General features: G+C 40.6%; 66 protein-coding genes (2 of these 66 running past the window's edge). 19 read left to right on the top strand and 47 right to left on the bottom strand.

Going from position 1 to position 57671, the window contains the following annotated elements:
- A protein-coding gene (locus MHB41_RS07045) for an aminotransferase class I/II-fold pyridoxal phosphate-dependent enzyme (protein ID WP_340898785.1) crosses the window boundary here: on the top strand, positions 1–775 show its 3' portion. Its footprint begins 698 nt before the window's first position; 775 of the gene's 1473 nt are visible here — the last part of the coding sequence; its start codon lies beyond the left edge, outside the window; its stop codon occupies positions 773–775.
- Positions 776–818: 43 nt separating this feature from the next.
- Here MHB41_RS07045 and MHB41_RS07040 read toward each other — a convergent pair whose 3' ends face one another.
- Entirely contained in the window at positions 819–938 is a 120-nt protein-coding gene (locus tag MHB41_RS07040) for a GapA-binding peptide SR1P (RefSeq protein ID WP_003212464.1), read from the bottom strand.
- Between the two features lie 316 nt (positions 939–1254).
- Between MHB41_RS07040 and MHB41_RS07035 the strand changes: the two genes are divergently transcribed.
- On the top strand, positions 1255–1635 hold the full coding sequence (locus tag MHB41_RS07035; protein WP_223250976.1) for a hypothetical protein: 381 nt from the start codon (positions 1255–1257) through the stop codon (positions 1633–1635).
- A gap of 326 nt (positions 1636–1961) precedes the next feature.
- On the opposite strand, the gene lpdA is transcribed toward MHB41_RS07035, so the two are convergent.
- From lpdA to MHB41_RS07010, 5 genes are all read right to left on the bottom strand, one after another.
- Positions 1962–3374, bottom strand: coding sequence for a dihydrolipoyl dehydrogenase (gene lpdA / locus MHB41_RS07030; RefSeq protein ID WP_024426892.1), 1413 nt, complete (start codon positions 3372–3374; stop codon positions 1962–1964).
- 4 nt (positions 3375–3378) lie between these two features.
- On the bottom strand, positions 3379–4719 hold the full coding sequence (locus MHB41_RS07025) for a dihydrolipoamide acetyltransferase family protein (protein WP_024426891.1): 1341 nt from the start codon (positions 4717–4719) through the stop codon (positions 3379–3381).
- 107 nt (positions 4720–4826) lie between these two features.
- Complete coding sequence (gene pdhB, locus MHB41_RS07020; RefSeq protein ID WP_012009824.1) at positions 4827–5804, bottom strand: pyruvate dehydrogenase complex E1 component subunit beta; 978 nt, start codon at positions 5802–5804, stop codon at positions 4827–4829.
- A gap of 3 nt (positions 5805–5807) precedes the next feature.
- Positions 5808–6923 (bottom strand): pyruvate dehydrogenase (acetyl-transferring) E1 component subunit alpha, encoded by a 1116-nt coding sequence (pdhA, locus tag MHB41_RS07015; protein WP_024424754.1) that lies wholly within the window; start codon positions 6921–6923, stop codon positions 5808–5810.
- 410 nt (positions 6924–7333) lie between these two features.
- Positions 7334–8002: a YkyA family protein gene (locus MHB41_RS07010; protein WP_340898787.1), complete on the bottom strand. Its 669-nt coding sequence runs from the start codon at positions 8000–8002 to the stop codon at positions 7334–7336.
- Positions 8003–8234: 232 nt separating this feature from the next.
- On the opposite strand from MHB41_RS07010, the gene MHB41_RS07005 reads away from it, so the two are divergent.
- Positions 8235–8423 carry a YjcZ family sporulation protein gene (locus MHB41_RS07005; RefSeq protein WP_034281949.1) on the top strand — a complete coding sequence of 63 codons (189 nt, stop codon included), beginning with the start codon at positions 8235–8237 and terminating at the stop codon, positions 8421–8423.
- 111 nt (positions 8424–8534) lie between these two features.
- Positions 8535–9092, top strand: a complete 558-nt coding sequence (def, locus tag MHB41_RS07000; protein ID WP_024424751.1) for a peptide deformylase — start codon at positions 8535–8537, stop codon at positions 9090–9092.
- 38 nt (positions 9093–9130) lie between these two features.
- On the opposite strand, the gene MHB41_RS06995 is transcribed toward def, so the two are convergent.
- Positions 9131–9910, bottom strand: a complete 780-nt coding sequence (locus tag MHB41_RS06995) for a Cof-type HAD-IIB family hydrolase (RefSeq protein WP_024426890.1) — start codon at positions 9908–9910, stop codon at positions 9131–9133.
- 397 nt (positions 9911–10307) lie between these two features.
- Between MHB41_RS06995 and MHB41_RS06990 the strand changes: the two genes are divergently transcribed.
- Positions 10308–10517: a DNA-directed RNA polymerase subunit epsilon gene (locus tag MHB41_RS06990; RefSeq protein ID WP_008345114.1), complete on the top strand. Its 210-nt coding sequence runs from the start codon at positions 10308–10310 to the stop codon at positions 10515–10517.
- Between the two features lie 5 nt (positions 10518–10522).
- Positions 10523–12190 carry a ribonuclease J1 gene (gene rnjA / locus MHB41_RS06985; protein ID WP_012009818.1) on the top strand — a complete coding sequence of 556 codons (1668 nt, stop codon included), beginning with the start codon at positions 10523–10525 and terminating at the stop codon, positions 12188–12190.
- Between the two features lie 92 nt (positions 12191–12282).
- Here the strand turns inward: rnjA and ade are convergent, their stop codons facing one another.
- The 5 genes from ade to MHB41_RS06960 form a co-directional block, all read right to left on the bottom strand.
- The gene (ade, locus tag MHB41_RS06980; protein WP_070325778.1) at positions 12283–14013 is read right to left on the bottom strand and encodes an adenine deaminase; all 1731 of its coding nucleotides are present in this window, start codon (positions 14011–14013) and stop codon (positions 12283–12285) included.
- A 262-nt stretch (positions 14014–14275) separates the two neighbouring features.
- Positions 14276–14944: a TrkA family potassium uptake protein gene (locus MHB41_RS06975; protein WP_008345123.1), complete on the bottom strand. Its 669-nt coding sequence runs from the start codon at positions 14942–14944 to the stop codon at positions 14276–14278.
- Between the two features lie 37 nt (positions 14945–14981).
- Positions 14982–15818, bottom strand: coding sequence for a gamma-glutamylcyclotransferase (locus tag MHB41_RS06970; RefSeq protein WP_340898789.1), 837 nt, complete (start codon positions 15816–15818; stop codon positions 14982–14984).
- Positions 15819–15822: 4 nt separating this feature from the next.
- A complete protein-coding gene (locus MHB41_RS06965; protein WP_046310821.1) occupies positions 15823–17133 on the bottom strand; it encodes an ATP-binding protein in 1311 nt (436 codons plus the stop codon).
- Between the two features lie 145 nt (positions 17134–17278).
- On the bottom strand, positions 17279–17557 hold the full coding sequence (locus MHB41_RS06960) for an AbrB/MazE/SpoVT family DNA-binding domain-containing protein (protein WP_024424746.1): 279 nt from the start codon (positions 17555–17557) through the stop codon (positions 17279–17281).
- Positions 17558–17833: 276 nt separating this feature from the next.
- Here MHB41_RS06960 and mreBH point away from each other — a divergent pair, with 276 nt between their 5' ends.
- The 3 genes from mreBH (at position 17834) to MHB41_RS06945 (ending at position 20387) form a co-directional block, all read left to right on the top strand.
- Positions 17834–18841: a rod-share determining protein MreBH gene (gene mreBH / locus MHB41_RS06955; RefSeq protein ID WP_024424745.1), complete on the top strand. Its 1008-nt coding sequence runs from the start codon at positions 17834–17836 to the stop codon at positions 18839–18841.
- Positions 18842–18915: 74 nt separating this feature from the next.
- Positions 18916–19047, top strand: a complete 132-nt coding sequence (locus tag MHB41_RS06950) for a protein YkpC (RefSeq protein ID WP_003210922.1) — start codon at positions 18916–18918, stop codon at positions 19045–19047.
- Positions 19048–19154: 107 nt separating this feature from the next.
- Positions 19155–20387 (top strand): aminopeptidase, encoded by a 1233-nt coding sequence (locus MHB41_RS06945; RefSeq protein WP_340898790.1) that lies wholly within the window; start codon positions 19155–19157, stop codon positions 20385–20387.
- Positions 20388–20422: 35 nt separating this feature from the next.
- Here MHB41_RS06945 and MHB41_RS06940 read toward each other — a convergent pair whose 3' ends face one another.
- Positions 20423–22042 (bottom strand): ATP-binding cassette domain-containing protein, encoded by a 1620-nt coding sequence (locus MHB41_RS06940; RefSeq protein WP_024426884.1) that lies wholly within the window; start codon positions 22040–22042, stop codon positions 20423–20425.
- Positions 22043–22185: 143 nt separating this feature from the next.
- Between MHB41_RS06940 and MHB41_RS06935 the strand changes: the two genes are divergently transcribed.
- Complete coding sequence (locus MHB41_RS06935; RefSeq protein WP_061109783.1) at positions 22186–22461, top strand: hypothetical protein; 276 nt, start codon at positions 22186–22188, stop codon at positions 22459–22461.
- Positions 22462–22524: 63 nt separating this feature from the next.
- On the opposite strand, the gene lepB is transcribed toward MHB41_RS06935, so the two are convergent.
- The 8 genes from lepB to MHB41_RS06895 all read right to left on the bottom strand — a co-directional run bounded on the left by lepB (position 22525) and on the right by MHB41_RS06895 (position 30815).
- Positions 22525–23097 (bottom strand): signal peptidase I, encoded by a 573-nt coding sequence (gene lepB / locus MHB41_RS06930; protein WP_029706712.1) that lies wholly within the window; start codon positions 23095–23097, stop codon positions 22525–22527.
- Between the two features lie 211 nt (positions 23098–23308).
- On the bottom strand, positions 23309–25201 hold the full coding sequence (locus tag MHB41_RS06925) for a PTS fructose transporter subunit IIABC (protein ID WP_061109782.1): 1893 nt from the start codon (positions 25199–25201) through the stop codon (positions 23309–23311).
- Positions 25202–25214: 13 nt separating this feature from the next.
- Positions 25215–26126, bottom strand: a complete 912-nt coding sequence (pfkB, locus tag MHB41_RS06920; RefSeq protein ID WP_034281616.1) for a 1-phosphofructokinase — start codon at positions 26124–26126, stop codon at positions 25215–25217.
- On the bottom strand, positions 26123–26878 hold the full coding sequence (locus tag MHB41_RS06915) for a DeoR/GlpR family DNA-binding transcription regulator (RefSeq protein WP_061109781.1): 756 nt from the start codon (positions 26876–26878) through the stop codon (positions 26123–26125). The genes pfkB and MHB41_RS06915 overlap by 4 nt, the downstream gene beginning before the upstream one ends.
- Positions 26879–27194: 316 nt before the next feature.
- On the bottom strand, positions 27195–28388 hold the full coding sequence (locus tag MHB41_RS06910) for an ABC transporter permease (RefSeq protein WP_061109780.1): 1194 nt from the start codon (positions 28386–28388) through the stop codon (positions 27195–27197).
- Positions 28375–29076 (bottom strand): ABC transporter ATP-binding protein, encoded by a 702-nt coding sequence (locus MHB41_RS06905; RefSeq protein WP_061109779.1) that lies wholly within the window; start codon positions 29074–29076, stop codon positions 28375–28377. The genes MHB41_RS06910 and MHB41_RS06905 overlap by 14 nt, the downstream gene beginning before the upstream one ends.
- On the bottom strand, positions 29073–30179 hold the full coding sequence (locus MHB41_RS06900) for an efflux RND transporter periplasmic adaptor subunit (protein WP_061109778.1): 1107 nt from the start codon (positions 30177–30179) through the stop codon (positions 29073–29075). The genes MHB41_RS06905 and MHB41_RS06900 overlap by 4 nt, the downstream gene beginning before the upstream one ends.
- Before the next feature lie 9 nt (positions 30180–30188).
- Positions 30189–30815, bottom strand: coding sequence for a YIP1 family protein (locus MHB41_RS06895; RefSeq protein ID WP_101677442.1), 627 nt, complete (start codon positions 30813–30815; stop codon positions 30189–30191).
- A 517-nt stretch (positions 30816–31332) separates the two neighbouring features.
- Between MHB41_RS06895 and MHB41_RS06890 the strand changes: the two genes are divergently transcribed.
- On the top strand, positions 31333–31710 hold the full coding sequence (locus MHB41_RS06890; protein ID WP_024424734.1) for a hypothetical protein: 378 nt from the start codon (positions 31333–31335) through the stop codon (positions 31708–31710).
- Positions 31711–31757: 47 nt separating this feature from the next.
- Here MHB41_RS06890 and moaD read toward each other — a convergent pair whose 3' ends face one another.
- The 6 genes from moaD to MHB41_RS06860 are packed head-to-tail and all read right to left on the bottom strand — an operon-like array spanning position 31758 to position 35893.
- Positions 31758–31991 carry a molybdopterin converting factor subunit 1 gene (moaD, locus tag MHB41_RS06885; RefSeq protein WP_061109776.1) on the bottom strand — a complete coding sequence of 78 codons (234 nt, stop codon included), beginning with the start codon at positions 31989–31991 and terminating at the stop codon, positions 31758–31760.
- The gene (locus MHB41_RS06880; RefSeq protein ID WP_034281605.1) at positions 31984–32475 is read right to left on the bottom strand and encodes a molybdenum cofactor biosynthesis protein MoaE; all 492 of its coding nucleotides are present in this window, start codon (positions 32473–32475) and stop codon (positions 31984–31986) included. Before MHB41_RS06880 ends, moaD begins: the two co-directional genes overlap by 8 nt.
- Complete coding sequence (gene mobB, locus MHB41_RS06875; protein WP_061109970.1) at positions 32472–32996, bottom strand: molybdopterin-guanine dinucleotide biosynthesis protein B; 525 nt, start codon at positions 32994–32996, stop codon at positions 32472–32474. Before mobB ends, MHB41_RS06880 begins: the two co-directional genes overlap by 4 nt.
- Positions 32978–34255 (bottom strand): gephyrin-like molybdotransferase Glp, encoded by a 1278-nt coding sequence (gene glp, locus MHB41_RS06870; protein ID WP_046310815.1) that lies wholly within the window; start codon positions 34253–34255, stop codon positions 32978–32980. Before glp ends, mobB begins: the two co-directional genes overlap by 19 nt.
- A 9-nt stretch (positions 34256–34264) precedes the next feature.
- Positions 34265–35281 carry a thiazole biosynthesis adenylyltransferase ThiF gene (locus MHB41_RS06865; protein ID WP_024426874.1) on the bottom strand — a complete coding sequence of 339 codons (1017 nt, stop codon included), beginning with the start codon at positions 35279–35281 and terminating at the stop codon, positions 34265–34267.
- 30 nt (positions 35282–35311) lie between these two features.
- Positions 35312–35893, bottom strand: a complete 582-nt coding sequence (locus MHB41_RS06860) for a molybdenum cofactor guanylyltransferase (protein ID WP_024426873.1) — start codon at positions 35891–35893, stop codon at positions 35312–35314.
- 85 nt (positions 35894–35978) lie between these two features.
- Between MHB41_RS06860 and MHB41_RS06855 the strand changes: the two genes are divergently transcribed.
- A complete protein-coding gene (locus MHB41_RS06855; protein ID WP_024426872.1) occupies positions 35979–36896 on the top strand; it encodes a hypothetical protein in 918 nt (305 codons plus the stop codon).
- Between the two features lie 47 nt (positions 36897–36943).
- On the opposite strand, the gene rok is transcribed toward MHB41_RS06855, so the two are convergent.
- The 3 genes from rok to ahpA form a co-directional block, all read right to left on the bottom strand.
- Positions 36944–37516, bottom strand: coding sequence for a transcriptional regulator Rok (rok, locus tag MHB41_RS06850; RefSeq protein WP_024426871.1), 573 nt, complete (start codon positions 37514–37516; stop codon positions 36944–36946).
- A gap of 481 nt (positions 37517–37997) precedes the next feature.
- Positions 37998–38456: a TlpA disulfide reductase family protein gene (locus MHB41_RS06845; protein WP_024424727.1), complete on the bottom strand. Its 459-nt coding sequence runs from the start codon at positions 38454–38456 to the stop codon at positions 37998–38000.
- A gap of 82 nt (positions 38457–38538) precedes the next feature.
- Positions 38539–39081, bottom strand: a complete 543-nt coding sequence (gene ahpA, locus MHB41_RS06840; RefSeq protein WP_003211758.1) for a biofilm-specific peroxidase AhpA — start codon at positions 39079–39081, stop codon at positions 38539–38541.
- 271 nt (positions 39082–39352) lie between these two features.
- Here ahpA and MHB41_RS06835 point away from each other — a divergent pair, with 271 nt between their 5' ends.
- Complete coding sequence (locus MHB41_RS06835; RefSeq protein ID WP_024424726.1) at positions 39353–40162, top strand: mechanosensitive ion channel family protein; 810 nt, start codon at positions 39353–39355, stop codon at positions 40160–40162.
- A gap of 22 nt (positions 40163–40184) precedes the next feature.
- On the opposite strand, the gene MHB41_RS06830 is transcribed toward MHB41_RS06835, so the two are convergent.
- From MHB41_RS06830 to fadH, 14 genes are all read right to left on the bottom strand, one after another.
- Positions 40185–40427 (bottom strand): YkuS family protein, encoded by a 243-nt coding sequence (locus MHB41_RS06830; RefSeq protein WP_024424725.1) that lies wholly within the window; start codon positions 40425–40427, stop codon positions 40185–40187.
- A 50-nt stretch (positions 40428–40477) separates the two neighbouring features.
- Complete coding sequence (locus MHB41_RS06825; protein WP_340898795.1) at positions 40478–41608, bottom strand: N-acetyldiaminopimelate deacetylase; 1131 nt, start codon at positions 41606–41608, stop codon at positions 40478–40480.
- An 81-nt stretch (positions 41609–41689) separates the two neighbouring features.
- Positions 41690–42400, bottom strand: coding sequence for a 2,3,4,5-tetrahydropyridine-2,6-dicarboxylate N-acetyltransferase (gene dapD / locus MHB41_RS06820; RefSeq protein ID WP_008347987.1), 711 nt, complete (start codon positions 42398–42400; stop codon positions 41690–41692).
- A 109-nt stretch (positions 42401–42509) separates the two neighbouring features.
- Positions 42510–42968, bottom strand: a complete 459-nt coding sequence (locus tag MHB41_RS06815) for a flavodoxin (RefSeq protein WP_340898797.1) — start codon at positions 42966–42968, stop codon at positions 42510–42512.
- Positions 42969–42984: 16 nt separating this feature from the next.
- Entirely contained in the window at positions 42985–43878 is an 894-nt protein-coding gene (locus MHB41_RS06810; protein ID WP_340898799.1) for an exo-alpha-sialidase, read from the bottom strand.
- The gene (locus MHB41_RS06805) at positions 43868–44344 is read right to left on the bottom strand and encodes a flavodoxin (RefSeq protein WP_340898801.1); all 477 of its coding nucleotides are present in this window, start codon (positions 44342–44344) and stop codon (positions 43868–43870) included. Before MHB41_RS06805 ends, MHB41_RS06810 begins: the two co-directional genes overlap by 11 nt.
- A gap of 123 nt (positions 44345–44467) precedes the next feature.
- Entirely contained in the window at positions 44468–45349 is an 882-nt protein-coding gene (locus tag MHB41_RS06800) for a LysR family transcriptional regulator (RefSeq protein WP_024424721.1), read from the bottom strand.
- Positions 45350–45445: 96 nt separating this feature from the next.
- Positions 45446–45889, bottom strand: a complete 444-nt coding sequence (gene cbpB, locus MHB41_RS06795) for a cyclic-di-AMP-binding protein CbpB (RefSeq protein ID WP_024424720.1) — start codon at positions 45887–45889, stop codon at positions 45446–45448.
- Positions 45890–46035: 146 nt separating this feature from the next.
- Entirely contained in the window at positions 46036–46227 is a 192-nt protein-coding gene (abbA, locus tag MHB41_RS06790; RefSeq protein ID WP_003210802.1) for an antirepressor AbbA, read from the bottom strand.
- Positions 46228–46376: 149 nt separating this feature from the next.
- Complete coding sequence (locus MHB41_RS06785) at positions 46377–46892, bottom strand: ribonuclease H-like YkuK family protein (RefSeq protein ID WP_024424719.1); 516 nt, start codon at positions 46890–46892, stop codon at positions 46377–46379.
- 146 nt (positions 46893–47038) lie between these two features.
- Positions 47039–47281, bottom strand: coding sequence for a DUF1797 family protein (locus MHB41_RS06780; RefSeq protein WP_003212254.1), 243 nt, complete (start codon positions 47279–47281; stop codon positions 47039–47041).
- Between the two features lie 183 nt (positions 47282–47464).
- Positions 47465–48361 carry a manganese catalase family protein gene (locus MHB41_RS06775; protein WP_024424718.1) on the bottom strand — a complete coding sequence of 299 codons (897 nt, stop codon included), beginning with the start codon at positions 48359–48361 and terminating at the stop codon, positions 47465–47467.
- A gap of 402 nt (positions 48362–48763) precedes the next feature.
- Complete coding sequence (locus MHB41_RS06770; protein WP_024426863.1) at positions 48764–49984, bottom strand: EAL-associated domain-containing protein; 1221 nt, start codon at positions 49982–49984, stop codon at positions 48764–48766.
- Between the two features lie 64 nt (positions 49985–50048).
- Positions 50049–50813 carry a 2,4-dienoyl-CoA reductase gene (fadH, locus tag MHB41_RS06765; RefSeq protein ID WP_024426862.1) on the bottom strand — a complete coding sequence of 255 codons (765 nt, stop codon included), beginning with the start codon at positions 50811–50813 and terminating at the stop codon, positions 50049–50051.
- Between the two features lie 138 nt (positions 50814–50951).
- Here fadH and MHB41_RS06760 point away from each other — a divergent pair, with 138 nt between their 5' ends.
- The 4 genes from MHB41_RS06760 to MHB41_RS06745 all read left to right on the top strand — a co-directional run bounded on the left by MHB41_RS06760 (position 50952) and on the right by MHB41_RS06745 (position 54289).
- Positions 50952–51809: a metallophosphoesterase gene (locus MHB41_RS06760; RefSeq protein WP_024424715.1), complete on the top strand. Its 858-nt coding sequence runs from the start codon at positions 50952–50954 to the stop codon at positions 51807–51809.
- A 156-nt stretch (positions 51810–51965) separates the two neighbouring features.
- Entirely contained in the window at positions 51966–52463 is a 498-nt protein-coding gene (locus MHB41_RS06755) for a L,D-transpeptidase family protein (protein ID WP_081124328.1), read from the top strand.
- A 73-nt stretch (positions 52464–52536) separates the two neighbouring features.
- Positions 52537–53814, top strand: a complete 1278-nt coding sequence (locus MHB41_RS06750; RefSeq protein ID WP_034281582.1) for an MFS transporter — start codon at positions 52537–52539, stop codon at positions 53812–53814.
- 259 nt (positions 53815–54073) lie between these two features.
- A complete protein-coding gene (locus tag MHB41_RS06745; RefSeq protein WP_024424712.1) occupies positions 54074–54289 on the top strand; it encodes a hypothetical protein in 216 nt (71 codons plus the stop codon).
- A gap of 136 nt (positions 54290–54425) precedes the next feature.
- Here MHB41_RS06745 and MHB41_RS06740 read toward each other — a convergent pair whose 3' ends face one another.
- The gene (locus MHB41_RS06740) at positions 54426–55337 is read right to left on the bottom strand and encodes an EamA family transporter (protein ID WP_340898810.1); all 912 of its coding nucleotides are present in this window, start codon (positions 55335–55337) and stop codon (positions 54426–54428) included.
- Between the two features lie 113 nt (positions 55338–55450).
- Between MHB41_RS06740 and MHB41_RS06735 the strand changes: the two genes are divergently transcribed.
- A complete protein-coding gene (locus MHB41_RS06735; RefSeq protein ID WP_340898812.1) occupies positions 55451–56368 on the top strand; it encodes an AraC family transcriptional regulator in 918 nt (305 codons plus the stop codon).
- 126 nt (positions 56369–56494) lie between these two features.
- Here MHB41_RS06735 and MHB41_RS06730 read toward each other — a convergent pair whose 3' ends face one another.
- Positions 56495–56671 (bottom strand): hypothetical protein, encoded by a 177-nt coding sequence (locus MHB41_RS06730; protein ID WP_169737552.1) that lies wholly within the window; start codon positions 56669–56671, stop codon positions 56495–56497.
- 495 nt (positions 56672–57166) lie between these two features.
- Here MHB41_RS06730 and MHB41_RS06725 point away from each other — a divergent pair, with 495 nt between their 5' ends.
- Entirely contained in the window at positions 57167–57628 is a 462-nt protein-coding gene (locus MHB41_RS06725) for a YkyB family protein (RefSeq protein WP_008356877.1), read from the top strand.
- Between the two features lie 36 nt (positions 57629–57664).
- Here the strand turns inward: MHB41_RS06725 and MHB41_RS06720 are convergent, their stop codons facing one another.
- Positions 57665–57671: the final stretch of a chemotaxis protein gene (locus MHB41_RS06720; protein ID WP_024424709.1), read on the bottom strand. It continues 902 nt past the right edge of the window; only the last 7 of its 909 coding nucleotides appear in the window; its start codon lies beyond the right edge, outside the window — the gene reads right to left on this strand; its stop codon occupies positions 57665–57667.

Below are 57671 nucleotides of genomic sequence, written 5' to 3'. Positions count from 1 at the left end.
GAGCTCTATTTTAAATATGAAGGAAGGGCTTGTTTCAAAAGACCGAGTGCAATCGATTTTGAGTATGCTGACGACAACGTCCACTTCTTATTTGCTCTTAGCGTCACTTGATGTCGCTCGAAAACGATTAGCCACTGAAGGAAAGGCACTAGCTCAAGAAGCCATTCGTTTGGCTGAATCAGCGAGAGACCGCTTGAATCAAATTGAAGGCATTACCTGCATTGGCAAGGAAGTACTCGGTTCAGCTTCCACTTACGATTATGACCCAACGAAATTAATTATCTCCATTAAAGACCTTGGGTTAAACGGACATGATGTCGAAAAATGGCTGAGAGAAAGCTATCGAATTGAAGTAGAGCTCTCTGACCTTTACAACATTTTATGTATCGTTACCCCTGGCGATTCAGATGAGACAATTGATACGCTCGTGACGGCGATGCAGGAAATTGCCGCAGCCTCTACTCGTGAGAGCGGCAAACAAGCAGTAACGGAAGTGCTGCTGCCTGAGATCCCATCGCTTGCTATGACGCCGCGTGACGCCTTTTACGCTACAACGGAAGTCGTTCCATTTAAGGAAGCAGTCGGCCGCATTATCGCAGAGTTTGTGATGGTGTATCCGCCAGGTATTCCGATTTTTATACCAGGTGAAATTATCACAGAAGAAAATATATCGTATATCTTTAAAAATATTGAAATTGGTCTCCCTGTCCAAGGACCTGAAGATTCAACGCTTGAAATGATCCGTGTGATTAAGGAACAAAAACCAATTTTATAAAAAAGAAACATGCAGCCCCAAATGGAGCTGCATGCTTTTTTATTTATTCAGAGGCTTCATCACAGCAATGACAGTGACCACACGTTCCGTATAGCGTTGTCACTTTTTCATTTTCAAATTGATCAATGGTTTCATTGCAATCTTGACAAATAATTGTACCCACGTACATTCCCCTTTTCTTCATTCATAGTTTGAAAGCGTTTGATCTATTTCTTATTTCTATAATATGATGTCACATTTAAGTTGTCAACGGTTAATTGTATGACACATTTAATCATTTTTTATAAATATGTGCTTTTTTCTTATCATATTGAGGGAACGTTTCAATTGTATTTTGCTTCATATCAATTCTGTAACAATTGAGTAACAATCGAAAATTGTCAAAAGGGACATGATACACTAGAGTGACTAACAGGGAACAAGCTCCTAAAAATGTTGGGACAACCCCAAATGATTTTGAGGTGAATAGATTGAATTTTATGAGGACACTTCTCATTATATTCCCCATGCTCTTTGTACTTAGTTCATGCTCATTTGCGTATATCATACCGAATCAGACCGACCAAGTCCGTCATATTCAAAAACCGAGAATTCTCTTTTTTACTGATGCAGAAAACCTTGATAAAGAAAGCCCTTATTATGATGCAGTCCTCGATTTAAAAAATGAATACCCTAAGGAAATGTCAAAAATGATTGTAAAAGAAGATCGTAAAGGCTGGAAAAATGAAGTGGACGAATTACCGGCTATTTTACTTGTCAATGATGAAAAAGTGATCGTGAAGGTGGAAGGAAATGTCCGCAGTAAACAGGAGATCTTATCGCCTTTATGTCATGCTTTAGACCGCGTCAATACAAACTAATGATATTTACCTTGCACTTATATATATCCATATGAAAAAACTCCTCACCTCATGAGGGGTTTCAAATTGTTGACAAAGGGCTAAAATAATCTTTATTTTAGCTCTTTGTCTTTTTTTCAGCGTGATAGAAAACCTTTGAAGTCTAGGAAGAACGGCTACTTTTGCGGAGCGAATTTGACATTCGTGAGCACCAGCGCGCAGGACTGACAAAGAATGCGAGGGTTTGTCTACACGCTGAAACCCCTCACCTCATGAGGGGTTTTTCATATGGTGTTCAGGGCGTCAAAAAAACCCTCTCCATCAAGGAGAGGGTTTCATAGGTTTCATTATTTTACGATGTGGATTGGGCTTCCGATTGCTACTTCAGCCGTTTCCATTGTAATTTCACCTAATGTTGGGTGAGCGTGAATTGTCATAGCGATATCTTCAGCAGTTACTCCAGCTTCGATTGCAAGGCTAAGCTCTGAAATCATATCAGAAGCGCCAACACCTGCGATTTGAGCACCGATCACTAGACCATCCTCTTTACGAGTGATCATTTTCATGAAGCCATCAGTTGCATCAAGAGAAAGTGCACGTCCGTTCGCTGCGAATGGGAATTTCGCTGCAACGATTTCGATTCCTTCTGCTTTTGCTTCTGCTTCAGTGTATCCAACAGTTGCAAGTTCTGGCTCAGAGAATACAACAGCAGGAATACCAAGGTAATCAATTTCAGCTGGCTCTCCAGCGATTGCTTCAGCTGCAATTTTACCTTCGTAAGAAGCTTTGTGAGCAAGTGGTGGTCCATCCACGATGTCACCAATTGCATAGATGTTAGATACGCTTGTACGGCATTGTTTGTCTGTTTTGACAACTCCGCGGTCAGTCAATTCAACACCAACTTGCTCAAGACCAAGCTCATCAGTGTTTGGACGACGACCAACAGTCACAAGTACGTAATCAGCATCAACTGTTTTTTCTTCGCCTTTTACTTCGAACGTAACAGTGACACCATCAGATTTTTCTTCAACGCCTTTTGCAAGAGCGTTTGTATGGATTTCAACGTTTCCTTTTTTCTTCAGGTTACGTTTAACCAATGAGCTCATTTGCTTTTCGAAACCTGGAAGGATTTCGTCTCCACCTTCAAGGATCACAACTTCTGTTCCAAAGTTTGCATAAGCAGTACCAAGCTCAGTACCGATGTATCCACCACCGATGACAACTAACTTTTTAGGTACTTCTTTAAGCGCTAAAGCACCAGTTGAGTTGATCACGCGGTCTGTGTATTTAAAAGTAGGCAATTCAATTGGACGAGATCCAGTTGCAAGAATTGCATTTTTGAAAGTGTAAGTCTGTGCTGAATTATCATCCATTACACGTACAGAGTTGCTGTCTACGAAATAAGCTTCACCTTTGACGATGTCTACTTTATTTCCTTTAAGAAGACCTTGAACTCCACCTGTTAACTTATTAACAACAGAAGCTTTCCACTCTTGAACTTTTGTGAAATCAACTGTTACGTTTTCAGCTTTGATACCCATGTCTTCAGAATGCTTAGCATTTTCAAAACGATGGCCAGCATTGATTAATGCTTTTGAAGGGATACAGCCAACGTTTAGACATACACCGCCAAGTGTTCCTTTTTCAACGATTGTTACTTTTTGTCCAAGCTGTGCAGCACGAATAGCAGCTACATATCCACCAGGACCTGCACCGATGACAAGAGTATCTGTTTCGATTGGGAAATCTCCTACTACCATGACATTACGCCTCCATTAAAATTAATTGTGGATCATTCAATAAACGCTTGATGTGGTTAAGGGCATTTTGCGCAGTAGCTCCGTCAATCATACGGTGGTCAAAGCTTAGGGAAAGAGCTAAGACAGGAGCTGCAACGATTTCGCCATCACGAACAACCGCTTTTTCAGCGATACGGCCAATACCAAGGATCGCTACTTCTGGGTGGTTGATGACTGGAGTAAACCATTGTCCACCAGCAGAACCGATGTTTGTGATTGTGCAAGATGCACCTTTCATTTCAGCTGGAGCCAATTTACCATCACGTGCTTTTGTTGCAAGCTCATTGATTTCGTTAGAAACTTCGAAAATCGCTTTGCGATCTGCATTTTTTACAACTGGAACTAGCAAGCCTTTTTCAGTGTCAGCTGCAATTCCGATGTTGTAGTAATGCTTTTGAACAACTTCATCTGTTTTATCATCGATAGAAGTGTTAAGTACTGGGTACTTTTTCAAAGCAGAAGTTAGAGCTTTTACAACGTAAGGCAAGTAAGTTAACTTGATTCCTTGATCAGCTGCAACTTGTTTGAATTGTTTACGATGTGCAACAAGGTTTGTTACATCAACTTCATCCATTAATGTTACGTGAGGAGCTGTATGCTTAGAGTTCACCATTGCTTTTGCGATTGCTTTGCGGATTCCGCTCATTTTCTCGCGAGTTTCTGGGAATTCTCCTTCAAGAACTGGAGCTGCTGCCGCTTTAGGAGCTGCTTCTTCTTTCGCACTTTCAGCTGCTTGAGGTGCTGCTTCTTGAGCTGCAGAACCACCATTAACGAAGCTGTCGATATCTTCTTTTAACACACGGCCGTTTTTACCAGAACCTGCAACTTTGTAAATTTCCACGCCTTTTTCGCGAGCATATTTACGTACAGATGGCATAGCGATCACGCGTTTGTTTGGATCAGCGTCTACTTGCTCTTGTGCGCCTGCACCAGTTGCTGCTGCCGCTTCTTCTTGTGCTACTTCTTTCTTCTCTGGCTCGTTACCAGCTTCAGCAGTACCTTGTACTTGAGCTTCAGTTTTTGCTTCGCCTTCTTCTTCGCTGCCTTTAAATTGAAGATTTTCGTAACCAGGTGCATCAAACGTAATGATTGTTTGTCCTACAGTTGCAACTGTTCCCTCTTCAACTTTTAATTCTAATACTTTTCCTTTAACAGGTGAAGGAATTTCTACAACTGCTTTATCATTTTGTACCTCTGCTAAAACGTCATCTTCATTGATTTCGTCGTTTGGTTTAACAAACCACTTAACGATCTCACCTTCGTGGATACCTTCTCCGATGTCCGGAAGTTTAAATTCAAATGCCACTGTTTTTCGCCTCCTAGATTTTGTTGAACCCTTGTTGTGTATATTTACACGGTCATGTAATTGATAAAGGGGAAGAGAAATAAATTCTTTTCCCCTCTGTCATTTAATTAAAATTCAAGAACTTTCTTTGCTGTTTCAAGTACATCTTTATGGTTTGGAAGCCATACGCTCTCAGCTTGAGAGAAAGCAAATACAGTATCAGGTGCAGCTACACGAAGTACTGGTGCTTCCAAGCTAAGGATCGCTCTGTCATTGATTTCAGCTACTACGTTTGCAGCAATACCAGCTTGTTTTTGTGCTTCTTGAACAACGATCGCACGGCCTGTTTTTTCAACAGAAGCGATGATTGTTTCAATATCAAGCGGGCTTACTGTGCGAAGGTCGATCACTTCAGCAGAAACGCCTTCTTTTTCTAGCTCTTCAGCAGCTTTTAGTGATTCGTGAACCATTGCACCGTAAGTGATGATTGAAAGGTCAGAACCTTCACGTTTCACGTCAGCTTTACCGATTTCAATTGTGTACTCTTCTTCAGGAACTTCCTGACGGAAAGAACGATAAAGTTTCATATGCTCAAGGAACACTACAGGATCGTTGTCACGAATTGCAGAAATTAAAAGTCCTTTTGCATCGTAAGGTGTTGAAGGAATAACAACCTTGATACCAGGCTGTTGTGCGATAAGACCTTCTAAGCTGTCAGCGTGAAGCTCAGGTGTGTGAACTCCCCCGCCGAATGGAGAACGGATTGTCACTGGAGAATGCCAGCGTCCGCCAGAACGGTAACGCATACGAGCCATTTGTCCAGAAACAGAATCTAATACTTCGTAAACGAATCCGAAGAATTGAATTTCCATTACCGGGCGGAATTCTTGTAGTCCAAGGCCAATAGCAAGACCGCCAATACCAGATTCAGCAAGTGGAGTATCGAATACACGATCCTCACCAAACTCTTTTTGCAATCCTTCAGTCGCACGGAATACGCCGCCGTTTTTACCAACGTCTTCTCCGAAAACGAGAACGTTTTCGTCATTTTTCAGTTCTGTGCGTAACGCATCAGTGATCGCTTGAATCATTGTCATTTGCGCCATGGCTTACTTCGACTCCTTCTGTTTGTAAATTTCAAGCTGTTCAACTAAGTTGAATGGTTTTACATCGTACATGTTTTCAATCAAGTCAGTGACTTTTTGCTTAGGCTGTTCGTCAGCTTCTTTGATCGCTTGTTTGATTTGTTCTTTTGCATCTTCAATCACTTTATTCTCTTCTTCTTCAGACCATAGGCCTTTGTTTTCCAAGAATTTGCGGTAGCGTACCAATGGATCTTTTTGCTCCCACTCGTTTTCATCTTCTTTTGTACGATATCTTGTTGGATCGTCACCAGCCATTGTATGTGGGCCGTAACGGAATGTAAGAGTTTCGATTAATGTTGGACCTTCACCATTTACAGCGCGCTCACGAGCTTCAGCAGTTGCTGCATAAACAGCTAATGCATCCATACCGTCAACTTGTACGCCTACGATACCAGCTGCAGCTGCTTTTTGCGCAATTGTTTGTGCAGCAGACTGCTTTTCAACAGGTGTAGAGATCGCATATCTGTTGTTTTGGACAACAAAAATCGCTGGCGCTTTGTAAGCCCCTGCAAAGTTAATACCTTCGTAGAAATCACCTTGTGAAGCTCCACCGTCACCAGTGTAAGTGATTGCAACAGCTTTTTTACCGCGCTTTTTCAAACCAAGAGCTACACCAGCAGCTTGAATGATTTGAGCACCGATAATGATTTGCGGTGAAAGTGCATTCACATCTTCAGGCATTTGGTTACCAACAAAGTGTCCGCGAGAGAACAAGAATGCTTTTGTTAGCGGAAGACCATGCCAGATTAATTGTGGTACATCACGATATCCTGGAAGAATGAAATCTTCTTTCTCAAGTGCAAAGTGAGTTGCAAGCTGAGAAGCCTCTTGTCCAGCTGTTGGCGCATAGAAGCCAAGACGTCCTTGACGGTTCAATGAAATTGAACGTTGATCTAATACTCGTGTAAACACCATACGGCGCATTAATTCTTTTAATTGGTCATCTGAAAGATCCGGCATTGCCGCTTCGTTTACGACTTCGCCTTTTTCGTTTAAAATTTGAAACGTTTCAAACTGCTTTTTGATGGCATCAAATTGCTTTTTGCTATCAACAATTGCTTTTTTTGTTTTTGCAGCCATTCTAAAGTCACCTCTTCCTTTCTTTTAACAGTCCATTTGTCGTGAATCCATTTATACATACAGATATAGGATAACCCAAAATACTCATATGACTCCTGTATATAATAGCCACTAAGATCATTGTCGAAACATTGGTTGATCACTCGTTTTTGAGCCCTTATAACTGTATTAACGATAGTTCACAAAAAACTAATACAACTTCTGTTAACAAGGAATAGTTTACAACAAGAAAAATAGTCCGTCAATTGATTTAACGGCTTTATTTAAATAAATGTATTCGCTTTACTTTTTATGGTGAACTGTATCAATCTGTTTAACAAACAACCTAATCTGTACTAGTATAGAGTGTACTGCTGTACTACAATAGAAAATGTTTGTTTTTGTCGAAAAATAAAAAAAGAGCTGTTTTTTCAGCTCTTTTTCGATCCTTGATCTGCTGCTTTATACAAAGCCTTTTTATGATCATTCAATTGGTCTGTATATCGATTGAACTTCTTACTTTCTTTTCTGACTTTGCTATATGAACGATTCACGGTCTTCAGCTTTGACTTCAGCTCTTCATATCCTAGATCCTTTTTCTTTAAAGATTGATACAAAAGCTGATCTTGTTTCAGCGCCTTTTGATACTCCTTGTAAAGCTGATCATATGACGCATATCGTTTCTCGATTGATTTGACCGTTTGATCTGCTTTCTCTTTTAACCCCGCATCTTGCAATCGTGCAGCAGATTCCTTTACTGTTTTCAATTCTTTTTTCGATTCATCCATACTGACTTTTTCTGTTTTTAAATGTTCTTCTCTTTGTGCTGCCGATGCTAACGCCTGATCAGAAAGGCTTGCCACTGTTTTTGTATGGTCCTTGGTTGTTTGAATCATTTTTTTATACAGCTTCTGCTCTTTTTCCTCATAGCTTTGCAGTGTACCTTGCTCTTTTTCGAAGGATGCTTCTTTTTCACTCATTTTCGTCATCGCGTCCTGCATATCATTGAACGGACTTTGACCTCCGCACCCTGTCAGCAAAAGGGTACATATCCCCGCTAAAGCAGCACCTGCTTTCATGCTTTTTTTCATCTGTCTCATCACAAGGCCCCCTTTACATCTCCACATACCACTATAATTTTTATAGACGTTTGTGACAAGGAAAGAGGTCAGTCATGTGAGGCGGAGAAGATTTTTTTCAAGCAATAGGCGCATGACTATACAAATAGTGCATTCATACATAGTTTATATTACACGCTTCGCCTTCACTTATGAGAGGCAAAGTGTATTTCCAAAGGAGGTCAAAAGTATGTCTAATTATAGTCATGGAAGTATGTATGGTGGATACGGCGGTTACGGGTATGGATTCGGTGGCGGATATGGCGGCGGCTGTTGTTACCCAAGTTATGGCGGTGGATACGGATACGGCGGCGGACGTACATTCGCTTTAATCGTTGTGCTTTTCATCCTATTAATCATTGTTGGCGCAGCATTCTTAGGCGGCGGCGGTGGCTGCTGCTAAGGCTGTTTAAGCCTTTGACCGGTCTCACAGGACCGGTCTTCTTTATTTCATTGCATATGTTGTGTATCATTTTATATACTTTACATACAAAGGAAATAGGAGTGAAGTTTTGTGATTACCATGGATGATATCGTAAGGGACGGACATCCCGTCTTAAGACAAACAGCTGAAGCGGTCGAGCTCCCGCCGACAGAAGAGGAAAAACAGCAATTAGCTGACATGATCGAATTCGTCAAAAACAGTCAGGATGCTGACATTGCTGAAAAATACGGACTTAGACCCGGCGTTGGATTGGCAGCTCCGCAAATCAATATTAGTAAACGCATGATCGCTGTTCACTGTGAGGATGAAGACGGAGAAGAATACAGCTATGCTCTGTTTAACCCTCGTATTGTCAGTCATTCAGTCAAAAGAGCTTATTTAGCGACTGGTGAAGGCTGCTTATCAGTTGATGAAGCCATCCCTGGATTTGTTCCTCGATATCAAAAAATCAGGGTCAAGGCCACTACGCTTGAAGGAGAGGACATTGATATCCGTCTAAAAGGGTTCCCCGCTATTGTTTTTCAGCATGAAATTGACCATTTAAATGGCATTATGTTTTATGATCATATTCAAAAGGATCAGCCGTTCGCTGAGCCAGAAAACTCTGTTGCGATCGGCAGATCATAACATAAAAAAGAAGACCCGCGATCTAAGGGTCTTCTTTTTTATTCTTCAATGAGGCCAAGCTGGGTCACTGCATGGAATATGCCGTCCTCATCTACCGGCTTTGTCACAAAATCAGCCAATGCTTTCAGTTCACTCACAGCATTTCCCATCGCCACGCCTGTTCCAGCAAACGAAATCATTTCTCTATCATTCAATCCGTCTCCAAAGGCAATGGTATCCTTTTGATCGTAAGGAAGTCTTTCGATGACTCGTTTGATTCCTTCAGCTTTTGATCCGCCTTTTGGCAGAACGTCCGTTGACAGCTCATGCCATCTGACAAGGTCAATTTCTTCGCGGAATGCCTTATACTCCACTTCCTCTTCTGCCTTACAAAATAACAGCATTTGAAAAATGTCGTTTTCTTTAAAGAAAGATACATCGTGCTCAGGATGCTCTGTTTTCAAAGTACCGATTCCTTCATGGATAAACGGATGATTCGGCACAGACGCCTTCATCGTTTCTTCTCCCATAAAAACGAGCGGATGATCATGTCGATCCGCTGTCTCATAAATCCGCTCCATCAGCTCCTGCTTCAGCGGATTGCCGTAAATAACGTCTCCCTCATACATGACATACTGACCGTTATAAGCAATGAATGAGTCAAGCCCTAATTCTTCTAAAATGGGCCGGATCAGAAAAGGAGAACGCCCAGATGCAATAAAGAGATGATGACCTTTTTCTTTTAATAAATGAACCGCTCGCTTCGTTGACTCAGGTATATTTTTATCATGGTCATATAAAGTACCGTCGATATCAAAGAAGATGACTTTTTTATTCATATCTCGCCCTCCTGCTCTTCGTTATGTATACACACTCCCTTTCATCATACAGAAAGATTTCAGCTTTCGAAACCAATTCCTTTTGAAAGCGCCTATTTCCCACATATAACCATGTAACATTCAATAGAAACATCATATAATACAAGTATATAGAGAGACCGGAACACACTGGTTAAGCTTACTTCAACCCGAAAGGAGGCGGCATGTGATGCTTCGTCGTCTGCGTAAGAAAATTCGAAGACAATGGAAGGACATGCTTCGCAAAAAATCAATTGCTTAAAAGGATCTTCCGCACATTTGCCGAAGGTCCTTTTTTCTCAGAGACTTTTCTTATGCGCGTTTTTTTAATATAATAGAATAAGCGAGTGTAACATACGGTATTTAAGGAGAGATTTGGATGATATATAAGGTATTTTTTCAGGCAAGTACTACTGAGGTACCTGTAAGAGAACACACAGATTCACTATACGTTGAAGCGGTTTCTGAAAGAGACGTACGCGATAAGTTGAAAAAACATAACTACAACATTGAATTCATTCAGCCTGTAGACGGTGCTTTTTTAGACTATGAACGAGAAAGTGAAAATTTTAAAGTATTGGAGCTATGAGAGGAATGAAATTTGTTAAAAACGATCAGGCGGCAGTTTTTGCGCTCGGCGGTTTAGGCGAGATCGGTAAAAACACGTATGGCGTTCAATTTCAAGATGAAATCATTTTAATTGATGCAGGCATTAAGTTTCCTGAAGACGAGCTTCTTGGAATTGACTACGTCATCCCTGACTATACGTACTTAGTTAAAAACGAAGATAAAATCAAAGGTCTTTTCATCACTCACGGACATGAAGACCACATCGGCGGTATCCCTTACCTTCTCAAGCAAGTGAATATTCCAGTTTACGGCGGCAAACTCGCAATCGGCCTACTTCGTAATAAATTGGAAGAGCATGGTCTCTTGAGACAAACAAAACTTCACATTTTTGAAGAAGAAGATACCATTAAATTTAGAAAAACAGCTGTGTCTTTCTTTAGAACGACACACAGTATTCCAGATTCTTATGGAATTGTCGTGAAGACACCTCCTGGTAACATCGTACATACAGGTGATTTCAAGTTTGACTTTACTCCTGTTGGCGAGCCTGCCAATTTAACCAAAATGGCTGAGATCGGAAAAGAAGGCGTTCTTTGTCTTTTATCTGATAGTACAAACAGTGAAATCCCAGAATTTACGATGTCTGAAAGACGCGTAGGTGAAAGCATTGATGACATCTTTAGAAAAGTCGATGGACGCATCATCTTTGCCACGTTTGCTTCAAACATTCACAGACTTCAGCAAGTGATTGAGTCTGCTGTTGCCAACGGCAGAAAAGTCGCTGTATTTGGACGCAGTATGGAGTCTGCTATTGATATTGGACAAGATCTTGGCTATATTAAATGTCCAAAAAACACGTTTATTGAACATAATGAAATCAACCGCCTTCCAGCAAACAAAGTGACCATTCTTTGTACTGGAAGCCAGGGTGAACCGATGGCAGCTCTTTCTCGTATTGCGAACGGTACTCACCGCCAGATTTCCATTAACCCTGGAGACACTGTTGTCTTCTCATCTTCACCGATCCCAGGTAACAATATTAGTGTAAGCCGCACCATTAACCAGCTTTATCGTGCAGGTGCTGAGGTCATTCATGGCTCGCTAAATAATATTCATACATCTGGTCACGGCGGACAAGAAGAACAAAAACTCATGCTCCGTTTAATTAAACCAAAATTCTTTATGCCGATTCACGGTGAATACCGCATGCAAAAAACGCATATCAAACTTGCGAATGATTGCGGCATCCCTGAGGAAAACTGCTTTATCATGGATAACGGTGAAGTTCTTGCACTGAAAGGTGACGAAGCAAGTGTCGCTGGCAAAATCCCATCAGGCAACGTGTATATCGACGGAAGCGGTATTGGCGATATCGGAAACATCGTTTTAAGAGACCGCCGCATTCTTTCTGAAGAGGGCCTTGTTATTGTGGTCGTCAGCATGGACATGAAAGAATTCAAAATCTCTGCTGGTCCTGATTTGATCTCAAGAGGTTTTGTCTACATGAGAGAATCTGGAGACCTGATCAACGATGCACAGGATTTAATTTCGAAGCATCTTGAAAAAGTAATGGAACGTAAGACAACTCAGTGGTCTGAAATTAAGAACGAAATTACTGACACCCTTGCACCTTTCCTTTATGAAAAAACAAGACGCCGTCCAATGATCTTACCGATTATTATGGAAGTGTAATCACAAAAAGAGACACAAGCCGCTTGGCTGTGTCTCTTTTTTTCACCGTTCATTGAAAAAACCGCATATATACATATGCGGTTTCTCTCTTTTTATGATTGAATTGGGAGATGCTGAAAGCTTCTGACATCAAACAAACCCTTTGTCGTCATTTTCACATCAGGAATGACTGGGAGTGCCAAGAAGGACAGCGTCAAAAACGGATTAAAGTCTAAAATAAAACCTGTTTCTTTTAACGCTTCATGGAGTGCATAAAGGCTTTCATTTACAAGATGTGCCGGCTGATTTGAAAGTAAACCAGAGATCGGTAATGGCAGTGTATGAAGAGTCTGGCCCTCTTTGACAACAGTCAAACCGCCGCCTGCTTCTTTTAACGAGTCAATGGCTTTCACGATATCAGCATCATTTGTGCCAACCGCAATTAAATTGTGAGAATCATGCGCAACCGTTGTTGCAATTGCGCCCTTTTCTAATCCAAAGCCGCTGACAATCCCTATCCCCATTTCAGATAAGCCTTGATGGCGTTCGACAAGCACCATTTTTAATAGATCTCTTTCTGTATCACTAGTGAATTGTCCGTTCGTTTCTGAAGGAGAGATTTGTTCTAATTTTGTTTCTAGCTGATTTGGAATAATGCGGATGACATTCATTTTTTGATGAGCTGTGATAGGCAGAGCCAAATCTTGCTCTTGAACGTCTATAGCATGAACAGATTGTAATAAGGCTGGACTCGGTGCAATTTTTTCGACACCTGGCTTGTACTCTCCATGCTGCGCCACTAATTCTCCAGCAATAAATACGCTGGTAATGTCTACTTGATGAAGATCAGAGACGAGCATAAAATCAGCATCAAAGCCTGGTGCAATGGCTCCCTTTGTTTTGAGGCCAAAACACTCTGCTGCGTTTAAACTTCCCATTTGATACGCTAAAAATGGGTCTAACCCTTCTTTTATAGACATACGTACTTGTTCATCAATACTTCCTTCAGCCATTAAATCATCTAAATGTTTATCATCGGTACAAAAGAAAAAGCGTCTCGCATTCTTTTCATTCACAGCTGGTAAAACGCTTTTCACGTTTTTGGCAACAGAGCCTTCTCTCAGCATGACATACATGCCTCGTTTTACACGTGCAAGGGCTTCTTCGGCTGTTGTCACCTCGTGATCTGTTTGGACATTCGCTGTGCGGTAAACGTTTATTAATCGGTCTGTTAAGCCTGCTAGATGGCCATCAATCAATTTATTCTCGTTTTGAGCATCAAGCAGCTTTTGAAGCATATCTTCTTCTGCCTGCTCCACACCGACGTAATCCATCACCTCAGCAAGACCAAGAACCTCTTTCTCTTGATACAAAGGCTTTAAATCTTTCGCTTTTAAAACAGCACCTGATCGTTCAAAACTGACTGCCGGTACGCAGGATGGCAGCATGAAATAAATATTTAAGGCAGCTTTTCTCGCTTCTTCCAGCATAAAACGGATGCCTGTGATCCCTGACACATTGGCAATTTCATGCGGGTCTGTTACGACAGTTGTCACACCGCGCGGGACGACAGCTTTGGAGAATTCAGCAGGGGTAACCATAGAGGACTCGATATGAACGTGGCCATCAATAAAACCGGGTACAAGCATTTGACCTGCTGCATCCAGCTCCTGTTCTCCCTCGTACTCTCCAATCCCTACTATTTGTCCATTTTCAACAGCGACATCAGCGTCTATCCATTCCTGGTTAAACACGTCCATAACTTTCGCATGTTTAATCACTAGGGCTGCTTTTTTTCTCTTTGCAGCTACCTCAATTTGATGTCTGAAAAGCTCCTTATCCAACGACACTGCCTCCTCCAAGTAAACAATATAATGTTTCTTATCGTAAACGAATCTGTTTGCCCAGTCAATGACATTTAGAGAAAATCACCCAGATAAAAAGACTGATTTTTATTTCTGAATAGTGATAATTGCATGAAAAATATGATGAATGACTTTTAGCTGTTTATGCAGAACAAAACAGCCCTTTTAATGTCTTCTTCCCTCTTCACTGTCCACCTCATGTGTACACAATCATATTAAAAAACACCCCGCCTAGGAGTGTTTAATAATCGTTCTGCATTTCTCGTTTTTCAAAACGTCCGATATCGGCAACTGCCCCAATGACAATCAGAATATCTTCTTTTTGTATCATTTCATCTGCGAGCGGTGAAACAATCACTTCTTTTCCACGCTTAATCGCCACAATATTAATGCCATATCTCGCTCTAATATCGAGATCTAAAAGAGAATGCCCTGCAAGCCTGCTGTTGGCAACGATTTCAATGAGGCTGTACTCATCTGACAGCTCAAGATAATCTAATACGTTATTGGAGATGATTTTATGTGCAATTCGTCTGCCCATGTCCCGCTCTGGATGAACGATACGATCAGCTCCAATTTTATTTAACACCTTTTCGTGGTAATCGTTTTGCGCTTTTACTGTGACCATTTTAACGCCAAGCTCTTTCAGCATAATCGTCGTTAAAATACTGGCCTGAATGTTTTCACCAATCGCAACGATGACATGATCAAAATTGCGGATGCCGAGATTTTTTAAAACAGATTCGTCCGTCGAATCACCAATGACCGCATGTGAGGCAATTTTCGCGTATTCGTTCACTCGATCTTCATTCATATCCATGGCCATGACTTCAAGTCCTTCTTCGCTGAGCGCCTTACAAATACTTCCGCCAAAGCGTCCAAGACCAATGACTGCATATTCCTTTTTCATGTTCAGACTCCTTTTATCTCACTTACTATGCATTTTACTACGGTTTGATTAATGAATCCATATGCGAGCGAATTTTTTTGCGGAATGCTTCACTTAAGTAAAGATCTGCTCCTTTTTCAATTTCACTGCGGTAATGACCTGGCGGAGCAATTTCTTCGCTCTTTTGAAGAACAAGAAAGGTTAAACAGTCTTCATATATTTGATCACCTATTTTGACATCGACAAAAGCTGGACGATATGTGCCCTCATAGACGCCTTCTCGTTTGTACAAATATCGAATGGCATCAAAAGGAACCTCATATAAAACACCCTCTGTTTCTCCGCCGTCTTCTACCATATCGGCTCTTGATCCATCAGGCCTTACCAATGTAAATCTAGTTGTAAAGCCGTTCAGAGCACCGCCGCCGATGATTTGTTTAAAATAATGATCAACTTCTGCCAGTTTAAATCTTGCATCATCCATACAGGAGCCATAGGCAAAATAATAGAAGGATGCCGGCTTCTGCTGCCACATTCTATATTCCTTCCAGCAGCCGCTCTCGATCTCCTTCAGCGATGATGCCTTCTGCTTTGGTAAAGTGTATGTAACAGCCGCCACCGGCCCTTTGTCTGTCATGACATCGACCACCTGCTTGTCATACCCTTCCTCAAGCAAATCTATCTTATTCAGCGTGCTTGCGGTTACCTCGTACAATTCTCCATATACTGTGCTTTTCTCTTTTGGAACGCACGCAGGGTATCCTTGACCTGTATCATAGATTCTGCCGCTGATCCAAGCTGATTTAGCTAATGGCCTGCTTTCTTTCATATACGTCTCGTGGTGCTCTTCATGCTGCAGAAGCGTCCCATATACAAATAAAGCTTTCTCCTTCATGAAATCACGTCCTCTCGCCTTGCTGGTGTCTGCTTTTTTGCCACACAGGTAAATAGATATGAAAAGCTGTACCTTTTCCCAGCTCACTGACCACATCCATCCTACCGTGATGATCTTTTAAAATCGCTGCACAGATGGTGAGGCCAAGTCCCGTCCCTTCTGTTTTTGTGGAGAAGAAAGGATCATATATTTTCTGAATATCCTCTTCAGACATCCCTTTTCCTTCATCTTGAATGGTAATTTTCCATTCGTTCATCACTTTTTCTGTTGATATGTATATACTGCCGCCTTCAGGCATTGCCTCAATGGCATTTTTGATTAAATTAATGAACAGCTGCTTCATTTGGTTAGCGTCTGCTAATATAGCGCCGGCATCCTGCTTTTTAAATGGCTGTTTGAGATCAATATTCGAAAGGACTGCATTGGTTTTTAGCAATGTAATAACCTGTTCTAACAGTCCATGAAGCTGAACTTCTTGAAAATGGACCGACTGCGGCTTTGCCAGCACCAGCAGCTCACTTAAAACAAAATCAATCCGTTTAATTTCAGAAAAGATAATGTCAAAATAATCGGTTCTTTCAGGATATTGTGTTTTCATCAGCTGTAAAAAGCCGTTTACTGAGGTCAGCGGATTTCTGACTTCATGGGCGATTCCAGCGGCTATTTGTCCTGCAACGGCCAGCTTTTGCGCCTGCATTTGCACTTGTTGATTTGATTTTTCAAGCTCAAGCTTTGCCAGCTTTTGTTTTGTAATATCTGCAACTGTTCCAATACCTCCAGTAAACTGGTGCTCCTCATCAAAGTAGAGCTTATAATGAACGTCTCCCCATACTTTCTTTCCCTCTTTATGAAGAAGCTGCAGCTCGATCCGCCCTGAATCTTTATGCTCTTTGATGACAGATGACAAATGCTGAATAACTCTTTCTTCTTGATCAAAGTACTGATTGTACATCGTACCTAGACATTCATCTATGTCATAGCCGGTCATTTGTTTCCATGCTTGATTTAAGAAAATGATGTGCCCTTTTTCATCTGTTTCAAAGACAATTTCTTGCAAGTTATCTGTAATTCGATTCAACCGCTCTGTCAGTTCGTGTGCTTCTTTTTCTCTCTTATTTAGATCTGACACAAGTAAATTCAAGCGGTCTACATATCCTGAGACAACCCAGATCCCTGCTAACACAACGACTGTAAAGGCTAGATCGAGCGGCCAATTAATTTGATAGCCGCCTACATAATAAAAGAAATCCCAGCTTATGATTAAGATAAATGCAAGAACAGATAACACGATCCGAACTTGATATGTTTTGTTCAAATGATTCCACCTGCCGCCCTGAGATTCTTTGTCAATTGTACCATTTTCCACTTATTTTTTGAGGGAGATGGGGCATTTTTAAGGAACTTTTTTAAAGAAAAAATAGCCTGTTCTCAGCACAGAGGAAGAGAGCAGGCTATTTTGATTACTTCTGAAGAGCTTCTTGCAGTTCTTTTAACAGCAGTTCTGCGCCTTCAGCGCTTAATGTAATTTGACCATTTCCATATTCATGGTTCTCTGATGTAATCTCACCAGTCATGAGACAAACGCCCTCTGGCTGATATTTTTTCAAGACGATTTTATCTCCATCTATAAAAAATTCCATACTGTCTTTAATAGCGATATCAAGTGCTCTTCTCAATTCGATTGGCATCACAATACGCCCTAGTTCGTCTACTTTTCTTACGACTCCGATAGATTTCAATTTCGTTCCCTCTTTCTTTCATTAGCTCAAGATCAATCTGTTTTTCACCAATTGATATATCGTAGACGTAAGAGATTCTTAAAAGGTTTCTCCTCTATAAAAATTTTTTTCATAAAAGAAAAAACAAAGGGAAAATTTATTGTGATTGTCAAAATGATACTTGAATTTTACAGATTCATTTCAAGGTGATCACAAACCCCCACAAATGACATCAACCCTCTGAACTTTTAAATGTAAAATTGTTTAAAACAGCAAAAATAGAGATTGGGTGAAAACATGTTTCAAAATGCCGAAATTGGAATTGATTTAGGAACAGCTAACATATTGGTTTATAGTAAAAATAAGGGAATTATTTTAAATGAACCGTCCGTCGTAGCAGTCGATACAGAAACAAAGACTGTACTTGCCGTCGGATCAGAAGCAAAAGAAATGATCGGGAAAACACCTGGGAAAATTGTTGCGATCCGTCCGATGAAAGACGGTGTCATCGCTGATTATGATATGACAACAGATTTACTTAAACAAATCATGAAAAAAGCAGGAAAAAATATCGGGTTTACCTTCAGAAAGCCAACTGTCGTTGTATGTACACCTTCTGGTTCAACAGCTGTTGAGCGCCGCGCCATCAGCGATGCTGTGAAAAACTGCGGAGCAAAGCATGTGCATTTAATTGAAGAACCTGTTGCAGCTGCAATCGGTGCTGATCTTCCGGTAGACGAGCCTGTGGCGAACGTCGTAGTCGATATTGGCGGCGGAACAACAGAAGTTGCGATCATTTCATTTGGCGGCGTTGTCTCTTGTCATTCGATCCGAATTGGCGGCGATCAGCTGGATGAAGATATCATTACGTTTGTCAGAAAGAAATATAACCTATTAATCGGCGAACGGACTGCCGAGCAGGTGAAAATGGAAATTGGATATGGTCTTATTGAACATGAGCCTGAATCATTAGAAGTGCGCGGTCGCGACCTTGTGACAGGTCTGCCAAAAACGATCACACTTGTCTCTCATGAAATTCAAGGCGCCATGCGAGAATCACTTCTTCATATTTTAGAAGCGATCCGTGCCACATTAGAGGACAGCCCTCCAGAGCTAAGCGGAGATATTGTAGACCGCGGCGTCATTTTAACTGGCGGAGGCGCTCTTTTAAATGGAATTCAAGAATGGCTTTCTCAAGAGATTGTTGTTCCAGTCCATATTGCAGCCAATCCCCTTGAATCTGTTGCCATTGGAACAGGTCGTTCATTAGAAGTGATCGACAAATTGCAAAAAACTTTAAAATAATCTTCTTGTTCTACTTCTTTTTTTGTCATTTTGATCATATCGTGAGAAATGGATAAACGTGAAGGAGGAAGAACATGTTGCTTGATTTAGGTAAACGGGTCGTTGTCACAGTCATTTTAACGGGTATTATTTTAGGAGGAATGAGCCTGTCGTTTTCACATATGCCGCCTTCTAATGCACAGCCTGTGAAACAACTGAACCGCTAAAAAAGCCGCACGAAAGCGGCTTTTTTATTTTGGCTTTAAACGGGCTCCCCATTTTCCTTTTCGGTCATAAATCTGATATGATGAACATGACTAAAGGAGGGGTTTTTATGAGTTCATTTGAAAAACAACTAGATCAATATGCGAAGACCATCGTTGAAGTCGGTGTGAATGTACAAAAGGGGCAGGAAATCGTTGTATCCGCATTTACTGAATCTGCACATCTTGTTCGTCTTGTAGCGAAACACGCGTATGAGCGCGGGGCGAAAAACGTACATATCCGCTGGAGTGATGGTGTTCTCACTCGTTTAAAATATGAACATGCACCGCAAGATGTATTTGAGCAATTCCCTGAATGGGAAGCACAGATGATGGAAACCATCGCAAAACGCGGAGGCGCTTTTATTACCATCCTGTCAGAAAGCCCTGACCTTTTGCGAGGCATTGATTCGAAAAAAATCGCTGCACAGCAAAAAGCTGCTGGTTCAGCACTACATACATATCGTCAATACGTTCAATCTGACAAAGTCGCTTGGACAGTCGTAGGTGCTGCATCAAAAGAATGGGCGAAAAAGATTTTCCCTGATCATACAGATGAAGAAGCTGTCACGTTATTGTGGGATCAAATCTTTAAAGTCGCACGCGCTGATCAAGCAGATCCAGTTGAGGCTTGGAAAAAGCACGATGCGTCATTAAATGAAAAGGTCAAAATACTCAATGAACGCCACTACCACGAGCTTCATTATGAAGCACCGGGCACAGACTTAACGATTGAGCTTCCAGAGCAGCATATTTGGGTAGGTGCTGGCAGCGTAAGTGAACGCGGCGTTTCGTTCATGGCCAACATGCCGACAGAAGAAGTCTTTACCGTACCGAAAAAAGACGGTGTAAACGGGACAGTCTCAAGCACAAAGCCGCTCAGCTATGCTGGAAACATCATTGATGAGTTTTCATTAACCTTTGAAAATGGCCGGATTGTGGATGTGAAAGCAAAAGAAGGCGAAGATATGTTAAAATCTCTCGTTGAAACAGATGAAGGCTCTCATTATCTAGGTGAGGTTGCCCTCGTACCAGATGATTCACCAATTTCTAACTCAAATATTCTTTATTACAATACACTTTACGATGAAAATGCATCAAACCACCTTGCCATCGGCAGCGGATATGCGTTTAATATCGAAGGCGGAAAAGAAATGAAACGAGAAGAATTGGATGCAGCGGGTGTGAACAGCAGTATTACACACGTTGATTTTATGATTGGTTCAAAGGAAATGAATATTGACGGGATCACAAAAGACGGTAAACGCGAACCGATCTTCCGAAATGGAAACTGGGCGATTTAATCAAAAAAAGACATCCTATGGATGTCTTTTTTTATTTATGCGTAAAGCTCTTCAAGTCTTTTTTGGATGTCTTGATCTGATAAGAACTCATCATATGTTGTTTGTTTATCGACGATGCCATTTGGCGTCACTTCGATAATCCGGTTTGCGACTGTTTCAACAAACTGATGGTCATGAGATGAGAAGAGCATAGCTCCTTTAAAGCTCATGAGGCCGTTATTCAGCGCTGTAATGGATTCTAGGTCTAAGTGGTTCGTTGGCTCATCCAGCAGCAGAATATTCGCTCCAGACAGCATCATTTTTGATAACATACAACGAACCTTTTCTCCTCCTGATAAGACACTTGCTTTTTTCTTCACTTCTTCCCCAGAGAAAAGCATACGTCCTAGGAAACCACGCAGGAAGCTTTCGCTTTGATCATTCGGAGAATATTGACGAAGCCAATCAACGAGATCAACATCGTTTCCTTCAAAGTATTCACTATTATCTTTCGGGAAAAAGGCTTGTGACGTTGTGACGCCCCATTTAAATGATCCGCTGTCTGGCTCCATTTCACCAGCAAGGATTTTAAATAAAGTGGACACAGCAAGCTCGTTACGGCTTAAGAACGCAATTTTATCTTCGCGGTTCATAATAAAGCTGACATTATCCAGTACTTTCACACCGTCAATTGTTTTTGATAGACCTTCTACTTGAAGGACATCATTTCCGATTTCGCGCTCTGGCGCAAAATGAACATACGGATATTTACGTGAAGACGGCTTAATGTCATCTAAAGAGATTTTATCAAGCAATTTCTTTCTTGATGTCGCTTGCTTCGATTTAGAAGCGTTCGCACTAAACCGGGCAACGAATTCTTGAAGCTGCTTAATTTGTTCTTCTTTTTTCTTATTTGCTTCTTGGCTTAGTTTCAGCGCTAACTGGCTGGACTCATACCAAAAATCATAGTTTCCGACGTATACTTGGATTTTTCCGAAATCAAGGTCCGCAATATGTGTACATACTTTGTTTAAGAAATGACGATCATGCGACACAACGATGACGGTATTTTCAAAGTTAATGAGGAACTCTTCGAGCCACTGGATTGCTTGTAAGTCCAAGTGGTTCGTCGGCTCATCGAGAAGAAGAACGTCAGGCTTGCCAAATAAAGCTTGAGCTAAAAGTACTTTTACCTTTTCAGAACCGCCAAGCTCAGACATTTTCTTCGATTGAAGGCTTTCTGGAATGCCAAGGCCCTTTAATAGGATCGCTGCTTCACTTTCAGCTTCCCAGCCGTTTAATTCAGCAAACTCACCTTCAAGCTCCGCTGCACGAATCCCGTCTTCATCTGAGAAATCAGGTTTCATATAGATCGCATCTTTCTCCTGCATCACGTCATATAGACGTTTGTGACCCATGATGACGACTTTCAGCACTTCAAACTCTTCGTATTCAAAGTGGTTCTGTTTTAAAATCGCTAAACGCTCACCAGGACTCATATGAACATCGCCCGTTTGAGGCTCAATTTCTCCAGAAAGAATCTTTAGGAACGTTGATTTACCAGCTCCATTGGCACCAATTAATCCGTAGCAGTTGCCAGGAGTGAATTTAATATTTACTTCTTCAAATAGTTTACGATCAGCAAAGCGCAAACTAACATTATTTACTGCAATCATTTATTAATCCTCCATCACTCATTCATCAATATGAAGTATAACATGAATAACGTTTGATAGAAACGTCTCTCGCTAAGAACGAAGGCTTTTTGTCTATTATGATATAATAAACGGGAATGATTGATTGAAGGAGTTCGGGCGATTTGAGATTACTCACACTGATGGAATACTGTTTATTGATTTTCTTTATGGGCATTTATTTATCTGCAACAGGCTTTAATGCGAGGGACTTTGGCCTTTATATTGGGCTTATCCTCATTTACACACTGGTTCACATCTTTTCCAAACGTTTTTTACAAAAGCGGGGCAAAGAAAACCAAAAGATCGGATTGTTTCGATCCGTTTTAGCCATTACCGGATCTGTATTCGCTTCTGTTCTAGCGATTGTGATCATTGTGACGATGCTCACACCAAATTAAAAACGACCCTTCTGTAAGGGTCGCTCGTTCAAGTACCTTTCTCTTGCCCATGAGAAGGTGCTTTTATTTTGTCTGTCGAATATCGCCAAATGGGAAGAAAACAAATTCTGATGTCCCGACAACCCGATCCTTTTCAATGAGGCCAAGTCCATTTCTGCTGTCCATGGAATTCAGTCTATTGTCCCCCATCACAAAGTAATCGTTTTTCGGTACTTTCACTGGACCAAAATCTCCAGTTAAATGCACTTCATACTCTTTCGCATGGGCCTTGTTCTCTTTTAAATAAGGCTCATCTACTTTTTTACCATTAATGTAAAGCGTATCATCCTTCATTTCAATCGTATCACCTGGAAGGCCGATCAATCGTTTGACATAATGAATCTTCTGACCATCTTTTCCATTAATAATCACGATGTCACCGCGTTTTACACCACCGAGATAGTTAATGGTTTTGTTGACAAACAGCTTTTCCCCGTCATGAAGTGTTGGTTCCATTGACTCTCCTTCCACCACATAAGGTTCAAATATAAACGTACGGATGAGCAAGACGAGTGCAAGTGCGATTAAAATGGCTTTGATCCATTCAAACAGTGAACTTTTCTTCTCTGTTTTGGCTTGCTTCGCATCAGATTGAATTTCATTTTCGTTTTGTTTGTTTTCTTCGTTCAAAATACTGCTTCCTCCTAAGACTTTCTGCTAAAAGACTTGAAACGTGAATTGAATAACTTTACTTTATCATATGTCATTTAAAAATTCACAAGACAACCATCTAATTAGATATTTTTTCCTAATTCACTGATGATTAAACAAAAAGAAGCACCGTTTTTCACGATGCTTCTCTTCTGCATTACGCTTCTTGCCTGACTGGTTTTTTCAAAATACCCAGTAAAATCGCTGTCACAACAGCACCGATTAAGATGCTGATGATATAAAGAACTGGATGATTTGTTACCCAGAAAACAAATAGTCCGCCATGCGGTGCAGGAAGCGTCACTCTAAAGAATTCCGTTAATCCGCCAGCAACTGCTGCACCAATAACAGCTGAAGGAATCACACGAAGAGGATCTGCTGCCGCAAACGGGATCGCCCCTTCAGTGATGAAGGCAGCTCCCATGAAGTAACATGTAATCCCTGCTTCACGGTCACGTTTTGAGAACTTATTTCTAAAGATCGTTGTTGCAAGTGCAATACCTAGTGGTGGTACCATTCCGCCTGCCATAATTGCAGCATGCGGTGCATAGTTGCCAGCAGCAATCATTGCAAGACCAAATGTGTAAGCCGCTTTGTTAATTGGGCCTCCCATATCAATTGCCATCATACCAGCTAAAATAATACCCATTAAGACAAGGTTTCCCGTACCTAATGATTCAAGCCAATGTGTTAATCCGTCCATCACCATTTTCACTGGTGTGTTGACAATATAATGCATGATAATGCCTGTGAAGAAAATACCGAACAACGGATACAGCAGAACCGGTTTAATCCCGTCGAGTGTCTGCGGTACGAATGTGAATACTTTTTTGAGCAGCACAACAATGTAACCTGCTAGGAAACCAGCAATCAGTCCGCCTAAGAACCCTGCACCTGCTGCTGACGCCATAAAACCACCGACCATACCTGGCGCAAAACCTGGACGATCTGCAATACTCATGGCAATAAATCCAGCTAATACAGCAACGATTAAGGCAAGCGCATTATCGCCGCCAATTCCTTTTAAGACAGCTGCAAATGAATTAAATGAAGGGTCCTTAGGATCTGCTGAGTTAATGCCCCAGAAGAATGAAATCGCAACAAGGATACCTCCTCCGACAACAAATGGAAGCATGTTACTTACACCACTCATTAAGTGCTTGTAAAATCCGCTTCTTCCTTTGCCAGATGATTCATTTTCGTCTTTAGAAGAATTGCCGCCTGAACCTTTATAAATCGGCGCATCTTGATTGATTGCTTTTTCAATTAATTCCTGTGGACGGCGAATACCAGCTGTTACAGGGACTTCAATGACATGCTTGCCTTTAAAGCGTTCCATTTCTACTTGCTTGTCCGCTGCTACAATGATGGCTGGTGCTTCTTCAATTTCTTTTGCTGTAAGGGCATGTTTAATACCGCCAGAGCCGTTTGTTTCAACTTTAATGTCAACGCCCATTTCTTTTGCTTTTTCTTTCAAAGCATCTGCTGCCATAAATGTATGGGCAATGCCTGTTGGGCAAGCTGTTACTGCTAAAATTTTAGCGGGTTTTCCTTCTGCTGCCGGCTCCTCTTGAACTTCCTCTTCTTCTTCATCATCTTGATCATGTGTATTGATGATCTCAATGATTTCATCTTCAGTCGCCGCTTCAAGGAGCTGCTTTCGGATTTCTTCACGCATTAGAAGTGTGGATAAACGAGAAAGTGCCTCTAAGTGCGTGTTGTTTGCGCCTTCAGTTGCGGCAATCATAAAGACAAGATGACTCGGCTGCGCGTCTAGTGATTCATAATCAACACCAGCAGTTGAGCGGCCAAATGCAATGGCAGGCTCTTTTACACTTGCTGTTTTAGCGTGCGGGATGGCAATTCCTTCACCAATACCAGTAGAGCTCTGTTTTTCACGATTAATCACAGCTTCTTTGTAGCCCTCTTTATCATTTAACTTGCCTGCTGTATCTAAAACAGTGACCAGCTCTTCAATGACTGCTTCTTTCTGCTGGCTGTCTAATTGAAGCTTAATGGTATGCTTCGTGAGTAGTTCTGTAATTTTCATGATGACTCCTCCTTTAAATGCGTGTGACTTTTACTTGTGGTAATAGTGTGTCAACAAGCTCTTTTGTGCCAAGCTCCTCAGAAAAGGCTGTAGCGCTTCCTGAAGTAACACCAAGCTTAAATGAATCTTCAATTGAAAGGCCTTTTGAAACGCCGGCTAAAAACCCTGCAACGACTGAATCTCCTGCTCCAACTGAATTAACGAGCGTTCCCTTTGGAACATTGGACTGATAGATTCCTTCTTTACTGAATAAAAGGGCGCCATCTCCAGCCATGGAGACGATGACATGTTCAGCACCTTGTTCTAACAGCTTTTTCCCATAAGGAATTGCTTCTTCTGCTGATGAAATACTCGTCTCAAACATTTCACCCAGTTCATGATGATTTGGCTTCATTAAGAATGGTTTCATGTCAGCTGCTTTTTTTAACGCTTCGCCAGAAATATCAAGAACAACTCTTACACCTTGCTCTTTGCAAACTTCAGCAATACGCTCATATGTGTTATGAGGTAATGAAGAAGGAATGCTGCCAGCTAAAACCACGACATCTCCTTCAGTTAATGAAGAAAATTGAGATAGAAATGACTCAAATTGCGCTTCAGTAATTGATGGGCCGAGTCCGTTGATTTCTGTCTCTTCACCTGTTTTTAGTTTCACATTAATTCTTGTATCTTCTGACACCTCGTGAAAGGCTGTTTGTAATTGTTCGTTCTGTAAAAAATCCTGAATATATTTGCCTGTAAATCCACCAATGAATCCAAGTGCTTTTGATTCAACACCGTGACGTTTTAATAGCCTTGAGACATTAATTCCTTTACCACCTGGATATTTTTGATCATAGGTTGAACGATTTAAACCGCCGACTGCAAAATCCTCCACGTGTACAATGTAATCAACTGATGGGTTTAAAGTAACTGTATAAATCATGTTTTCACTACCTTTATAACCGTTTTTTCATGGTAATTATCGAATGAATCCTCTTTTGCGTCGTTTGTGATAATGGTGGCTTCCTGTAAACTAGCAAAGGTTGAAAACGATATTTCGCCAAACTTCGAGGCATCTGATAAGATATAGGTTTTTTTCGCCTGTTTCATGGCTCTTTTTTTCATGAGTGCTTCCTCTGGATCAGGCGTTGTAAAACCCGCCTCGGGATGAATGCCGTTTGTCCCAACAAAGCTTTTGTCAAAACGATAATTTTCCATCGCTGTCAAAGCTGCGGCTCCCACCATGGCTCCTGTTCGATGTTTCACTGATCCGCCTGTCAAGTAAAAGGTAATGCCTTTTCTCATAAGTGCTTCAATGTGCATCACACCGTTAGTCACCACGACAATATCTTGATCTGGATCGATATATTCAATCATTTGCTGTGTGGTTGTACCTGCATCTAAATAAATACAGTCACCCTGTTTTAAAAGAGATGCCGCTGCCTCTGCTACCAATGACTTTTCTTGAAGGTTTTTGGCAGATTTCTCAAATACATCTGGTTCAAGGCGAATACTCGAAACCTTGGCCGCTCCTCCATGAACCCTTTTCAGAAATCCTTTTTCTTCAAGGGCTGATAAATCTCTTCTGATTGTAGATTCAGACGCATCCGTCATCATCGTTAAGTCCTGTATTTTAATGACATCATTTTCTTCTAAGCTGTCGATAATGAGTTGATGTCTTTCCGGTGTTAACATGAGAACACCCCTTTTGAAAACGTATTCATTTTGCGCGCACCTTTATTGTAATCGCTTTTTTCAACATTATCAATACAAAACAATCAAATACATTCAATAACTATCAAAATCTTTCACCATGGTCATCTTACCTTTATATGTACCATTTGTAAACTGAAAAATATGTGACATTAAGATGAAAGTCATGATATTAGCATTTCTATCATTTTTTATTTCATTCAATGGAACTAAAAAAAGCTTTTATGCGATTTGCATAAAAGCTTTTGATGGGTAATGAAGGCGAATGTAAACCGTTTGTGCTTTTTTCTTCTCTGAATTATTCATATCTGAGCGATTCAATAGGGTCTAGTCTCGCTGCTTTATTCGCAGGAATTAACCCAAAAACAATACCAATGAGCATACTAAACAGTACGCCTCCACAAACCACTTGCCAAGATACGAGAGACGGCCAGCCGGCAAATAGTGATACTAGCGAAGCACCGCCTAAACCAAGTGCAATCCCCATCAGCCCGCCGATGAGTGTTAAAACGACAGACTCAATTAAAAACTGAACGAGAATTTGCGCCCTTGTTGCGCCCATCGCCTTTCGAATACCGATTTCTCTTGTCCTCTCTGTCACAGAAACGAGCATAATATTCATCACACCGATGCCGCCGACAAGTAAAGAGATTCCGGCTATTGAACCAATGATCGTTGTCATAACGGACGTTATTTGACCGATCCCTTCTGCGATTTCTTCCATATTGATCATTTCGTAAGCATCTTCTGTATGATGATTTTCATTTAATATGGCAGCCGCGCTCTTTCCTACTTCCTTCATTTGATCCGCATGTGCGACTTGAATAGATAACTTATCATATTCATTCATACCAAATGTGGAGGTGAGCATCGCAAATGGGACATATATTTCATTCATATCAAATGAAAACATCCCTTTCTGTTTTGCTAACACACCGATGACTTCAACTGGCTGTCCGTTCATCCAAATCAGTTCACCTAATGCCTTTTGTCCATTGAATAGTTCTTTTTGTAAGCCATCCGAGATGAGGGCAGCTCTTCTGCCGCTTCTAAAGTCAATATCTCTTAAATTCTGTCCTTCTGCGATTTGTAATGAATGTACATCCGTATACCCCTCATTTATGCCGTTAACTGTCGCATCAACTGTCGTATCTTGAAATCTCAGTTGCATTCCTTGTGCAGTCGAGGAGGCGACCTGCTTCACCCCATTGATTGTCCTAATGCTTTTTATGTCTTCCTCAGTAAATGAGGCTTCGAATAAAGCATTTGGATTTGCATTTAACTCTTCGTCAGAAGGCGTATATGTCATATCAATGGTATTGTTTGGACCTGAAATCGATCCTTTTAACATTTGCTCACCGCCTTGACCGATCGCCACGACTGCAATGACTGATCCAACACCAATAATAATCCCAAGCATCGTTAAAATAGAACGTAATTTATGAGCTAAAACCGAATTCAGCGCTATTTTGATATTTTCAAAGAGTTTCATTCATAGCGTCCCCTTGCATCCATCTATCTTCAACAAGCCGTCCATCTCTCACAACGACCGTACGGTTTGTATACGCAGCTATTTCTTCTTCATGGGTGACAAGCACAATCGTTGTCCCTTCCTCATTCAGCTGTGTAAACTGTTCCATAATTGACATGCTTGTTTTTGAGTCGAGAGCACCAGTCGGTTCGTCTGCCAAAATAAGCTGAGGCTTATTGACAATCGCTCGTGCAATTGCCACCCTTTGCTTTTGTCCTCCTGACAACTCACTTGGCATATGTTTCATTCGATCTGTCAAACCAACCTTTTCAAGTGCCAATTCCGCACGTTCTTTTCTTTCCTTTTGGCTGATCCCAGCGTAAATCATCGGAAGTTCAACATTGCGTCTCGCATTTAACCTTGGCAGGAGGTGAAATTGCTGAAAAACAAATCCAATGGATTGATTTCGAATGACCGCGAGCTCTTGATCCTTTGCTGCTGACAGCTCTTTACCTTGAAAATGATATTGTCCCGTCGTCGGGCGGTCTAAACAGCCAATAATATTCATTAACGTTGACTTTCCAGAGCCTGACGGGCCCATAATGGACATATACTCACCTTTTTCAATGACAAGATTCATGTCACTTAATACATCAAATGTTTCGTGTGCGACCTCATAGCTTTTTGTTACGTTGGAAAGCTGAATCATTCAGCATTCACTTCCATTCCGTCATACATGTCATCTGTTGGATGAGCAATGATTTGGTCCTCTGCCTTGACACCTTTTGTCACTTCAAGATCATGACCTGACGTTTCCCCTATGACCACTTTTACTTTTTTCAGTACATTTTCTCGAACAACATAAACGTATTGTCCATCAGTCTCTTTTTTTACTGCTGTTTCAGGAATTGTTTGCGCTTGGCGCTTATCTGTTTCAATTTCCATGATCATTTTAAAACCAGGCTTCGCCTCAGGTTTCTTCCCCTTTATTTCAACTTCAACAGGATATTGAACCGTTTGATCGCTCGAAGTTGTTTCGGCCGCAGTCTGGACAGGAACAGCACCTACTTTTTTCACGACTCCTTGCCAGCTCTTCCCGCGAATGACATCAGACGTTACCTTCACTTTTTGTTTCTTTTTGATTTTGATGGCATCATACTCTGAGATCAAACCCCGCACGATCATTTTTTTCTCATTACCAATATGGATGATCGGCTGCCTATCTTCCGGCCCCCCTGCTCCGGCCTCTTGCTCAATGGAAATCACTGTTCCATCAATTTTACTATGTACGGTTAAATCTTCTATTTGCGCCTTTACTTTTTCTTGGCTGATCTCTGCTTGCTTTTGTTCTAATTCAGCCGCTTTCAGTTCTAATTGAAGCTGATCTCGCTCGCTTTTGGCATTAGCGTCAGAACCGCCTGCTTTTTTCTCATCTAATTCACTCAGCCTATTTTGCAATTGTTCCAATTTTAATGTACTTGACTCAGCGGCTAATGCTTGCTGCTGCTCCTCAAGCTCCAGTTCCTTGTTTTCATATGTAAGAAGCGGCGTTCCAGCCTTTACCTTTTCCCCTTCTTTCACAGCAATTCCCTTCAATTTCCCCTTTTCCTCTTCTTCATAGATGAACTGCTCTTCAGAAAATGAAAGTGTCCCGGGTGTCATCACCGTAGATGTGATTTCTTTCGGCGTGAGTTTGACTGTTTTAATCGCTGCTGTAGAAACAGGCTTTGCTTGGTTTTTCGCAATATTAAATCCAATAAATAGTCCAATCACAATAATTAAAATAGATCCGATGATGATTTTCTTTCTCATAAAAACATTCTACCCCCAGCTTACTGATATGTTAATTGCTGTTCCTACATATTGAAAAATTAACGATAAGATATAAAAGACGCCTATAATCACCCAAGAAATTCTCGGTGATATACGCCCAACTTGGATGAATAAAAAGCCTGTTAAAACAAGATTCCAGATCACAAATAGATCGATATTGGCTAACACCGCATGCCATGGACCAGAAATTCGAATGAGTGCGTTTAACGAAGTAACAGTGACATCTTTTGGAACATGAAAAAGGATTACTGCCAAATGAGAAATAATCGTCCCAATGATCGTAACGGGTGTAATGAACAGAACCGCTGAAAACAGCTGCCGAAATGATGCATCACCTTTCGCTAAAAATACGATGAACTTATATATAGCAGCATTGATGACAATCCCAAATACCAGACCAATGAGCGTCACCACATAAACAACAGGTACCGGCAAACTTAAATCTGCCCACATTCCCTTATTTACGAGCTCAGACAAATAAGTCACAACAACTGTTAAAATAAGCACACAAGATAAAGGCCACCAAACAACTGGATTTTCCCATACTCTTTTCAGGTGCTCTGATGGTCTTGTGCTCACTCCAATGATCGTAGGTTTTTGCATGTTTTCTTTCACCAAATGTCATCCTCTCTATGTCAAGCAAATATGCAAACGCACAATGACGCTCTTTTTCTTTCTATTTTATCAAAAGATTGCCAATAAGTGATCGATCATTTGATTTTCTTATTTTCGTTGAGAAAAAATTTTATCTATTATTCTATTTTCACGAATGAAACCCTTCAAATGACCCCATGATCCGACCATATTCATATCAAGAATCGTGCTTTTACTGACTTAAAAACATTTTATTAAGTAAACAATATGTCTTTCGGAATAAATATCCTTTTCTTTTGGATTCGCATGGTCTTAGATAGACACAACAATTTTTTGTTAAAATAATCCTAGTAATTTGGACAAATCCCGGCTTTATAGGACTATGATTGGTTTCTTTTACAGAACAAATAAGTCTTTAGTATCAATACTTTCATATTAAAAAATTAAAAATAAAGGGATTTTACTTGATCAAAAGTTATTTTTTCATATAATGTAAAATAGAGGTAGGTTAAATGATAGTGGAAATGGAGTCAAGTGAATGTTAAGAGAAAAATTGAAAATGCAATTGATTTTACTGTATGAAAAGGAACAAGAAGCATGGCAATACTTTCGAAAGGAAAGAGAATCGATTTATCATGAGCTCAAATTACTTGATATGAAAGAAAGCAGACCTTCTAACGACAAAATATACTACGCTGCAAGATGTGTAGATATTATCAAAGAGAAAAAGGGAAGCATTGTGAGCACAAAAGAATTAAAGGAACAGCTTCAAGCCCAAACAGATTTCAATGTGAGAAGAATCAGCGAATTGTATGATCTCATTCAGCAGCTCGATCCTCACATTTCTAAAGCAAGAAGGGGATGTTTTATTTACGAAGATCACACCCAAGCACCTCTACAAACTTTTCACACATAAAAAATTGGTTACAGCCGGGCGGCCATAACCAGATCCTCTAATATCTATTATCCACCACTTACAGGAGGAATGAGTGCAACAGTGTCCCCGCTACGCACTTCAGCATTTCCCCTCGTATATATTTCGTTGACTGCAACCATTACGTTTTGTGCAGCATCAACACCATATACCTCCTGTAATTCTATTTTAATCTCATCAACCGTTGTTTGTTCTTTTTGAATGATGATTTGTTGTTTCCCGGCCTTCTCAGCAAGGCCGGCGAACAATAACACATTAATCATGCTGATCACCTTCTTTCTCTGCAAGTTGAAGATGGCTAGGTTTACCTTCTGGATATGAAACCGTTTCAAGCTGATTACCTATCCAGGCCTCTCCATCTTCCCAATATTCTTTTTTCCAAATAGGAACGATTTCCTTGATTCGTTCAATAGCATATTCATTGGCTTCGTAGGCAGCCTTCCTATGAGGAGAAGAAACGGCGATCGCAACAGCAATATCCGTTATCTCAAGTGTTCCAATACGGTGCACAATCGCTGCTTCAGTGTCAGGCCACCGATTCTTCATTTCTTGTCCAATCTGCCTTAGCATACTTTCCGCCATTGGTATGTATGCTTCGTACGTTAAACGCAATGTTTTCTTGCCGTTTGTCCATTCTCTGACCGTCCCGATAAACGTTGTAATCGCTCCTGCCTTTCGTCTTGTCACATGCTGAATCAATTCGTTTACCTCAATCGGCGTTTTTGTTATTTTAAAAAGTTCGCTCAAAACGTGCCGCCTCCCTTCAATAAGTGAAAAGCAAATGTCATCCCGCGCTTATCAAAAGCTGAAAACACAGGAAACGGGTAATTTTCGGTTAATGGATCCTCTTGAGAAAAATAAATAGCTGCTTGTATATTAGAAAGAGTTGAAAGGTCAATAAGCTCCTCTTCGTTTTTTACACAAACGATTTTGCGATAAGGCGCCTGTTTGTACCCTTCTATGAGAACAGCGTCTAACGGAAGATGCTGACACATGCTGAGCAGCTGCTCTAACGTGATGTGCTGCATCGAAAAGTGAAATTCACCCTCTCCTTCAACACCTGCGGCATATGCCCCTGCTTGTACATATCGATCGGTATCTTTTTCTTTGAAAAGACGATCTGGTGTCCCCCCATGTCCATGGTGTTTAAAGCAGCCTAGCTTCAGCCCTTCACATTCAGCCAGCTGACAGAGCTTTTCGATCAAGGTAGTCTTGCCGCTATTTTGATAACCGACCACCTGTAATATGCTTAATTTGTCATCCAGCACGAGGAACCACCGCCTTTGTGCTGAAACAGCAGAACAGCAACTTGATCACCTGCTTGAAAACCTCTTGTTCCCCCAGGCAGCACGATGAAACAATCAGCCTCTGCAATAGAGGTCACTGCACTTGATTTATCAAGACCTGTCGGAGTCACACTGATGTGACTGCCAGTGAATTGAAGGGCAGCCCTAACAAAACGAGTAAACGGATTGGCTTTTGGAAAATCATGTGTGAGTTTCGCCTCAGCAAAAGCGGGAAATGGATTTTCTTTCATATACCATTTATAGATGATCGGCTTCACAAATAATTCAAAGCCCACAAAACAGGCAGCAGGATTTCCGGACAGCCCAAACAGCAATTGGCCATTCGGCATTGCAGCCACAGTCGTCACACTTCCAGGTCTCATGGCTACTTTATTAAACAGCACCTTGGCTCCCAGTTTTTCATAAATGGCAGGCAGAAAGTCAAAATCGCCCACTGACACACCGCCTGTTGTAATCAAAATGTCTACCTTGCTTATGGCTGCTTTTACTGCATGATAACTTTTGTCAAAGTCATCGGAGACTCCGCCTAAATCAAGCGGCTCAGCTCCGGCCTCAAGTACCTGCGCATAGACCATACTAAGATTACTATTTCTAATCTTGCCGTCCACCATGGCATCACTTACTTGAAGAAGCTCTGTGCCTGTTGAGATAATGCCAATCACCGGTTTTTTGACAACTGGCACTACCGCATATCCGAATGTCGCCAATAGAGCCGTGACGCCAGGAGTGACATCTGTTCCTTTTTTGACCATCACGTTTCCTTTGAGTACCTCTTCTCCTTGACGAGAAATATTGTCTCCCTTTTTCAGCGGTCTTTTCAGTGACATGAATGATTTGCCGCCTTTTTCAAAAGTCTTCGTCAGTTCAATCATGATAACGACATTTGCGCCATTTGGAATTTTTGCTCCTGTCATAATACGAATGGCCTGAAAGGGACCGATGGTTTTTGCTGAGACCATTCCTGCACCAATATGATCAATGACTTCGAATTCAACTGGATGCTCGCTTGATGCTTCTTTTGTATCTTCTGCCCGAAGTGCAAAGCCATCATACGGAGAACGATCAAATGCCGGAACATCATGGTCTGCCAAAATATCTTCTGCAATAAACCGTCCAAGGCTGTCCTTTAAAGGGACCCATTCTATTTCTCCATGTTTTTCGTATTGGTGGACTTTCTTTATGGCCTCTTCTACTTGTATTGGCTGCCGTCTTTCCATCACACTTCACTCCTATATCCCTAGCAGTCTTGCTAGTAATGAATTGGCTTCTTTTTCATCATTTGTTCCATGGATTAATGCACGTCCCCCTTTGAAACAGACCATTCGGTAGTTTTCGTAGCGTACATGGATTAAGAAGTCGTTTACTTCCACCTCACATATAGATGAGAGCCGCTCTTTTATATGCTGAAATGATAGTTTTGCTAAATCCTTTGATACAATTTGAACGGTGTCACGTCCACAAAGCACCGTGGATTTTTTACGCTGGTCATGTAAATAAGGATAGGTTCTTGCCGTGCCGCAAGTTGGACAGTCTTTCTGCTTCGTGCGAGATAAATCCATTTTAAAGGATGTAGACTGCCAAAGATCAAACGTGACAAATTTCCGCTCGATTTGCTCTTCATGACCTGTTAAATATTTGAGTGCCTCTGTTTGCTGATAAGCAGAAACCATTTGAACGGCAGGTGAAATAATCCCCGCTGTATCGCACGTCAAGCCGCCAACAGGCATTGCCGTGAACACACATGATAAACATGGCGTTTTATCCGGCAATATGGCCATATACATCCCCTGACTGCTCACACAAGCGCCATATATCCACGGCGTCTTTGTTTCTAGTGATAAATCATTCATGACCATTCTTGTCTCAAAATTATCTGTTGCATCAATGACGATATCTGCTCTCTGGAATAACGGCCTTAACAGCTCCGCCCCTGCATCTTCAATCAGGGCGTGTATGGTCACTTCATAATTGATCTGCTCGAGACGTTTTTTTGCCGCAGCTGCTTTTGGCATATGCGCCTTTGCATCATGTTCCGTGTACAGCTGCTGCCGCTGTAAATTTGAAAATTCCACATAATCACGATCGACAATCGTAAGCGTACCGATGCCAGACCGGACAAGCCCTTCCGCAGAGGCGGTACCAAGAGCACCGGCTCCAACGATCAGAACATGACTTTCAGCCAGCGCATGCTGTCCTTTTTCCCCAACCGGAGGGAACAAGATTTGTCTTGAATATCGGTCATTCAATGCTGCTCTCTCCTCACCGTTTTTTATGTATCATATCATACCGTTTTCAGGTAAATCGCTTCTTTTATTGATATTACGAAATTCGTTTGATGTCACGTTCAGTTCTTCCTCTGAAACGATGCGCACTTGAAGCTTTTGAAGCAAGTCTTTAATGGCTAATTGATTCTCTTTTAAACACGCGCGAATAAACGGCAGAGAGCGGCGGTGATAAAACGCAAATAAAGGCTGTAATCTGCCCTGATCAAGCGGGATGACGGCGTCTGCGTGCTCGCTGCAATAAGACGATAACACTTCCGCTGTTTCCTTCCGTATGAAAGGCATGTCACATGCCGTCACTAAATACCAATCTGCCTTTTGCTTTTGCATCGCCGTATATATGCCGGCAAGCGGTCCGCATCCGCGCACCTCTTCATCATCTAACCACACACTTTGTTCACCTCTTGCTTTGAAAAAAGGAAGAAGCGATGGATGGCTGATGATGACCGTCTGCCCTTCTAAAAGCTGCTCTTTCACATGCTCATATAATGGTTTCCCTTGATACATATGACTTGCCTTTGGCTCTCCAAAGCGTCTGGAAGCGCCTCCAGCTAAAATTACATTCACTACGTGCATCCTCTAAGTCCTCCTTTGATATGGTTGTTCTAATCGCACTCCTTTCGCATACTTTATTGGTAACATGAATAAGGAGGGTCTATCGATGAACAGGCGTCATGCTTCTCCCCTATTCCATGATTTATCTCAAGAGAATTTATACTTAAAAGCTGAAACTGCCAAATATCAACAAATGATCTCTGATTTACAGTCCTCATATACGTATTCTAAAAATAAGAAGTTAACTCAAGAATATCATGAGATGAAAAAGGATTTCACGCAATTAAAACAACAATTGGATGAAATGACCAATGATCAACACGATGCTGCCTCAAAAATACAGGATCTCTCCTACAGCAAATCAGAATTATTACATAAAATGGTCCTTCTCCATGAGATGCTGCAAAAGGAAACCTATCATAGAAGAAAAGAAACAGAAGAAAAACACAGGCTGCATTTGAAAGTTGTCAAATATAAAGAAATCTCTCAACAATTAAATGAACGGATAGAGGATCAAGATAAACGACTTACAAAAGAGAAAAAAAAAGGAAATACTTTATCCGCAGTGATTGAGAAGCTGCAGCAAACATTGGGCAATAAAAACGCAGAGCTCCATGTATTACAGGAAGGCGTCAGACATCTTCAAGAGCGTTTTTATGAAACACAGGAGAAATTACTGCAAATTGAAAAAGCAAAAGAAGCGATTTTTTACGAAACACTCACAAGCTATCAAAAACAGTTAGCAGAAAGCGAAGAATGGATTGCATCTCATTTTGCTGATATTGACCAGTCAGCACAAACAAATGCACAGCCATTCTCACGAGACCGCATCCTGCAAACGACAGAAGAAATCGAACCGATCTTGAAGAAACTCAACGAACAAGTTCAAACACTTCAGGAACAAGTCGATGCAGTGCAGCGTAATGGAGAGGTCATGACAGTCAAAATCGACAGCTTCAAAAAACAGCGTGATCATCTGCCCAAGGAACGCAAAATTGTCTATACAGTTGATCAAAAGAAATAATTCTCAAAATAAAAAACTGCTGGCTTTTATGCCCAGCAGTTTTTTATTTATTCGTCTTCTGTTTGAATGTCGCCTTCTAAAATATACTGTCCGCGATAAGGCTTCTTCACTTCAGGGTACATTTTAATTAAGCTTTGCATAAACGTTGTCATATTTGGGATTTCAAGACCGCTCTCTTTTTCGATCTCTTTTTGAAGCTCTGAGCTTTTAATCGCTGCATTATGACGCTTTAACGTTTTAATCGCAGCTTCACGAAGCTTCGCTGCCTTAGAGCCAGGACGAGCTGTGCCTCTTCTGCGTCTTGTCGATCCTTCAGGAATACCTACAGGCGCACCGTTTAGCTGTCCTGTTCCTAAAGATGATGATTGTGGTTGTGCCGGCTGCTGGTAGCTTCTCATTTCTTGCGCAGCAAGCTCAGCTAATACAGGCAGTGAATCCGTCTTTCTCTCTGTACGTACTTCTTTTTTTGTATCTGACACTAGACCTGTTCCTTGACGGTCTAATTCTCTTAATTTTGCATAAATCGCATCTCGCTCAATTTGATATTCACGGATGACCTTTACTTCTGCCTCGTTTAATTGTTCCAATCGTAAACGTAACGCTTCCCTCTCATTAAACAATGGATTTCCCCCTCATCATATAAAAAATATTCTATAGTAAATATTAGATTAGAAAACTAATTTTATCAACTATTTTTTTATCATTTTACAGTTTGCTAACAGATAGGTATTTTCAACTAAAATTTTGCCAAAGAGGAAAAATCGGCACCCATTTCATTGCCACTATAGGCTTTTGACAAACCTTAAAATATTGTAAAAAAATTGAATAAACGCTTATACTACTTGATTTATATAGTTATTTACCTAACTGAAATTTCTTTTGTGCAAAAACGTTCTGAATAGTAAAAAGTTAAAATCTTTACATTTTCATTTCAAAACAAAAATGTAAATAGGTCGTTATACCTTTTTGTTTCAGGGATATTTTTTAATAAACTCCCTCATTTTCTCTTTTCTTAGGAATAACACCTACATAAAAACTCATCCGAAGCCATATGCTTCCTAATTTTGTCCATGAAAAAACCCCCATTTATGGGGGAAAAGCTTATTCTGCAGCCTTTTCAGACTCAGAAAGCACTCGATTGACACGTTTTTCAAGCATTTTCATTCCGCTTCCGCCGGCTTGGAAGTGGCGCAAAGCACCTGTTTTATCAAATACATAATATGCCGGTACATATTCGTTTTCAAAGGCTTCTGTTAAGTGATGATCACTGTCCACAAAGATTGGCTGCGTAATTTCATGCTCTTTCGCAACTTCTTTGATTTTTTCTAGATCTAGGTCATCCTCTGAACGAGGCATATGAACTGCCACAACGTTTAGTTGATCCTTGTATTCATCACGGAATTGATTGACTTGAGGCATTGCCTCTTTACAAAGATGACAGCTGACTGACCAGAAATGAATCAATGTTGGTTTGTCACCAATCAAATCTTCTTTTGTTACTTCTCCATTTAACCATTCTTTTGCACCAGTTAGTTCTGGCATTGGTTGACGTAATTTCATTATGAAGCGCCTCCATCCATTGTATGTGTCGAAACAAAAAGGTCTAACATCAGTTAGACCCTCCTGTTTCTTCAGTTATCAATTAAAGTGTTTTTTGACCAGGTTTCCAGTTCGCTGGGCAAAGTCCACCAGTTTGTAATGCTTGAAGAACACGTAATGTCTCATCTACATCACGACCGATATTGTTGTGGAATACTGTTTGGTATTGTAGTTCGCCTTCTGGGTTAATGATGAATAAACCGCGAAGAGCAATTCCTTCTTCTTCAATTAAAACGCCGTATTCTCTAGATACTGTGTGGTTAGTATCAGCAGCTAACGGGTATTTTAATTCACCTAGACCATTATCTTTACGGTCTGTATTGATCCAAGCAAGATGCGTGTGGATTGTATCAGTAGATACACCAATGATTTCTGCATCTAAATCTTCGAACTCGTCATAACGATCGCTCATTGCTGTAATTTCAGTTGGGCAAACAAATGTGAAATCCATTGGATAGAAGAAAAGAACTGTCCATTTGTCATTCTTCATGTTTTCCTCTAAACTTACTTTACCAAATTCCTTGTTAGCAAGTACTGCTTCCATTTCAAAACGTGGAGCTTGTTTTCCTACAAAACGCTCTGCCATATGTAAATCCCTCCAAAAAATAATATCTTTATACAGTCTTCTTAGCTGTATATAAAATGAGAATCAAAACTTAAAATTCTCATTTAGTTAATAACTTCACAATTACAATTATAATACTTATGCGATTTTTAGTCAATATTAATTAATAATAAATTTAATTAACGATTTGTCACAATTCCTGCTCTACTTATCAAAAGTTTAACATGACTTGCATAAGGGAACAAATGATTAGCTTCTCTTTTAGAGCATACATAGAAAGGTTTTGAAGATTATGAGAGCATTTCAACAAGTAGATTGGGTTTCCATTATCCTCAATAGCAGTATGATTTTGCTAAAACTAGTCGCCATCTTTGCCATTTACTTTATCATCAGAGCCATAGGAAACAAGATGATTAAGCGCGCCTATTCAACATTCGCTGAAAAGCATGAGGTCTCTTTATCAAGAGCTCAGACACTGCAAAGTTTGACGTTAAATATTTTCGCCTACTTATTGATTTTTATTCTAGTTGTGATGATCCTCGACTTATTTCATTATAACCCGACCGCTTTACTGGCAGGTGCGGGCGTTGTGGGACTTGCGATCGGCTTTGGCGCTCAAGGGTTAGTGAGTGATATTGTGACTGGATTCTTTATATTATTGGAAAAACAATTTGATGTAGGAGAATATATAACGGTCGCTGGCTTCGATGGGATTGTCGAACAAATTGGCCTAAGAACCACGCAGCTTCGAAGCTTTGACGGCACCCTTCATTTCATTCCAAATCGCAGCATACTGAATGTAAGCAATCATTCAAGAGGGACAATGCAGGCACTCGTTGATATTGAGCTGTCACCGGATGAAAATGTGGATCAGATGATCACAGCCCTCCAAGCTGCCTGTGATGAGGTACGGGAGGAAACTCCTCAAATTATCGAAGGTCCTCAAGTTGTCGGCGTAGAGGCGTTCGGTTCCTCTTCCCTTGTGCTGCGCATCATAGCGAAAACTGAAACAATGGAGCAATGGCGAGTGGAACGAATCTTGCGCAAAAAAATGAAAGAAGTACTCGATATAGAAAAAGAGCAAAAAGAACCGGGATCATAATCTACCGGTTCTTTTTCTTGTTTTATTGAACACGCTGTTCTACTTCTTGGCAAATTTCATCAGCCGTCATACCTGATGCTGTAATAACAGATGCCTTTGTTGTTGTGTCTGAAATGCCAAGAACATTTGAATCTAGTCCTGTGACGACATAACAGTCACACTGATCCATTTGCTGTTCATTTTGAATACGTACGACATCATATCCTTTTTGCTTCAATAGTTCTTCTACATCGGATAAAGATTGTTCTACACCAATTCTTGTCATAATCAAGAACACCTCCTGTTCATAAGGTGTACAGGAGGCAGCTCGATTATTCATTCCCCAGCTTGCTTTTTAAAATAAGCCGTCATGACATTCACAGCTGTTTCAATCGCGTTTTCATCAGGCTGGAGCTTTGCATGGTGCAGGCCGTATTCTGAATCGACCCCTAACCAAAACATGAAGCCGGGATATTTTTTCAGCATGTAGCCAAAATCTTCTCCTGTCATGGCTTCTCTGCATTCAATCACATTTGCTAGCCCTTCTTCGGCTACATATGACATAAATTCCTCTGTCAAATCCTTTGAATTGTCCACTTCGTAATAAGAGGAAGGGTATTGAACGGTTGCCTTGCATTCGTAGCCAATTTCAACGCCTTTTGCCAATGCTTCAATTCGCTTTCTCACCTTGTCCATAGACTCTGGGGATAGTGTGCGAATGGTACCGTCAAGCTTTGCATGCTGCGCAATAATATTTTGAGCCGTTCCACCGGTAATTGTACCGACTGTAATGACCGCACTATCAAGGGGATCGACATTACGCGAAATGACCGATTGCAGCTGACCTACAAGTGCACTTGCAGCAACAACCATATCATTTGCTAAATGAGGATATGCAGCGTGTCCGCCTTTTCCTTCAAGCTCAATCACAAGCTCACTCGTATTGGCAAATAACAAACCAGGCTTCGTAGCAATTGTTCCAACAGGATATTCAGGTGCGATATGCAGCGCTGTAATAAAGTCTGGTGTCCATTTTTTCAATACATCACTTGCAAGCATCGGTTCAGCTCCGCCTGGCCCTTCTTCTGCCGGCTGGAAGATAAATAATACGTCTTCTTTGATCGGTTCATGAACGAAATGATCAATGATACCAAGTGCAATGGTCATATGAAGGTCATGTCCACATGCATGCATCTTTCCTTCATGCACAGATTCAAATGGATACTCTGTTTCCTCAGGAATAGACAGACCGTCCATATCTGCACGATAAGCAAATACGCGCGTTGGATTTGTTCCCTTCACTTTCACAAAAAGCCCAGTTCGCCACGTTTCAATCTCAACTCGATCTTTTGAATAGGTGCTAAGGTGCTGAATGAGATACGCTTGAGTTTTAAATTCTTGGAAACCAAGCTCAGGGATTTGGTGTAAATCTCTTCGAATGGATATTAATTGCTCACGATTTAACAAGTGAACTCACTTCCTTTCTTCTATACGAATAAGACGTGGATATCTCATCCACGTCTTTGTCTTCAGCTGCGAATTATATAATTAAAGCTGACGCAGTTCTTGTTTGATTTCAGTCTTACCTTTTGTTTTCTCATCAATGTCTTTGATTTTCTTAGCAGGTGTACCTGCTACAACTGTGTAAGGCTCTACATCGTTTACAACGATCGCACCAGCAGCTACTACTGCACCTTTACCAATTGTCACGCCTTCTAGAACAACAGCGTTCGCACCGATGACAACGTCATCTTCTACAACAACTGGTTTAGCAGACGGCGGCTCAATGACACCTGCAAGAACAGATCCAGCACCGATATGACAGTTCTTACCTACTGTCGCACGGCCGCCAAGCACCACGTTCATGTCAATCATCGTACCTTCGCCAATCACAGAACCGATATTAATAGAAGCACCCATCATAATGACTGCATTATCACCGATTTCAACTTGGTCACGAATGATTGCCCCTGGCTCAATACGGGCTTTAATGTTTTTCAAATCTAACATCGGAATTGCAGAGTTGCGGCGGTCATTTTCCACGACAACATCTTCAATTTTATCTTTGTTAGATGCTAGCGCTTCTTGAATTTCGCTCCACTCACCGAAAACAACTCCAGTGTTTCCTGTGATGAATGTTTTTGCATGTTCACCAAACTCAATACCTTCTAAGTCTCCTTTGATATAGACTTTGACAGGTGTTGATTTTGTACTATTTTGAATAAATGAAATAATTTCATTAGCGTCCATTTGTTTCATGTATGTATGTCCTCCTCTTAATTTATACTTCATTACTGTACCAAAGGAGTGTTTTAATGACAAGTGTTAGAGTCATCTCCGCAATGGAAAATAAAACAAGCGGGACCGATTATCCCGCTTCTTGCTGGTGAAGCTGAACAAATTGTCTGCCAAAAGAAATTAATTCGTCTTCTTCCTCCCCTTCTGGATTCAGCTCAATCTTAACTGAAGGCAGGACAATGTCACCGCCAAGCTCCTTCACTTTTTCTTCAATTAGGTCGACAGCTCCGCAAAAATGTTCGTAAGATGTATCGCCAGAACCAAATACTGCAAATGCTTTACCCGTTAAATCAAGGTCATCCATTTCCTCATATAAATCAATAAAATCATCTGGAAGATCGCCATCTCCCCATGTATACGCCCCTAACATAATGTGCGAGTAATCATTGAGCAGCTCGGCATCAATATCCATCGCTTCATGCCGGTCCACGCTGGCTCCTGCTTCCGTTATACCTTTTTCAATTAAATCTGCCATCGCTTCTGTATTTCCAGACATCGTGGCATATACCAATAAAACTTTTTCTGTCACTTTTTCTTCCTCCTTATCAATGAATCAATGCAGGCTCCTCATATGGCCTGACAAACTTACTTTCATATAAACCCGCACAGAAAAAGTTTTCGTTTTGATTGGCTACACGAAAACCATGTCCTTTGATCGTATCAAACCATTTGAGCTCTTTTTGCTCAATATCAAGCTGATACACTTTAGAAAATCCGTGTTCGTCTTGTGAGGTGGTCACATACACAATGCCATTATCCTCTGACACATCCAAAAATGATTCTTCTCTAGCAAAGGCCTGTGATTGAATATCATGCAGAATATTTGTATGTAAATCTAAAATTTGAACAGATCCTTTTTTGCCTTTTTTTGAACCTAACGCACAAACAAGAAGATGTTCATGACAGAGCAGCATAGAAGCTGTCATGCGGTGCTCCTCTCTGTTTAGAAGAAAAATCTGTTCTCTTTGCAAGTCATACACCCATATTCCTCCGTGAACCTCATGAATCTGTGTTCCAATATAAAGATGGTCACCTGCAGCACATAAAGAACGAATGACCGGCGGATGATTCACATTAGCAAATGGCTTCATAATTTCCCAGGAAATTCCGAAATCATTTGACACATAGATACTATGTTTTCCATGCGCACACACAAATCCATCTTTGCGTCCTGTAATAGACCAAACAACTGCATTTGTTGGAAATGAAGATAACGCCCATGTGTTGCCTTCATCTCCTGATCTAATTACTGTGCCATTTTCACCAACACCGAATAAATAAGGGCCAATATAGCTGATCGCATGGATTTTATGCTTGAGCTTAAACAGCTGCTGCCATCCGCTCTCCACACTATAGTGAAAAATACCTTCACGTTTTACAGCAACAAAGTATCCACCGCTTTTAGATGCTGCAACGGCTGTTGCTCCTTTATGAAACATGATTTTCAACTCGTTTCTCAGATAAAGCAGCCCACGTTAAAAAGCTCGCAGCAAATTCCTGACAGCACGCCACATCTTCATCTGTATCCGGTGCAAGCTCCATTTTTAATGTTTCAGGAAAAACAGATGCACCCGTTGATTTCAGCATGTCATGGAATGTATGGACAGCCTCGCAAAACTTCGGATAGCTGTAATCACCCGATCCAAAGACAGCTGCTTTGATGTGGCTAAGTTCAAGAGTAGAGACCTCTTCATAAAAATCCTCTGCTTCATAAGGCAAATCTCCATCACCCCATGTATAAGAACCAATGAATACGTAATCGTATGAGGAAAGGTCTTCTGCATTCGTATCATCAAATTCCATCATTTCTGTATCGATCCTTTTTCCTTCAAGTGTTTGCTTTAAGATTGCTGCCATATCTTCCGTATTTCCAGACATACTCGCAAATGTAATTAGTGCTTTCATCTATCGGTCACCTCATCTAAATGATAATCATTTTCAATTATTATATGTACACTTTAAATGATAATGATTTTCATTGTCAAATGATTTCATAAAAAAAAGTACCTCCCTATTCCAAGAAGGTACTTACACGGCATCATTCTCAAGCATTTCTTTAACCACACCGACAAATGCTTGTACCTGTTTTAACTGAAAAGACGCTTCATAGCCTAGCAGCCATGTGTCACGGCCAATTTGCTCTCCGTTCACATCAACAAGCGGTGTTTTATAAACACTTTTTTCGTGGTCATATAAGGTAACAGAAGGCAAAATGGCGTAACCGATGCCGTGGTAGGCCATTTGTTTACATGTTTCAATTTGGTCTACTAAAATCGTCTGCTTTGGAGACACTTTAAACTTTTGGTGCCACCAGTGCTGGATTTCCTGATAATACGTGCTGTCGCTTTTAAATTGGATAAATGGCCGCTCTGTCTTGATTAATTCATCTACGTCCTTGATCACGGAATCGACTAAATATAAATGATCTGTCATCAAGTATTCCTTTGTCCCCTTCCAATCAGGGTTACCGCGAATGATTCCTATGTGCACGTGATCTTCATACAAGCTTTTGAGCATTTCACTGCTCCAGCCAGTAACGAGTGATACTTTGGCATTTGGATATTTTTCAACATACCGTTTTAACACCTTTGGCAGCCAGTGCTGTCCAATAATCGACGCCACCGCAAGCTTGAGTGTACCGTGAATATCACCCTCAAGTTCATCAATTCGCTCTCTCACTCGATCCTGTTCAACTGTCACCTCTTTTGCAAATTGAATAATCTGTTCACCTGCCGAGGTCACAGTCAGCCCCTTTTGTGAACGAAAAAAGATTTTGGTTCCCCATTCCTTTTCGATCGTCTGCAATCTTTGAGATAATGCAGGCTGAGAGACAAAGAGCCGCTCTGAAGCCTTTCTCATATTCAATTCTTCACTTAGCACAACAAGCATATGTAACTCCTGAAGCTGCATGGGCGTCCCCTTTCTCTCTATAAGTTTTTCTTATTTTATATGTTCATTATATAAATTTTAACTTATGAAGGCAAAAAAAATAAGCTGGGCTGCAGCTCATTTTTTTGCGGAATGAATGACCTCATTTAAGCGCTTTAATACAACTCGTCGAGTAAAAATGCCTTCAAAGACCTGCTCCTCATTTTCTACACAAACAAATCCATTATTCGTCACAGCGTGAACGCCTTTTAGTACAGGATCTGTTGTTTTAAGTCTCGGAATATCCTTCAGCATGACTTCTTCAACCTTCAACTGATCGAGCTTCTCGAATTCGATTCGTTCTAAACCGAAGATTTTATCCATAATCATATTTGTTCCAATTAACCCGTGTAAATGATAAGAAGCGTCTAATACCGGTATAGCTGTATATCCTGTTTTTGTTAGAACCAATAGGGCATGCTCAAGGTTATTTCCAATTTGAACATGTGCGACTTTATCTGCATCAATCATATGCTCGGCTACTGTGGACTCAAGCAATTGAGTCGGTTCTATCTCTATCATGTTTCTTCGACCCCTTTTCTCTCAATCATCAATCATACATTCCCCATTACGATTAAGCATAAACTAAAACGAATTTTGTCGAAAGATTTTTTCTGCATAAAAAAGATACTCAGCCCCCGAGTATCTAATAGAATGTTAAACCAATATTAATTCTCAAACCTTACTCTGTCATACAATGTGATCAATTGCTTATACGTATTGTCGTCGACATTTTTTGTTCCACATTCTATATCATTGATCTCACTGCTTAGTAATTCGACAGCATATTCCTGATTCAGCAATACGTTTAATAATAGCTTTTTCTCTTCTTCATTAAAACGATTTTCGATGACGCTCATTCAACATCAGGCCCCCTGTTTCATATATGCTTTTATATTGATTAGCAGGCTTTTGAATGTCTGCTTCCTCTCTATACAGCTAGAATAAGGAACTAGAATCGAATCGTCAACCGCACGTTTCGACAAGGTTTGGAGAAAAATGACGGAATTTATTTTGTGTATCGATTGGCATAGCAAAATGCTGCATATGAGTCGGGTTTTATTTTTGCTTCAATTCCCATAGCTGTGATCATTCCGGTCATTTCCTGAATCAGCTCTTTCGTACTTCCTTTTTTGCCAATATCCAGATGGGCTTCAAAACGAAGGTCTGCCCCTTCCTCAGCAAACGGAAGAAGCAAATCCATCAGTTCTGTTAAAGGCCCCTCAAGGATGTCTGCACATACCTTTTGGCTAAACGCTGTCTCTAATGAAATTTTTTCTCTAAGACTTTGCACAGGCCTCTTGATCACTTGTTGTGTGAGACAGCCCCATGCTCCTTTGCCAATCCGGTGGAGATGAATTGCAGTCATAAATGTTGTGACATTTTGATTGACCTGAGAGTCCGTACCAATTGATAACACATAGGCGGATCTAGGGTCTTTTCGAATAAAGTCTTTCATTCTCATGACGACATCAGAAAACGCTAAATGATCTTCAGAAAGATTGTAGAAAAAAGAATCACTCACAGAAAGGAACTCCTTTTTAATGGTCTCTTATCCGAAAAATGCGCTGATTGATCATCTTCCATTTGTACATATCATCTATGATGATCCATGTATGCTGCCGCAATAAACGAAGGAATCCTCAGAAAAAACATTTCATACGATTCAGCTTAGGATTGTAGAAGCTCAAAAATCTCAATCGAAATCATATCAATGTTGTCAAATGGGAAAGTATTTGGCTTATCCCCTTGTTGAAAAACAGTCAATTCAAACGTTTGATTCTTTTCGAAATACTTAACACTACAGATTTTCTCACCGTTCACTTCGAAATAACGCTGTGCCGGCTCGTTTGCAGCTTCTGCTGTCTCTTGAAGACTTTGCAGCCTTGTAATGATACCCATTAATTGTGACATTCTAAAAAAAGACTCCTTTCAAAAAAACAACTCAAGATGAACCCGTATTGATTATACACAAGTCCTACAAAGCATCATACCATAAAGTGTTCTCAGATGATATTTTTCCTCTTGAATTCAAAAAAAGAAAAAGAATCTGTTTTTTTAGTTTGAGTCTTTTTTCTCATCTCATGCACCCTGATTTTATAACCCAGCAGATCTCATCAGCCGTTTCGCAATTTCATCAAAATCCTCTTTTGAAATGCCTGGAGCAAACTCTTCCGGTAATTCTCTATAATCTGGCACAGGTGCACCTTGCGGGGTGCCCTCAATGACTGTCAGCGGCTTTCCATCAATCGGATGGCTGCCTTTCCAAATTTTATTAATATCCTTGTAATCCGTATCACTAAATGTATACAGCTTTGTATGAACATTCTGATCTTCAAATTTTCTCGCTGAGTCAAAGTATTTGTTGTCGAGGTTTGGGATTGGCAGCATCTTCCCCACATCTACTCCTGTAGCGACTTCAAGTGCCTTTGCATATGCCACAATATGCACGCCGCCCCTGACAAGTAAATAACCGATCATCTCTCTTGCTGTAGGATGGTCCGTCATTTCATATACGCGCATTTTGTGCGTACGTGCTCCGCATTCAAGAAAGAAATTATGGAGAAGATCAAGAATGAGGTTGCCGCTTGAGAACACATTCTCTCCGGTCCAAGGTTTTGCCATTGAATCAAACGGATAGCCTGTTTGGGCTGTTTGAATAAAATGCTGTGTATTTCGCTTATCGACAGCTGCCTTCATCGGCGTCGTATCTGGGTCCCCGCCATGGGTGGTTCCTGTAATCATGAGATTGATGGCTGTGGTTACAAGCTCAACATGACCGAATTCTTCAGCCGTAATACTGGATACGAGGTCATAAAACGGTTTAAGTTTTCGTTTTCCTCTAAAGTTAAAGGATTGAAACATGTAATTATTTAATGTGGACATTTCACCGAATTTTCCGCCGAGTAATTCTTGCACAGCAGCGGCACCATTTGCATCTGGGTGATCTGGCCTTGGCAAATCAATGAGCAGCCGCGTGTCACGTTTGATCATGATGTTTCCCTCCTACCGTCTAACTATCATCACTTAAGATGTATGGAAGGTTTGGGCTGTCCTATGCATGAAGGGAAAGATTGAAGCACAAAAAAAACTTGGCGGGGGTAGCGCCAAGTTTTTTGGATCTTGATCTGATAGAGGGGTTGGGGAACAGAGAGTAGCTTCTCTCTATAACTAAATGATAATGATTATCAGTTTCATTGTCAACCATTTTTTATTTCTTTTTTCTATCAAAAAAAGCAGCCTGCAAGGCTGCCTTTTGTTTACATTTCAGTGTGATAGAAAACTTTTGAAGTCTAGGAAGGTCGAGTACCGGAGGAGCGGAGCGAATTATACATTCATGAGCACTAGCACATAGGACTGACAACGAATGAGAGGGTTTGCCTTCACGCCGCATCTTCAAATTAATCCATCTTGCTCATATAAATAAGCATACGGAAGGTCTATAAACAAATACATATCTCCCTCTAAAGGATAAGAAAACGTACGTATCCTCTCACCGGTTTCTAAATCACTGTAAATATCGCTGAAAAATCCTTTTCCGCTAATTCTCATTTGAAGAATATTTGCTAGGAAATAAGGACGCCAGCTCCAGTTTTTTTCGATATACTCCGGCTGAAACAGCCATTCTTCTTCTTTTTTGAACACATTTCCAGTGATTTGAAAGCCTTCTTCATTACACATATAAATCCGGAAGCTGCAATCTGTTAGTTCGAGTGCCAGCTTTTGAATGAGCTCATCATTTGTACTGCACGATTTCTTTAAAGTCGTAACAGCTTGATGAATTCGTTTATAGAATGTTTCAGAATGTTCGTAGACCGCTTGCAGCTTCTTTTTCTCATGAGCAATAAATTGCTGGAATTCTTCTCTAAGCTGATCTTTTCGGTGGCTTCGGTCGATTAATTCTCCTGCAGGCTCATGAAGATAGAACCCTTGAAAATATCTCCCGCCATTTCTCCAAGCATACTGCAGCTGGAAATTTGCTTCAATATCCTCATAAATTAAGGCTGCTCCTATTTTTCTTGCAAGCAATGAAATGCTGTACAAGACATATTCATAGGAAGGAGATGGAGCCGATGCCTTTAATGCCTGTAAATCTATTTTTAATAAATCGGGTGAAAGCAAGGCAATCCGGTCAAGATTACTGCTTTCTTTTCCTATATTTGAGACGGCGATTTTAATCCCATATGTACGATAATACGTTAACGTATGGTATAGCTGTTCAATGTCGCCGCTAAACGTATGCTCTGCAAACTCAATAACAAACCGGTTAAGCTGAATGCCCCGTGCTTCATATTCCTTTAAAAGTTCTAAAAAGCTTTCTCCATGATCCAGCATGAGGATATTGGCATCATGATTAATAAAAATGAGCAAATCGTCATCTGCAGTTGTGAAGAGATCAAGTGCTTGAGTCAATACTTTGTGATCTACTTCCAATTTATATTCGTCAGGAATAGATGAATCCGTAAAGAAGGAGCCTAGGCTGACCGTTTCTGACTCAAGCTTCATTCTTCCTAGAATCTCATAGCCTATCACTTTTTGCTCTTCCGCACTGAATATTGCTTGATAGTGCGGGAAAACATCTTCAATATTCGTTAAAATATCCAATGGATCGACCATTTTCATCACCTGCTTCTCTCTTTGTGTGATTATACCACATCAAAAGCAGGTCTTACATCGTCAATCAAAATGGTGATTGGTTGAGCCATTGTCCCCCATCCATCGTGATACAATCTCCATTTATATAAGACGCATGCTCAGACAATAAAAAGCTCGCAAGCGCTGCAATTTCCTCAGGTGTGCCCAGTCTGCCAAGAGGAACACTATCTAATGTTCTTTGCGCTGCCTCTTCAGATTCCCATAGTTTATCTGCTCCGCCTGTTCTCTCAATTGGACCTGGTGCGATCGCATTGACGCGAATTCGATATTGCTTCCCCCATTCCACAGCAAGCGTTCGAGTGAGAGACAACACACCGGCCTTTGCTGCCGCCGAATGCGCCACGCCTACACCAGCACCCCATGCATAGGTGGCCACCATGTTAATCATACTTCCCCTTTTCTTTTGACGAATCCAGTAATTCCCCACTGCATGGCTGCAAAAAAATGTACCATTTAACACAATATCAATGACAGCCTTCCAGCCGTTAGGAGACAGTTTTTCTGCTGGCACTAAAAAATTTCCTGCTGCGTTGTTAATGAGGGCATCGACATCACCAAATGTATCCACTGCAAACTTGACCATTTGGTCAGCATCCTCTGGGTTTCGTACATCCATTTGGAAATAAGCAACCGATCCGCCCTTCTGCTTCATTTCTTTTGCCGTTTTTTCCAGCGTCTCTTCCGTTCTACCAGTAATCACGACATTCCAGCCTTCAGCTGCCAAATGAGCAGCCATCGCCTTCCCCATACCGCTTGATCCCCCTGTGACAATCACTGTTTGTTTCGTCATTTGTTCTCCCCCTCTGTGTCATTTGAATGACTATTCATTCATTATTGTCTATCATATCATGATTGACCCTCGGTGCACCATATGGGAGATTATCCAAATATGATGCTATACTTAATTTTATTTATAAAGGAGTCTTATATGAAGCAGCTTTCCCGCAGACAATTTTTAAAAGGAGCAGCTGGTGCGAGTATTCTCGGTTTTTTGGCTACAAGTTGTGGATATGGATATGCCAGGTACATTGAGCCGCGCATGATCGATACCGTGTCACTGACCATTCAAGATGCTCAGCTTCCAGCTTCATTTGATCAGTTTAAAATAGCCCAATTTAGTGACGTTCATTTGAGTGATACATTCGCTGCGAAGAATCTAGAAGCCATCGTCCAGAAAATCAATGCTGCATCTCCAGATCTCATTGTGTTCACAGGTGATCTCGTTGATTTTCAAGCATCCTCTGAAGAGCATGAAAAAGCGAAGGCTTATTTGAATAAGCTTCATGCTCCGTTCGGTAAGCTTGCCATCTACGGAAATCATGACTACGGACCATTTGGCGTGGAGCTTTATGAGAAAACAATGGAGGCTTGTGGATTTACTTTATGTAAAAATGATGTGTTTCTATTAGAAAAAGATCATGCGCATATTCAGATTGCTTCACTGGATGATCTCATGATGAGCGTGCCTGATTACGATTTGATCAAACGGGAAGTATCAACTGATTTATTTACATTACTGCTCGTCCATGAGCCTGATGCCGCCTTAGAGCTGAAAACCACACCTATTAACTTGCAGCTTTCCGGGCATACGCATGGCGGTCAAGTGCAGCTGCCTTTCTATGGACCGATTCTCACAGCACCTTACGGCCGTACATATGTAGAAGGTTTATACGGCAGTGATCAGCACCGCATCTATGTCAACCGTGGACTTGGAACAACGCGGCTGCCGCTTCGGTTTTTAGCCAAACCCGAGTTAACCTTTTTTACCTTGACATCTCGCGTATAAATAGAAGCCAAACCGCCCTCTCCTGCATATGTATAATCAAAGATCTTTCTCATGACAAATGTTAGGAGAAACCTTACGGGGCCTGATTCCGTCCATATAGTATGTCAAGCGACGGCATCATGGCTTCTTTTATTTGAGTAAAAGGAGTGTGCTTTGGTGCTTCGATACACGGTGAAAAGTGGAGAAACCCTTGCTTCTATAGCACTTGATTTTCGAACTACAACAAATGCCTTAAAGGCTGCAAATCCGTCACTTCAAGCTCGCGAGCCCGAACAAAATGAGGTCATTATCATTCCTGGTTTGCCGGATCCTAATACGATCCCTTACCGCATTTTTGTTTCGATTTCAACGAAACGTCTCGTTTTGTTTTCTGGATCACAGCTTATTCGTTCGTATCCGATTGCAACAGGGAAAATTTTAAATATGACACCGACAGGTTCTTATTATATTGTCAACAGACAGCCAAACCCAGGAGGTCCCTTTGGCGCTTATTGGCTGAGCCTCTCAAAAATTCATTACGGCATTCACGGTACGAATAACCCGTCTTCAATTGGTAAAGCTGTTTCTAGAGGATGCATCCGCATGTATAATCAGAATGTCATCGAGCTTGCTTCACTCGTTCCAAACGGAACACCTGTGACCATTAGCCAGTAGATGAAATCAATTGTACGAATGGTTAAAATTTTATATGATATAAAGTGGGATCTTCAGGTTAAGGAGCGTATTTATGGATATTTTTAAAAACAGAAATTTTGTTCGTCTCTTTTTTGCAGCACTTGCTTCGCAAATGGGGACAACAGTAGGCAATATGGCGTTTGCCTTTTATTTGCTCGACCATTTTAGTCATCAGCCCGCATACGCCACATTGGCTGAGCTCATGTATTCTCTTCCTACCGTCTTTGTCTTTTTTATGGTCGGTGTAGTCGCAGACCGTTTTGATCGTAAAAAAGTCGCAGAGAATTGTGATTGGATACGAGCTGGGCTGACGATTGTATTATTCATCGTTATTTATTTTAATTCACTGCCACTTATTTTCTTGATCTTGTTTATTCGAAGTGCCATTACGAAATTCTTCTATCCAGCTGAAGCTTCTCTCGTTCAGGCCATTTTAAATAAAGATCAATATGCAAAAGCCGCTGGCTTAAATCAAATGCTGTTTAGTTTATTTATGGTATTTGGTGTTGGTATTGGTGCCATTATGTATAAAACGATTGGACTTCACGGTGCCATTACAATTGATTTAGTTAGCTTTATTATTTCAGGCATCCTGATTCGTTCATGTAACATTCCAATTGAAGCGCGCCAGCCAAATGGACAAGCTGGCTGGAGAGGCATGACCATCAAAACGTCTCTGAAAGATTTTAAAGAAGGCATTCTGTATATTTTAAAAAATAAATTATTGGCTTCTTTAATTTTTGGCTTTTTTGTTTTCGGTCTAGTCAATGGCGCATTTGCCGTTCTTCCGATGTTTACAATGAAATATGGACTTTCACCGGACCATTTTGAACTGCATACATCCTTCTTTACCATTGCGATTGGTGCAGGTCTGCTCGTTGGAAGCTTAATGGGCTCTGTCCTCGCTAAGAAGGTAAAGATGCAATATCTCATGTCGATTCCAATTCTGGTCGCAGGTATTTTGATTTTTGTCCTTGGTTCTACCCATACATTATGGTTGTTTTATGTCACATCATTTGTCATTGGTACATGCATTGGCCCAGTCAACATTGTCATTGGCGGCTGGCTGCCTAGAATCGTCCACCCTCGCCTGATGGGCCGTGTGTCAGGATGGGTTGATCCGCTTACTATGTTTGCTCAATCAATGACATTAGGTCTGATTGCTGTATTGTTTCCAAAACTCATTACAAATGTTTCTTATATTTATTACGGAATGGGCTTTATTATTTTACTCGTCTTCCTTTTTTACTTCATTACACTGCCAAAGTTCAGCAGAGAAGCTGCCGACTTAGATGTGCAGCGTGAACTAAAGGGTCAGGGAGTTCAATAAGTAAATAGCAAAAAGGACTTTCTTTTCAGGAAAGTCCTTTTTGCATGGCTGAAACATCCTTCATGTCATTTCCTCTGCCCATAGAATCTGTTTGAAGCATGCATAAATAAATCACATATACCTCGCTTTACTAACGCCTCCATCCATTTAGCACCTCTCGTTTTGTTTTGTTGATCCATTTTTTCTTGTTTTTCACAATAAAATTCCTTTACATCATTAAACGTTTTATAGTAGGATAGTCAGGTTGGAGGTGAAGGAAATGCTAAAAAGTTACTATTTTATTCATACAAAGAATGAACAGGGACAGTTTGTTGTACATACAGAAGATTGTGCATTTTTAGGTGATGCTGCAAGCCGTACATTGATTGGCATGCATATGAATGGGGAAAGCGCCATGGGTGAAGCCAAACAAATGACGAATGAAACTGACTTTAATGGTTGTTTCTATTGCGCTTATTCTATTCATACAAAATAATTCATCTGCTTACATCATATAAAAAAATATCATTTGAGAAACTACCCATTTTAATAAATAGGTAGTTATCATGAACTAATAGTTCACTTTATTTATATTTCATTCAGTCAATTCTTCTTATCATTCCTTCTATTGTTCAACACCCCTCCCCCTCATTTTTCGGCTGATACAATGCCAAGAATAAAATCATATAGACAATACAAGCTGTCCCTATCCATTGGAAAAGTCCGAATGGCTCTTTTAACCAGAAAACAGTCGTAACGACTGCTGCAAGGGGCTCAACACTTCCAATTAAGCTCGACTCTTTTGGTGATAAGTATTGCAAACTTTCTATGTAAAACCAAAAAGCGATCATCGTTCCAAATATGACCACAAATAATAAATAGACATACGCTTCAAAAGGTAAATGAGTGAGATTAACCTTCCATGGGGGATGGATCAAGCTAAGGGCGCCTCCTCCTATCAGCATTGCCCAGCCGACAATCACTAGAGAGTCGAATTGTTTTAACAGGCTAATTGGATATAACGTATAAAACGAGAGCGCCACAGCCGATAATATTCCCCAAATCACTGCCGCAAATGGAACGGTTAATGTTGAAATAGAACCATTCGTCAATAAGAAAAACATACCCGCTAAAGCCAATACCACTGTGACCAGATCTCTTCTAGTGAAGGTTGATTGCCTGCGAATGACCAAATACACGATAATCATAACAGGGGCAGTATACTGCAGCAGCGTTGCCACAGCAGCATTTCCATGTTGAATGGATGCCATATACGTATATTGAACAGACAGCATCCCCATTAGCCCAAATAGAAGGATTTGCATCGCTGTCCTCTTCTTTTGCCACACACCCATCAGATGTGTTTTTTCTTTTGTCATCACATGAACAAATAAAAGCAATCCCCCTGAGATGAGCAGCCGGACCGTCACAAGCCAATCGACATCAATCCCATATTGCTGAAACAATTTTTGTGAAATCGTTCCTCCTACACCCCAGCAGATGGCGCCTATGAGTACAAGTAAAATGCCCTTTCTCCTATTCATTTTCATTCTCCTCAATTCTCAACAAATCATGATAATATAGTTGATAGTAGTTCAATTTGTTACATATTGATATATGAATTGAACATAAAAATAAAAGAATATTGAGGAGAATCATGCACAACCATCATTTTCTGATTGACTACAACCTGAAAGAATTAACGGAGCATTCCACGACAGCATGGCCTATTGCTCTTTATCATACGAAAATTCGTCATCATAGAAGCGGCTATATTCCTCTTCACTGGCATGACGAGTTTCAATTTGTCTTTATTTTAGAGGGTGAGACTGAATTTCATATCAATGAAGAGACATTATATGTAAAGCAAGGAGATGGCATTTTCATCAATAGTGGCTGCCTGCACATGGCAAAAGATGCGAATGGGACGGCATGTACTTATGTTTGTTTAAATGTCTCTCCCTATTTCATCACAGCGAATGAATTATTCACCACTTTTGTCCATCCTTATATGCATGCGAGCCAGACACCTTATATTTTACTCAACCGAAAAGATCACTGGCCAAAGCAGATTTATCAATGTATTCAAACCATTCAACAATTAATTGATGAAACTCCAGTCTATTATGAACTTGAACTCAATATTCAGCTCATCACCATTTGGAAAAGCTTATTACAAAATGGCTTCCAAATGAAACATGATGCGCGTAAACACGATAAAAATGAACGGATGAAACACATGCTGAATTGGATTCATCAGCACTATCATGAAAAGATCCTTCTCCAAGATATTGCTCGTGCAGGACAGCTTAGCCGCTCAGAATGCTGCAGATCCTTCAAAGACATTTTAAAGAAATCACCTATGCATTATGTAAATGAATATAGAATTCAGCAAAGCCTCATCCTGCTCCAAGAACCGGATCTCAATATCACAGAAATCGCCTACCAAGTAGGTTTCAACAGCACAAGCTATTTTATCAATTTGTTTAAAAGAATAAAAAATACGACACCTTTAGCATATAGAAAATTAAAACAGACTGATTCTCTTCAGATTAAACGGGTAGAAGAAAACTGATGACAGATAGTATGTTTGCTAAAATGAAGAAGGTGTTTAAACCCATCATAAATAACTATTGAAAATACAAGCAATGAGAATGGCTTAAATTTCAATGCCCTCGACGAATGCAGACTAGGGCATTTTTTATTGCTGTTTTTGTTCTTTTAGTTTCTTGAAAATCACAAATTGATATACTCCAAATAATACGGTTAGGATCATAATTGCTGTAAATAATTGATCGACTGGGAGCAAGAAATATACGACAATAAAAGATAAAAGCAAAACAAAATAACCTATATTGAACGCTTTTTTGAATGTCATGATATTACCTCCTTTTTACAATCATATCACGTTTTAACTAACCGAATAACCAATTTTATCCAGTTAAAGCCCCTATCCATTTATGGACAAAAGCTTTACTTGTTTTAACGCTTTTCGAGACTGTTCCTCTGACATCTCCTTTATGCTGTCAATCTAATCTAAAAATTTACCGTTCACAGTTTACGACATACTCATGCGACTATACTGATAAGCAAAAGAATAGTGCAGACCTTCTAAAAAATAACCCTCAAATGATTCATAACTTATATACTTACTATATAATCAACAGAAATAGAATCAGTTGAATTTGTTGAAGAGGCGGATTTATAAATTTTGGGGAAGTTGAGAAGGATTCAAACACACAAAAATTTTTAATCCTCCCTAATCCCTTTATACCAAAGGTTTTCTTTTTACAATAACTCTATTTGCAATTTACTAATAAAAACGTATAATTTATACTAAGCACAGGAAGACGAAAGACAAAGGAGAGAAAAAATGGACGATTATGCTCATACTAAAGACATAGAACCTACAGCAGAAAACATCGCAAAAGCCATTTATACTGTTAACCGCCATGCTAAAACCGCACCAAACCCCAAGTTTCTTTACCTTTTGAAAAAACGCGCGCTGCAAAAACTATTGCAAGAAGGTAAAGGAAGAAAAGTGGGCCTACATTTCTCTAACAATCCCAAGTATAGTCAACAACAGTCCGACGTGCTGATTGAAATTGGAGATTATTATTTTCACCTGCCACCAACGAAAGAAGACTTCGAATTTTTGCCACACTTAGGAAATTTAAATCAATCATATCGCAATCCGAAAGCGAATATGTCATTAAACCGAGCAAAGCAAATACTTCAAACGTATGTCGGTTTAAAAGAAAAACCTGCCGCCACAAAACAAAAATCACATTACACAAAGCCCGTCTTCAAACGACTCGGGGAAAGTTATTTTTAAACAAAAAAAACCACTCATACCGAGTGGTTTTTTTGTTTAGATA

Origin of the sequence: Bacillus sp. FSL H7-0578 (assembly GCF_038630855.1) — a bacterium.
Classification (GTDB): Bacteria; Bacillota; Bacilli; order Bacillales; family Bacillaceae; genus Bacillus; species Bacillus safensis.
The sequence above is the reverse complement of the archived record's forward strand: the minus strand, read 5'-3'. Positions and strand labels throughout refer to the sequence as shown.

Bases quoted from the DNA above. Each gene is read 5' to 3' on its own strand.
- MHB41_RS07035 (WP_223250976.1), top strand. From the start codon at position 1,255: ATGAGGACACTTCTCATTATATTCCCCATGCTCTTTGTACTTAGTTCA.
- lpdA (WP_024426892.1), bottom strand. From the start codon at position 3,374: ATGGTAGTAGGAGATTTCCCAATCGAAACAGATACTCTTGTCATCGGT.
- pdhB (WP_012009824.1), bottom strand. From the start codon at position 5,804: ATGGCGCAAATGACAATGATTCAAGCGATCACTGATGCGTTACGCACA.
- pdhA (WP_024424754.1), bottom strand. From the start codon at position 6,923: ATGGCTGCAAAAACAAAAAAAGCAATTGTTGATAGCAAAAAGCAATTT.
- MHB41_RS07010 (WP_340898787.1), bottom strand. From the start codon at position 8,002: ATGAGACAGATGAAAAAAAGCATGAAAGCAGGTGCTGCTTTAGCGGGG.
- MHB41_RS07005 (WP_034281949.1), top strand. From the start codon at position 8,235: ATGTATGGTGGATACGGCGGTTACGGGTATGGATTCGGTGGCGGATAT.
- MHB41_RS06995 (WP_024426890.1), bottom strand. From the start codon at position 9,910: ATGAATAAAAAAGTCATCTTCTTTGATATCGACGGTACTTTATATGAC.
- MHB41_RS06990 (WP_008345114.1), top strand. From the start codon at position 10,308: ATGATATATAAGGTATTTTTTCAGGCAAGTACTACTGAGGTACCTGTA.
- rnjA (WP_012009818.1), top strand. From the start codon at position 10,523: ATGAAATTTGTTAAAAACGATCAGGCGGCAGTTTTTGCGCTCGGCGGT.
- MHB41_RS06975 (WP_008345123.1), bottom strand. From the start codon at position 14,944: ATGAAAAAGGAATATGCAGTCATTGGTCTTGGACGCTTTGGCGGAAGT.
- MHB41_RS06970 (WP_340898789.1), bottom strand. From the start codon at position 15,818: ATGAAGGAGAAAGCTTTATTTGTATATGGGACGCTTCTGCAGCATGAA.
- mreBH (WP_024424745.1), top strand. From the start codon at position 17,834: ATGTTTCAAAATGCCGAAATTGGAATTGATTTAGGAACAGCTAACATA.
- MHB41_RS06950 (WP_003210922.1), top strand. From the start codon at position 18,916: ATGTTGCTTGATTTAGGTAAACGGGTCGTTGTCACAGTCATTTTAACG.
- MHB41_RS06945 (WP_340898790.1), top strand. From the start codon at position 19,155: ATGAGTTCATTTGAAAAACAACTAGATCAATATGCGAAGACCATCGTT.
- MHB41_RS06940 (WP_024426884.1), bottom strand. From the start codon at position 22,042: ATGATTGCAGTAAATAATGTTAGTTTGCGCTTTGCTGATCGTAAACTA.
- MHB41_RS06925 (WP_061109782.1), bottom strand. From the start codon at position 25,201: ATGAAAATTACAGAACTACTCACGAAGCATACCATTAAGCTTCAATTA.
- pfkB (WP_034281616.1), bottom strand. From the start codon at position 26,126: ATGATTTATACAGTTACTTTAAACCCATCAGTTGATTACATTGTACAC.
- MHB41_RS06915 (WP_061109781.1), bottom strand. From the start codon at position 26,878: ATGTTAACACCGGAAAGACATCAACTCATTATCGACAGCTTAGAAGAA.
- MHB41_RS06910 (WP_061109780.1), bottom strand. From the start codon at position 28,388: ATGAAACTCTTTGAAAATATCAAAATAGCGCTGAATTCGGTTTTAGCT.
- MHB41_RS06905 (WP_061109779.1), bottom strand. From the start codon at position 29,076: ATGATTCAGCTTTCCAACGTAACAAAAAGCTATGAGGTCGCACACGAA.
- MHB41_RS06900 (WP_061109778.1), bottom strand. From the start codon at position 30,179: ATGAGAAAGAAAATCATCATCGGATCTATTTTAATTATTGTGATTGGA.
- MHB41_RS06890 (WP_024424734.1), top strand. From the start codon at position 31,333: ATGTTAAGAGAAAAATTGAAAATGCAATTGATTTTACTGTATGAAAAG.
- moaD (WP_061109776.1), bottom strand. From the start codon at position 31,991: ATGATTAATGTGTTATTGTTCGCCGGCCTTGCTGAGAAGGCCGGGAAA.
- MHB41_RS06860 (WP_024426873.1), bottom strand. From the start codon at position 35,893: ATGCACGTAGTGAATGTAATTTTAGCTGGAGGCGCTTCCAGACGCTTT.
- MHB41_RS06855 (WP_024426872.1), top strand. From the start codon at position 35,979: ATGAACAGGCGTCATGCTTCTCCCCTATTCCATGATTTATCTCAAGAG.
- MHB41_RS06845 (WP_024424727.1), bottom strand. From the start codon at position 38,456: ATGAAATTACGTCAACCAATGCCAGAACTAACTGGTGCAAAAGAATGG.
- ahpA (WP_003211758.1), bottom strand. From the start codon at position 39,081: ATGGCAGAGCGTTTTGTAGGAAAACAAGCTCCACGTTTTGAAATGGAA.
- MHB41_RS06835 (WP_024424726.1), top strand. From the start codon at position 39,353: ATGAGAGCATTTCAACAAGTAGATTGGGTTTCCATTATCCTCAATAGC.
- MHB41_RS06830 (WP_024424725.1), bottom strand. From the start codon at position 40,427: ATGACAAGAATTGGTGTAGAACAATCTTTATCCGATGTAGAAGAACTA.
- dapD (WP_008347987.1), bottom strand. From the start codon at position 42,400: ATGAAACAAATGGACGCTAATGAAATTATTTCATTTATTCAAAATAGT.
- MHB41_RS06810 (WP_340898799.1), bottom strand. From the start codon at position 43,878: ATGTTTCATAAAGGAGCAACAGCCGTTGCAGCATCTAAAAGCGGTGGA.
- MHB41_RS06805 (WP_340898801.1), bottom strand. From the start codon at position 44,344: ATGAAAGCACTAATTACATTTGCGAGTATGTCTGGAAATACGGAAGAT.
- MHB41_RS06800 (WP_024424721.1), bottom strand. From the start codon at position 45,349: ATGCAGCTTCAGGAGTTACATATGCTTGTTGTGCTAAGTGAAGAATTG.
- cbpB (WP_024424720.1), bottom strand. From the start codon at position 45,889: ATGATAGAGATAGAACCGACTCAATTGCTTGAGTCCACAGTAGCCGAG.
- abbA (WP_003210802.1), bottom strand. From the start codon at position 46,227: ATGAGCGTCATCGAAAATCGTTTTAATGAAGAAGAGAAAAAGCTATTA.
- MHB41_RS06780 (WP_003212254.1), bottom strand. From the start codon at position 47,281: ATGTCACAATTAATGGGTATCATTACAAGGCTGCAAAGTCTTCAAGAG.
- MHB41_RS06775 (WP_024424718.1), bottom strand. From the start codon at position 48,361: ATGATCAAACGTGACACGCGGCTGCTCATTGATTTGCCAAGGCCAGAT.
- MHB41_RS06770 (WP_024426863.1), bottom strand. From the start codon at position 49,984: ATGGTCGATCCATTGGATATTTTAACGAATATTGAAGATGTTTTCCCG.
- fadH (WP_024426862.1), bottom strand. From the start codon at position 50,813: ATGACGAAACAAACAGTGATTGTCACAGGGGGATCAAGCGGTATGGGG.
- MHB41_RS06760 (WP_024424715.1), top strand. From the start codon at position 50,952: ATGAAGCAGCTTTCCCGCAGACAATTTTTAAAAGGAGCAGCTGGTGCG.
- MHB41_RS06750 (WP_034281582.1), top strand. From the start codon at position 52,537: ATGGATATTTTTAAAAACAGAAATTTTGTTCGTCTCTTTTTTGCAGCA.
- MHB41_RS06745 (WP_024424712.1), top strand. From the start codon at position 54,074: ATGCTAAAAAGTTACTATTTTATTCATACAAAGAATGAACAGGGACAG.
- MHB41_RS06740 (WP_340898810.1), bottom strand. From the start codon at position 55,337: ATGAATAGGAGAAAGGGCATTTTACTTGTACTCATAGGCGCCATCTGC.
- MHB41_RS06735 (WP_340898812.1), top strand. From the start codon at position 55,451: ATGCACAACCATCATTTTCTGATTGACTACAACCTGAAAGAATTAACG.
- MHB41_RS06730 (WP_169737552.1), bottom strand. From the start codon at position 56,671: ATGACATTCAAAAAAGCGTTCAATATAGGTTATTTTGTTTTGCTTTTA.
- MHB41_RS06725 (WP_008356877.1), top strand. From the start codon at position 57,167: ATGGACGATTATGCTCATACTAAAGACATAGAACCTACAGCAGAAAAC.